We start from the raw sequence: 57,671 nt of genomic DNA on the forward strand, positions 1-57,671 counted from the left end.
TGTGCAGACAACATGCCTGAAAGCAAACGCATCGATGTACCTGAATTACCCATATATAAGGCAGTTTTTGGTGCTTTTAACCCATTGATACCGACACCATGAATGGTCACTTCACCATTTTTCGGCCCTTCAATGCTCACCCCCATATCGCGGAACGCTTGCAAGGTTGCAAGAGCATCTTCACCTTCAAGGAAACCTGTCACATGCGTTGTGCCTTCTGCAATCGCACCAAACATAATGGAGCGATGTGACACAGATTTGTCACCCGGCACGGTAAATTTACCCTTAAATGTCTTCTCACCTGGCAAAATGGTAAATTGTTGTGTCACCTTATTTTTCTCCATTAAAGGTTTTTGAGCGAGCATATGATTGAAATGCTGACGTGCAGCTTGTGCATGTCCGAGCAACCCCATCAAGGCTTGTGAATCTTCATTTTCAATGAGCTGACGTAAAGTGGCAAGCTGTGCCTCAAAACCATCAACCGCATTTAAAATTGCTTTTTTATTGGCAAAAAATATGTCATGCCACATTTGCGGATCACTGGCTGCAATCCGAGAAAAATCACGAAAACCACCCGCAGCATAACGGAAAATATCAAAGTTATCTTCACGATTCGCGAGTTGTTCCACCAAATTGAATGCCATTAAATGTGGTAAATGACTGGTATGTGCAAGCACTTCATCATGCTTAGCCACATCCATACAAATCACTTCGGCTTTCGCAGCTTGCCAAAGCTGAATCAGCTTATTCACTGCCCAATCTGCACTACTTGGTAATGGCGTGAGAATCACTTTGTGATTGGCAAATAAATCAATTTTACCTGCATGTACGCCAGTATGTTCCGCCCCTGCAATAGGATGCCCTGGAACAAAACCAACTGGAAGCACATCACCAAAAACGGCTTTAGCTGCATCGACCACATTACCTTTGGTACTACCGACATCCGTGATAATGCAATTTTCAGACAGATATGGCTGAATACTTTCAAGTGCTTTCTGTGTTGCACGTACAGGCAATGCCAAAACCACTAAATCCGCATCTTTTACCGCATCGGCTGGATGAGTAAATCCTTCGGAAATAATACCAAGTGCTTTAGCATCATCCAGTGTTTTTTGCGAACGTGTCGACGCAACGATAGTGTTCGCTAAATTTTCAGCAACCATCACCCGAGCTAAACTTGAACCAATCAGTCCCAGTCCGATAAATGCAACTTTATTAAATAAAACCTGTGACATTACGATTCTTTTATCCTTCGCAATTCACAATTAAAGTACAGCGATTGGGTAAGAACCCAATACACGAACTTCTTTAACCAATGGACGAATTTCTTCAATCGCTGCTTTGACATTATCCTGTTCCACATGACCTTCAAGGTCAATAAAGAATACATATGCCCATTTTTCGGGTAATGCAGGACGAGTTTCAATACTGGTTAAACTTATATTATGTTTTGCAAATGGCGCAAGAATTTCCAATAAAGCTCCTGCACGATCATGTGCAGAAATCAATAATGAAGTCTTGTCATTACCACTTTGTGGCACTTTTTCACGACCAATCACTAGAAAACGTGTGGTGTTTTCAGGATTATCTTCAATATTGCCATGCAGAATTTCTAGATCATAAATACTTGCTGCAACATCCGATGCAATCGCTGCCGAATGCCATTCATTACGAATACGACGTGCTGCTTCTGCATTTGAACTAAGTGCCACACGCTCCACACCTGGATAATGTGCATCTAACCATCCACGACACTGCGCAAGTGTTTGCTGATGTGCATAAATTTGTTTAATACTGTCTTTACGGGTATTCGAAGAAATTAAAAATTGATGATGAATACGCAATTCAACTTCACCAATCACATTCAAATGTGATGCTTTAAAACAATCCAAAGTATGATTGACCATACCTTCAGACGAATTTTCCACAGGTACTAAACCATAGTGAGCACTACCTGCTTCCACTTCACGGAATACTTCGTCAATGGTTGGCAATGGGCGGACTACTGCATCCTGACCAAAATGTTTTAATACAGCAGAATGAGTATACGTCCCCACTGGACCTAGAAAAGCAATACTTTGTGGTGCTTCCAATGCCAAACAAGCCGACATAATTTCACGGAACAAACGTGCCATTGTGGTATCTGACAATGGCCCCTCATTGCGTTCCATGACATTGCGTAACACCTGAGCTTCACGTTCAGGACGATAAAACAACGGATTCTCTTCAGATGCAAATTTCGCTTTTGCAACCGCTTCAGCCAGTTTAGCTCTGCGATTAATGAGTTGCTGAAGTTGTTGATCTACAGAATCAATATCTTCACGGATTTTTGAAAGATCGAGAGAAGTCGTGTTTTGATCATCGTTGATCATTGTTATATCGCCCTATTGAATTCGAGAATTGATCGAAAATTTAATATTAATGCCATTATATAATGACGAATCATCAATATTTAAACGTTAAACAGTATAACAATAGTTCGCCTGTATTTGTTGTGCAATACGCCTTTTATATAGACAACCTTAAAAAATGCTCGAATGCAGCATTTTTATCCACTTCTTTAAAGATTTCATTGATAAATACTTAAAAATTTTCCCGATGAGAAAATAATAAAGCATGTCTAAATATTGTTGTAAGCAGGTTGATATTTAGATTACTTTTTATCACCTTAGGTTACAAAGCAGTTGTAGAGTCATATAAAAAACGCTTTAACATAAATAGTTAAAATGCCGTATGAGAATTAAAATGAATAAACGGATTGCAGTTTTGGTTACACATGATTTTGAAGATACAGAATATCATCATCCTGTCGAGGCATTTCGTGCGGCAAGTCATAGTGTACGCAACATTGAAAAAACCGCAGGTAATATTGTTTATAGCAAACAGCGTCGTTCTTCTGTCAGTATCGATCATGGTGTGGAGGACATCTGTATTCATGATTTTGATGCGCTGATGATACCTGGTGGAAAATCACCACATTTACTCAAAGATGATGAGCGATTCATTGATTTTTTACGTTGTTTTGCCAATGCCCAAAAACCCATATTCCTGTGTTGCGCGAGCCCTAAATTACTCATTGACGCACAACTCGCGATTGGACGACGACTGACTTCTATTCAAGATATTCTAGATGATCTGAAACTTGCAGGTGCGGTACTATTTGACCGTGATGTAGTAAATGATAATAATTTGTATATTTCTTCACGTTCTACGCAGGAGCTGCCTGTTTTTATTAATGAATGTTTAAATGTATTGAGAGCCTGATTCATTAACCTTATAAATTAACAATAAAAAATTCTGTTTGATTGAAAATAAAAAAGGCTTCCTCTCATTTACTGAAATGGAAGCCTCTTTAAATATATCAATGTTTTCTTAGCGACCTAGAATCCCACGAGCGACAATTTCTTTCATAATTTCATTGGTTCCGCCATAAATACGTTGAATACGCGCGTCAACAAAGAAACGTGAAATTGGATATTCAGTCATATAACCATAACCACCAAACACTTGTAGCAGGCTATCGATGATTTTCATCTGCATATCTGTACTAAAGCTTTTTAATGCAGCAGCAGTTTCTACATCCAATTTGCCTTGTTTATATAAAGCTAAATTTTGGTTATAAAAAGCAGCAGTTGCTAACTCATCAATTTTAGCCTGTGCCATGACAAAACGAGTATTTTGGAAACTACCAATCGCTTGACCAAATGCCTGACGCTCTTTCACATATTGTGTTGCAATATCGAGTGCGCCACGGATTGCACCAAGTGCAGTTGCAGCAATCGCTGTACGTTCACGTGGTAATTCTTGCATTAAATAAGCAAAACCATGCCCTGCATTTCCTAATAATTGATTTGCAGGTACTTTGACATTGTCATAGAACAGTTCAGAAGTATCTTGAGAATGTAGACCAATCTTGTCTAAGTTTGTACCTTTTTTAAAGCCTTCCAAATGCGTATCGACCAATAATAGTGACACACCTTTTGCACGTGCTTGCGGATCAGTTTTAGCAGCAAGTACCACTAAATCTGCATGCTGACCATTAGAAATAAAGGTTTTAGAACCATTTAACAGATAATGATCACCGTTTAAAATTGCAGATGAACGCATAGATTGTAAATCTGAACCTGCACCTGGCTCAGTCATACCAATTGCACCAACCACTTCACCTGTCACCATTTTAGGTAACCAATGCTGTTTTTGTTCTTCGCTAGCAATATGTAAAATATAAGGTGCCGCAATTTCTGAGTGACATGAAATTGCGGTAGACAATGAACCATAGCCTGCGCGCGCAGATTCTTCTACGAGCATTAATGAATATTCTGTTGGAACACCGTAGCCACCATACTCTTCAGGCACATCAACACATAAATAACCATTTTCACCTAAAAGTGTCCATACCGAACGTGGCATGATGCTTTCTTTTTCCCATTTTTCATAATGAGGGGCAATATGCTCATTCATAAAGCGTTTAAAATTATCACGAAAAAGTTCTAAATCTGCATCATATGCCAACATGTTATATCCCTTTGAAACTAAGTTTTTGATTTTATGATCATCAACATCCTAATCATTTTTGAGTTGATTGTCATGATCGCATGAGGTCATTTTTTTAAAGAAGATGTATTAATGAGCAAAGAATATTTGCAAAAAAAAAAGAGTAATTAGCATTAGCCAATTACTCTTTAAAGTTTAGATTCAACTAAAAGCTCATTTTTAATTGAAAATAAGTTTCGTTTTAAAACTTATTGTCTCTAAACATTGGCAATGATGAATTAAGTTTAGTCACTTCATTCATCAACTTATTCACCACCGAAGGGATGAAAGCATCTGCCATTTGTGCTGCTTGTAAGCCTAACTTTTCACCTAAAGTCGGTTTACGACGTGTTTGAATCACATATACGTCATTCTGTGGCAATAATCCAAGTACGTATTCATCAGAAGTTTGTAATTTATCGACTAGATTTAAATTACGTGCATCTTCACCATACCAATGCTCACCTGTAGCCACCTTTTCAACATTGAGCTGAGGGCGATATTTCTCTATGAAATGTTTGAATAATTGGTGTGTTTGCTGTAACTCTTCTTCAAATTTTGCTTTGCCTTCTGGTGTATTTTCACCAAACATTGTCACAGTACGTTTGAACTGACCTGCTGTATACAACTCAAAATCGACATGATGCTCTTTTAATAAGCGATTAAAATTAGGTACTTGAGCCACTACACCAATTGAACCAACCACAGCAAATGGTGCAGAAATAATTTCATTTGCAATACAGGCCATCATATAACCACCGCTTGCTGCAACTTTATCGACACAAATGGTTAGATTAAAACCTGCATCACGCAGACGAACCAATTGCGCAGCAGCAAGACCATAACCGTGTACCATACCGCCGGGGCTTTCTAAACGAACTACCACACGATCTCGCCCAGATTTAGCCGTTGCTAAAATCAAAGTGATTTCTTCACGTAAATTTTCTACTGCTGAAGCTTGAACATCACCTTTAAAATCTAAGATATATATCTTTTGATTGTTCTTTTTTCTCGCACGTGACTCTTTTAGAAGCTGTTGTGAAAGTTGTAATAACTCTAATTTTGATGAGGTGGTTTGTGCAATTTTTTTTCTTTGTTCATTAATTCGAGCATTTAAATGGCTAATGCGAATTTCTGCTGGAACTTTAGGTAAATGAAATAACATATATTTTATAATCTCAAAAATTTAAGGAATCCGTTGTCACTAACATGCGGACAACGTAGTAAAATTTCAATGCAATTTTTAAAAATATTCATATTTATAACAATATTCATCAATGAGCCTATTTTCAGGGCTAGACAAAAATTGATAAATTCACCCCTTCTTTAGCTCAAATTTGCTATGCTGCTTATCTCTTTTTATTCATTCCGTTAGAATTTTTCTAACCACCACATTAAGATACTTTCAACGTCATATGTTAAGTGTCTATTTGTTTAATTTTATTTTACAAAATCAAGGTTTTATATGTCTCAGGCAACTGCCAAAGCTTCTGCAAATAATTTTAATAAAGATGCAAAGTCGAATGACTCTGCACAGCAATTAAAAGAATTTCGTACGCCACCTCATAACTTGGCGATTGAACAAGCTGTGCTTGCGGCATTAATGACTGTTGCGGAATCTTTTGAACAAGTCAGTGATACGTTAAACGAAAATGATTTTTATGCCACCCGTCATAAATATATCTTCCGTGCCATTGAAAAGCTTGCTCAAGAAAGCTCGCCTTATGACGCTGTTTTGGTCAATGACTGGTTAATTAAACAAAACCTGCTTGATGCAGTGGGTGGTGAAGAATATTTAATGCAATTGATGGCGGATTCACCATCGAGCTTTTACAACCTAGAAACCTATGCCACTAAAATTAAAGAATTTGCGACTTTAAGAAATATGATTAAAGTGGGTAATGAAATTTTGCAAAATGCGTATGACACCAAAGGTCGTGAAGTTAGCGAAATTTTAGATTTAGCTGAAACCAATATTTTCTCTATTGCAGAACAACATAATAATAATGCCAAAGCACAAGGTCCAAAACCGATTACCTCTGTTGTTGCGGATGTCTTTGACAAGCTGAATGAACTCTCTCAGATGGAAGGTAGCATCACAGGTTTAACTACTGGCTTTACAGAGTTAGACAATAAAACCTCGGGTATGCAAGCAGGTGACATGATTATTGTCGCTGCGCGTCCATCTATGGGTAAAACGACACTTGCCATGAATTTAATCGAAAGTGTGTTATTTAACTGTGACTTACCTGCTTTGGTTTTCTCTATGGAGATGCCTGCAGATTCAATTGCCATGCGTTTAATTTCAGCTTACGGAAAAGTCCATCAAGGGCACTTACGTTCAGGTAAATTAGATGGCGATGAATGGTCTAAAGTCACTGGAACAATTCTACAATTGCAAGAAAAGCATTTGTATATAGATGACTCTTCTGCACTACCGCCAACAGAATTACGTGCTCGTGCACGCCGTATTGCCAAACAACACGGCGGAAAACTGGGCTGTATCATGGTCGATTATCTTCAGCTCATGAAAGTTCCAGGCATGGGCGATAACCGCGTTGGTGAGATTGGTGAAATTTCACGCTCACTTAAAGCACTTGCTAAAGAAATGATGTGCCCTGTTATTGCACTTTCCCAGTTGAATCGTGCTCTGGAAAACCGTCCAAATAAACGTCCTGTAATGTCTGACTTACGTGAATCTGGTGCAATCGAGCAGGATGCCGATTTAATCATGTTTATTTATCGTGATGAAGTTTATAACAAGGAATCCAAAGAAGCGGGGACTGCGGAAATTATTATTGGTAAACAACGTAATGGCCCAATTGGTACGGTTCGCCTAGCATTTGAAGGACAATACACACGTTTTAGTAACTTATCACCTGAGTACTATGCTCAGTATCAAGACGAAGAATAATTTTACTGAATAAAACCTCTTATTCTGTAATTTTGATCATGATCAGTTAAGATTTTAAAATCCTCCTTTTCTAGGGAGGATTTTTTATTATCTAAGATGAAGTCCTCACCAATAAATTTATACTCTTAGACAGTTATCTGATTAGACGCTTATTCAATGGCAGTATAATCCGTGCTTGCCTCTAATTATGCAAGCCAACTAAAGACTCTATTATCAAATAGTTCATGTGAGACGTTCAATACAACTACGAACAAATTGCATAGTGTAAAAACGCACTTTTTTATAATAAAAATAAAGTTTGATATTTTTACAAATCATCTAGTAATTACATGATTAAAACTTTACCAATTCAAGATATAAAAGTAATTAAAAACATAAATGCTTGTGTTTATTTAGACGTGATAGGTCTACAATATTTGCGGTTTCAAGGTCATGTTTACTTTAAAGTCATAAAGTTGATGTGTTATTACTTTGATTCAATACTTTGTATTTTCTACATAATCAAATCTCTGTGATCCCCAAGGAGTACTAGAGTGCGCCAAGCAACAGTTTATATTGATAGCTCAGCACTGCAATATAATTTAAACCGTGTCAAACAACTTGCCCCAAACGCTAAAATTATAAGTATGGTCAAAGCCAATGCTTATGGACATGGAGTTAAAGACTGTCTAGCCGCCTTAGCCAGTACAGATGCCTTTGGTGTCGCCTGCCTTGAAGAAGCTTTGGAAATTCGTGAATTAGGTTATTCACAGCCCATTACGCTGATAGAAGGTATATTTAGTGCCGATGAAATGGCTGTTGTTATTGCAAATAATCTTGAAGTAGTTGTACATCATCAACTACAACTCGATTGGTTACATGCCCATAAAGATGCATATATTGCCAAGAATTTAAAAATTTGGGTCAAACTGAATAGTGGCATGAACCGCCTGGGCTTTAAAGTTTCTGAAATTATTGAAATCATTCATACACTAAAAGCTGAAGGTTTTACCTGTGTATTGGCGATGCACTTTGCCAATGCAGATACCGAAAACCATCCTTTGAATGAGCAACAAAAAAATCAATTTTTAGATGTAAAAGAAGCATGTGCGCCCATTATGGCTTCATGTTGTAATTCTGCTGCTATTTTTAAATGGCCAGAACTTAATTTTGATTTTGTCCGCCCAGGGATTATGCTCTATGGTGCATCACCTTTTGCAGACCAATCTGCCAATGATTTAGACATTAAACCCGTCATGACGTTTACTGCTGAAATTATTGCTTTAAACCACATTCAAGCTGGTGAATCTGTAGGCTACGGCTCAACTTTTGTCGCAAAACAAGACATGGATATTGCTATAGTTTCAATTGGTTATGGTGATGGATATCCACGTGCATTTCCAAAACAGAACTATGTCGTCATTGACGGTCAAACAACTCCAGTCGTGGGTCGTGTCGCCATGGATATGATCGCAATTGATGTAACTGGTTTAAATGCATCTTTAGGTACACCAGTCGAATTGTGGGGCAAAAAACGTTTAGTCGATGCTGTTGCAGAAGCCAATGGTACAATTGGTTATGAATTATTGTGCCGCATGACTCATCGTCCGCTTCGTAAGCAAATCTAAATTTCTCTTACATGGTTAATTTATAAAATATTATCAATAAAAAATCCAAGCATTGGCTTGGATTTTTTTCTTTAAGTATCTGAATAAATAGGTATTTACAGAAAAATGTACGATTAAAAATCTAAGTTAATATCACTACACTTATTTAAAAAAATCTTCAGTCGGTTTTGGAATATCCAATAAGCTGCGACGCAAAGCATCTGACCATTGTTTACTAATACTTTGGAAGTAAGGATCATCTTCTGTAATACGCTTCCCTTCTGGAATCACCAAACTATCTTTTGTATAAACCAAAGCATCTAAAGGCAAACCGACTGAAACATTTGAACGCAATGTTGAATCAAAAGAAATCAATGCACAGCGTACCGCTTCATCCAACGGCATATCATAACGTAACGCACGATCTAAAATTGGCTTACCATATTTGCTTTCACCAATTTGAAAATACGGCGTATCACTGGTTGCGGAAATAAAATTACCTTGCGGATAAATATTATAGAGCTGCATTTCTTCGCCCTTTATTTGTCCACCGACCAATAAACTACAGAAATAATTACTTTGCTCTTGCGTGTCATCTGTGACATCGGCAATCACTTTACGCAAAGTTTGTCCAATTAGACCTGCTGCTTCAAACATTGTATTTACACTATACAAATTAGGTTCTTGGCGGAGTGTAAGTTGATTCTCAAGATGACCGATGACTGCTTGTGTCGTTGCCAGATTACCCGATGTTTGGATACAAATAAATCGCTCACCTGCCGTTCCAAAAGTATATAACTTTCGAAATACAGAGATATGATCAACACCTGCATTGGTACGTGTATCACTAATAAATACCAGCCCATCTTTGAGTCTTAACGCACAGCAATATGTCATGGAGCTACCTTTTCAACTCAGATTTGAAGCAAATCACACTTTTATATCTTTTATTTTATTCATCATTTTCACGATTAACAAGCCAGAACTTGCACTATAGAGTACATCGTTTCTATACCGCCCTGATCACGAACCCCTCGTACTGGTGCGACGTCCCAGTAATCACGCCCAACAGCAACATAAACGTGCGAGTCGGGTTGGAATAATTGATTACTTACATCAACTACATGCCATTGTCCCTCTAAATAAATTTCTGCCCATGCGTGACTGGCTAAATGTGATTGATTATTGACATATAAATAACCAGACACATAACGCGCAGGAACGGCTAAAGCTTTAGCCATCGCCAAAAACACATGACTATGATCCTGACACACACCTAGTTTAAGAGAAAATGACTCCATTGCCGTATGTGTCACAGAAGTACTCGCACTGATATAAGGCATATAATTCAACAGTGCTTCAGCTAGTTTCTGAAAATTTGCTAAATTAATAATCGGAACATATTTTTTCGCAAATTCAAACATTTCAGAATTGCATAAAGTTGCTGTCGTTGGCTGCATAAAGAGTATCGGCGATAGCTGATCTGCAACCCCATATGTATGATTTAAATTAATTTCGACAATACCTTGCGCCATAATCAACATATTTTGATACGGCTCAGTCTGAGTACTGGTCAACCAAACATTATCAAAAGCATCTTTTTTATGCTGTGTTTCTCCAGGCACGCTCACATTCCATGAATGTACCTGTTGATGGTCATTGGTCTGTGGCACCATCTTTATATATTGAATGCTGTTTTTAGCCCAATCGGAATATTGATAATTCGTTTGGTGATTAATCATCAATTTCATAGGCGAACCAATTCAAATAATGAACCAATATGATCACTAAAGTGATAATAACTCATACTATTCGGTTGCTTTTTACATTCTTCCCAAGCTTCTGGCAGACTAGTCATACCTTGTTGATCTAAACTTTCAATTAAACCATCTAATTCTTGTACCGTTTTTTCAGCACCTTGTTTTAATCGAATTTGACGGTCTAATTGCTCCATTTTCTGACCTAAGCTAAAAAATAAAAACAACAATTCATCTTCTTCAGTTTCTAAAACATCATTACATTCTTCGCATACATCACAAATAAATCCTGCATTTAGTTCTGCCTGTTGTAATAATTGATTCAATTGAGAAAATGATTGTGTGGAAATCACACCACGTAAATCATGAATATTATTTTTCGCATTCTGAAATTGTTGATGAAATGATGCTGGCTGTTCAGGATCTAAAATCAACTCATTTAAAGAACATGCATCAAAGGCAGGTAAGCAAAAGGCATGAGTATAGTCTAACGCTAATTCATTATTTTTAAATGGAAATTGACCACATAAATATTGTATACGGGTTAAATAACGGCCTAACCAAAATATATTTTGTGCATTTGTACTCAGTAAAATCATATTCACTCTCCTTGGTTGGGATATTCGTTAAATAGACTTTAAAACAGGCTAAATTGAATATTCATCAATCACCCATGTATCTTTTATTCCACCACCTTGCGATGAATTGACCACCAGTGAACCTTGTTGCATAGCAACTCGAGTCAAACCACCGGGGACAATTTCAATACGTTCAGGTGAAGTTAAAATAAATGGACGTAGGTCGATATGGCGTTCTGCAATACTTTGTGAAGCTAAAGTGGGTGCTACAGATAAATCTAAAGTTGGTTGGGCAATATATGCCGCTGGTGATGCCATCAACTTCATTCTAAATAAATCGATCTCTTGTTCAGAAGCTTGTGGGCCAATCAACATGCCATAGCCACCCGAACCCTGCGCTTCTTTGACCACCAATTGATCTAAATTTGCCAAAACATAATCCAATGCTTCAGGTTCCCGACATTGATAAGTAGGAACATTATTTAGAATAGGTTGCTCACCTAGATAATATTCAATCATTTTATCCACATAAGGATAAATCGACTTATCATCCGCTACCCCCGTGCCAGGTGCATTAGCAATGACAACATTACGGCTTATGTATGCAGACATTAGACCCGCAACACCTAAAGTACTATCAGGTTTAAAACTCAATGGATCTAGAAAACTATCATCTAAGCGTCTATAAATTACATCAACTTGTCGGCGACCTCGTACCGTTTTCACATAAACCTTATCGTTCTCCACAAAAAGGTCACGTGATGTCACTAAAGGCACACCCATTTCCCTTGCGAGAAAAGCATGTTCATAATACGCACTGTTGTAGCGACCTGGGGTTAAAACCACGATTATTGGCGCATTTGCTGTTGAATTTTCTGCCAATATTTCACGTAATAATTGTGGATATTGCTCAATACCTGCAACATGCTGATTACATAAATCAGGCATAAGCTTGTGACTCATTTTGCGACTTTCAAGCATGTACGACACACCCGATGGGGTACGTAAATTATCCTCAAGTACAAAAAATTCACCTTTACCATTTCTAACAATATCGATACCGCTAATTTGGCTGTAAATATTGCCATTTAACGGATGATTCAACATAACAGGTTGATATGCTTCATGTGATAACACTTGAATTTCTGGAATCAAGCCATCTTTTAAAATATTTTGCTTATGATAAATATCCGCTAAAAATAGATTTAAAGCTTTAATCCTCTGCATGCAACCCAACGAAATTTTATTCCATTGTTGTTTGGCAATTACACGCGGAATCAAATCAAAAGGAATAGTACGTTCAATACCTGCATTTTCGCCATAAACTGCAAATGTAATTCCTTGATATAAAAAATGTTCTTTGGCAGATTCATTTAATTTTTCAAGTTCATAAATACTGTGTTGTGAAAGCCAATCTTGCATTTTATTCGCTATTTCTGGCGATAAGACTTGATCGTCCGTTGTTTCATTAAAAAATACAGAATCCATTTGCTTTAGTACATGCTGAGTACTGCTTTGTATCTCTACGCTTTGTTCAATGCTCATAAGTTGAGGTTGATTTTCACTGTATTTTTCCTCACGAAAAGCGAGTGAGAATTTATCTGAATAATGATCAAGGCTCGAATTTGTACCTAGATTTTCTTTTAGCATACAAACCTCTTCTTTTGTTATTAAGTGACTTGTTTCATGAAGCAATATCGATGCCAACTTATACCAGTTATGTTAAGGAGTGCTTTTATTAATTCATTGATCAGAATATGACTCAAGATCAATTTTGATTGAACTTGTTTCAAAAGTTTTTAATGAATATTATCAACACTTAAACTAAGCCCCTTAGATATAACTTGCAGAAAGTATTTTATTTTCCTATTGTGTAAGGCGTTCACACCCTCTTAAACTCTATAGAAATCACCGATATATCATGTCTACACAAGAAAAAGAAACCTCAAACAGCCTATACCGCCAGTGGCAAATTCTTTCCCGTCTTTCTACGGGTAAATGGTTAGGCACTCGTGAATTACAAGAAACCTTAGAACGTGAAGGTATCGACATCAGTTTAAGAACCATTCAGCGTGATCTCAATCAAATTGCACAACGCTTTCCTATTGAAAGTAATAAAACAGTTCCACAAGGTTGGCGTTGGCGCTCAGATGCCCCAATTCAAAGCTTACCGCATATGACCAGTTCACAAGCAGTCACGTTTATGATGGTTGAAGAACATCTAAAACATTTGCTACCTCCAAGTCTAATATCAGAAATGAATCCGTGGTTTGACTTAGCTAAACGTAGTCTTTCCACACAAAACAATGTTCGACAATGGATTAATCGTGTTCGAATTGTTCCTGCTACGCAGCCTGTTATTCCACCATTGGTCGAACGTCAAGCACAGCAATCCATTTACGAAGGTCTTTTGCAAGATAAACAAATTGAATGTATTTACCGTTCGCGTGGACATTTGGGTGAAGAAAAATCCTACATTCTCAACCCATTGGGCTTGGTTCAAAAAGGTGCAATTATTTACCTCATTTGTACTCGTTTAGATAAATCAGATGTGCAAACTTTTGCTTTACATCGTTTTAAATCAGCAACTGTTTTAGATACACGTGCAATGCACCCTGTTGATTTTGACATAGACAGTTATATTGACTCTGGTGCACTTGGTTTCAGAGTAGATTTTTCTAAACCAACTGAAAACATTGAACTAAAACTCATCATGCACGAAGATGATGCACAATATTTCACCGAGAGCCAACTGAGTAAAAACCAAAAAGTTGAAGCATTGAATGATCAGCTTTATCAAATTAGTGCGGTTGTTCCGTTCACCTCACAATTGGTATGGTGGCTTAGAAGCTTTGGTAAAAAACTAGTCCGTATTGAACCTGTAGAGGTTTTTAATGCTGTGCATGAAGTTGAATCATAATTGAGATTACCGATTTTTCATCGCCATAAAAATTAAGTGCAATTTATTCAGCAGCTTTATATGAGTATCTCTAATGGATTCTCTAACATACAATATTTTGCAATTTGAAAATAAATTTGAATAAAAAAAGAACCCTTTCAGGCTCTTGAGTATTGGTCATATTTATTTTTTTACTTTTATACTTATTCATATTTTTACATTGGAGAGATTTTATTTTAGAACTTGCAGCAAGCAAGATCTCCTGTGTTATATCGAATCGATTTCATTGTCATGATTTTTTCACCTTTAGTTTTGAAAGTAAATTCACTATAACGATGATTTTTAAAACTGGAAAATAATTAAAATTTCTTTCTTTTTCAGCATTTCTGTTTAGGAATATTTTTTATAAAGTTAGATTGCAACTAAAAATTCAAATAGATCACCCTATTATTTCACCTTAATCTTTCATTGTTTTAGATTAATGATTTTGTGAGATATTACAGAAACATAAAGACAAAAATTTAGCAAATTCATCCATTCATTTTTTATTTTTTATTTTTTATTTTTTATTTTTTATTTAGTTAATGTAAATTAATAAAAATCCATGTAATGTTATAAATATGAAAAATCTAAAAAATAGTCTACAAATGAATAAAATCTTAATTTCTCTTCTTTCTATTCCGATTTTGCTGACTGCTTGCGGTGAAAACAGTTCAGATTTAGAAAATGAAAACAGCTCCAAAAGAGAAAATAAAATTATTTCTCAGTTAAATATTTTTGCCGAAAATTCACAACAAAAATCACTTAAAATCCAATCAATTAGTACAAATGATACTCAACCTGTGTATCACTACACTCAATTAATTAACCTCGATAATGATAACGTATTACAGAGTTATCAAGTCACCTATAACTTTAAGGTTGATCATGATTACTCACTTGTAGTTTTTTTTGATGTGTCAAAAGGTCAACCCTCAAAAATGCAATTATGGATAGATACTAAAAGCCCTGAATTGTCTGAATTATTTACTTGTGGAGATAAACAGTATCCAACTTGTGAAAACATTTTATTAGATATAGATCATAAAACAGGTCATAGTAAAATCAATTTTAATCAAACGAAAATTTATGACTACGATAGGAAAACATTAACATTATCAGGTGAAATTATAGGTCAACTCCAACAGAATCCAACACTTGTTAAATTACCAACATCAGGTATATACGATGCTACATATCAACTCTCAAATAATCCTCAATATATTCCGATACCCCATTCTAATTATAAATATTATACTTTTACCAACCATAATATTAATGAGTTTATTACCTCAAACTCTTTCTCCGACAATGCTATCTATATTAAAACTGTCAATAACTTAATTAATGATGTGTGGTATACGCCATCGCCTGAATATCCTTTATCACTATGGAGTCGTGAAAATAATACTAATCTTCAAAACATTTCATACAATCCAATTAATTTAACTGTAAATTTTAATCAATTTAAATTAAGTAATGAAAATTATCCTGACTTAATTATAAATGGAACTGTAGGACCATAAAAAAGCCTGCTTACGCAGGCTTTTTTATGCTTTAAATGATCAAGCAGATTTTTTCGCTGCATTATTCTTACGAATCGTAATCATAATCAATTGAACTGCCGCAGGTGTAACACCCGGAATACGATTCGCTTGCGCTAATGTTTCAGGGCGTACATCTTTCAATTTTAAAGTAATTTCACGAGATAAACCTGAAACCACATCATAATCAAAATCAGTAGGAATACGCATTTCTTCAAGACGCTTCATTTGTGCAACATCGTCTTGCTGACGGTTAATATAACCTTCATACTTCACAGCAATTTCAATTTGCTCACCGACAAATGCAGATACTTCAGAACCTGTTAATTCAGCAATTTGAGCAAAATTAATATTTGGACGTTTAAGTAAATCAATCGCAGAACATTCCTTAGAAAGATCTGCACCCGTCATTTCTACGAATTTTTTACCCATTGGATTATTAGGTGCTGCCCAAAGGTGTTGTAAACGACCTTTTTCTGTTTCTACAGCTTCCATTTTTTCACAATATGCATTCCAACGCTCATCATCCACTAAGCCTAATTCTCGACCCATTGGTGTTAAACGCTGATCAGCATTGTCTTCACGGAGCATCAAACGATATTCCGCACGTGACGTAAACATACGGTACGGTTCTTTCGTACCTAGCGTTATCAAATCATCAACTAAAACACCCATATACGCTTCATCACGTTTTGGTGTCCATTGTTCCTGATCCCATGCACGGCGTGCAGCATTTAAACCTGCCAACAAACCTTGTGCACCAGCCTCTTCATAACCAGTCGTACCGTTAATTTGACCAGCAAAGTACAAGTTGTTGATTGATTTGGTTTCTAACGAAAATTTCAACGATTGCGGATTAAAATAATCATATTCAATCGCATAACCTGGACGAAGAATATGTGCATTCTCCATACCGCGAATCGAACGAACCAACTCAAACTGCACATCAAAAGGCAGCGAGGTTGAAATACCATTTGGATAAAGTTCGTGTGTATCCAAACCTTCAGGCTCTAGGAATACTTGATGCGAGTCTTTATCTGCAAATTTATGAATTTTATCTTCAATAGATGGGCAGTAACGTGGACCTACACCTTCAATCACACCGGTATACATCGGTGAACGGTCTAAACCGCCACGAATAATATCGTGAGTACGTTCATTGGTATGTGTGATATAGCAACTGACTTGTTCTGGGTGCATAGATACATCACCCATAAAAGACATCGTTGGTGATGGGAAATCACCTGGTTGTGGTGTCATGACAGAAAAATCGACTGAACGTGCATCGATACGTGGTGGTGTACCCGTTTTTAAACGACCTACTGGTAAGTTTAATTCACGTAAACGTGCAGCAAGCGAAATGGACGGTGGATCACCTGCACGACCACCCGATGAATGATTCAAACCTACGTGAATCACACCACCCAAGAACGTACCAGTCGTAAGTACCACAGTCTTTGCGTCAAAGCGGATACCCATTTGAGTAACCACACCTTTAACGGTATCACCTTCAACAATTAAATCATCTGCTGCTTGTTGGAAAATATCCAAATTCGCTTGGTTTTCTAATGTCTGACGAATTGCAGCTTTAAAACGAACGCGATCGGCTTGTGCACGAGTCGCTCGTACCGCAGCACCTTTACGTGAATTAAGAATACGGAACTGGATACCACTTTTATCGGCAGCCAATGCCATTGCACCGCCAAGTGCATCAATTTCACGAACAAGGTGAGATTTACCAATACCACCAATCGCTGGATTGCAGCTCATCTGTCCTAATGTCTCAATATTATGAGTGAGGAGTAAAGTCTGTCGCCCCATACGTGCCGCAGCCAGTGCTGCTTCGGTACCTGCGTGACCGCCGCCGATAACAATGACATCGTAAACTTTAGGATAATGCATAGTGATATGAGAGATATATAAAAAGACAGGAAATTATAGCAAAATTTTGATTTAAGTTTTAGGTCGTTTTACAAATATTATTTCTCTAAATCATACGTAAGAATGATTAAACATCTCTTATACATAGGCAACATAAATTGACATTTCATTTCAGGATTGCCCTACAAATAGAGTTTAACTTATCAAAAACTCTCGTTACGATAAAAAATACACGAACAAATTATTTTTTCACGACTTTATATAAAAGGAATACCATGATGAAAAATACCATGTCTAAAGTCATTACAGCCTCTTTACTCAGTTGTGTGGCATTTAGTTTTGCGCATGCTGCTGATGAGAATACCAGCAAAGCAGAAATGAAAAAGCAAATTCAGGTATGTACCAAGAAAAAACAAGGTGACTGGGTCACCTACGCCAATAAAGGTGTAACTTTTAATGGTACTTGCGAAGCAAATGAAAATGGTAAATTACAATTTAGCTTCCCTGCACCAGCAGGTGGAAATCCTACCTCCACAGCAGCACCTGAACCAGTAATTGAAAACCGTCCAGCTGTAGAACAACCTGCAATAGCGCAACCGAGTCAAACTGCTCCAAGTGAAAATCCGACCCAAGTTCAATAATACCTGCAAACATGTATACATACTTTTATAAATAGCATGTATAAAAAAAGGTGATCCATTGAAAAATGGGGCACCTTTTTTACTACACAAATTTTATTAATATAAGTAGCCAATAGTTTTAAATCTGCTATGACTTAATTATTATTTGGCGTATTGCTTTATGTTTTAGATGTATATTTAGAATAAGAAGATTTTTAAGTCATAGATTTCGTTTTTCAATTCGACACCTTTCGATTACACTCAAACTTAATTAAAGAATATTTTTTGTCTTTATTTTATTTAAAAAAAACAACAAGGATGCGAATATGGATTCAGGGATTATCACCATAATGCTTCCCCTAGCACTTGCCATCATTATGATTGGTCTAGGTTTGGAGCTGACACCAAAAGATTTTGCACGGGTTTCAAAACACCCTAAAGCAGTGCTCATCGCTTTATTTTGTCAATTGGTTTTATTGGTTGGCATCGCTTTCATACTGTGTATTGTACTTGACTTACCACCACTACTCTCCGTCGGCTTAATGCTATTGGCAGCATCACCAGGTGGAAGTACAGCAAATCTCTTTAGTTATTTATTTAAAGGTGATATTGCACTTAATATTACTTTAACAGCGATTAATTCTGTTATCGCTGCTTTTACCTTACCTTTAATTGTCAATTTTTCCATTCAATATTTTATGAATGACGGTCAGCAAATCACCATGCAATTCAGTAAGATTTTGCAAGTTTTTGCAATTATTCTAATTCCTGTATGTATAGGTATGCTCATTCGTCACTACGCACCTCGTTTTACAGAGAAATTAAATAAACCATTACGAATATTCTCAGTGGTATTTTTAGTATTAATTATTATTGGGGCGATTACGAAAGAGCGTCACAATATTTTGGAATATTTAACCCAAGTTGGTTTAGCCACTGTAATTTTCTGTTTAAGCAGTCTACTGATTGGATATTTTGTGCCAAGACTGTTAGGGATTAATAGTGCTCAAGCAAGAGCCTGCGCATTTGAAATAGGTATTCATAACAGTACTTTAGCAATGACCATCGCACTAACCGTCATTGCCAATACCACCGTGGCAATGCCAGCAGCGGTTTATTCAATCTTTATGTATATTTTCGCGGCTGCTTTCGGGTTCATCATTTCACGATTAACCGCCAATGACCCAGAACCGATAAGTATTCAAGAACGATCTTGAATCAGTTTTAACGACTTATTTAAAGTAAATTCTTAAAAATGGATGTAATTGCATCCATTTTTTATTTTCATTAAGCGCAGCTTTGCTGTTTCCGTTACAATAGCGCCTTTAAAGAATATCATTTAGGTCTTTCCCGTGAAGTGGTTACAAATTCATATTACTGTTGAACAAGCTGATGTTGATTTTACTGAAACAGTACTCAGTTCCATTGGTGCTGTCAGCGTGACGCTAGATGATGCCGAAAATCAAGATTTACTTGAACCGCTTCCTGGTGAAACGCCAATTTGGAACAAAGTGATTGTTACTGGAATTTATGCACAAGAAGACGACGAAGAGATTGATGTCGCTGCTTTAGAAACATTTATTCGTACTCAGCTTCCTACCCAACTCATACGTAGCGAATTCATGGATGACCAAGAATGGGAACGTACTTGGATGGATGCTTACGAACCGATTAAAATTGATGAAAAATATTGGATTGTTCCAAAGTGGATGGAAGCGCCAGAAGCAGATGCTGTCAATATTAAACTTGACCCAGGTTTAGCTTTTGGCACAGGTAATCATGCTTCTACATTCCTTTGTCTACAATGGTTAGGTAAAACCGATGTAAAAGATAAAATTGTGATTGATTATGGTTGTGGTTCAGGTATTTTAGGTGTTGCTGCACTACTTTTAGGTGCTAAAAAAGTATATGCGACAGATATTGACCCACAAGCAGTTTTAGCAACCAAGCAAAATGCAGAACTTAATGGCGTACTTGAAAACCTCTATGTCGGTTTACCAGAAGAGTTTAATGAGACATTTAAAGGCAAACAAGCAGATGTACTTGTTGCAAATATTTTAGCAAGTCCATTAATGGCGCTTGCGGAAGAATTCTCAACTTTAATTAAATCTGAGGGTGAGTTCGCACTTGCCGGCGTGATAGAAGAACAAGTTGCTGATGTTTCTAGTGTTTATTCTGAATTTTTTGATATAGTACAAGTCGAAAAACGCGATGAAAACTGGTGCAGAATTTCAGGGTCGCGTAAAAATATTAATTAAATTGTGAACATATAGATTCTATGACAGAGAAACAAACCCGCTGCCCGAATTGCACGACTATCTACAAAGTTTCAGTGACTCAGTTAACTGTTGCTCAGGGTATGGTTTGTTGTCCAAAATGTTTAAATAATTTTAATGCCTTATTACATCTACAAAAGAATGCAGCTCAAAGTTATACGGATTCAGATGTAAATGACAGCATTACAAATCAACCACAGGTTGAATCACACGTCTTAGATATTTTTAATCGTAAAGTTGAAAATTCGAATATCGATTTAAGAACATACTTAAACAATCTCAACTATTTTAACAATGAACCGATTAATAACATTCCAAGCTTAAACTTGGCACTAGGTTTAAATGAAAATCAAGATCACTTAAAACCCAAAAGCCACTTTTACTATATCGCTTGGACTTTCGTTAACCTCGCATTATTAAGTATTTTACTTTTTCAGATCGTTTGGTTTAATCCAACGTTGACGGATCGTTATCCACTAGTAAATAGTCTATTTATCAAAACATGTTCAATATTACGCTGTGATACTGTTGATCAGCGCTATAAAAAAATTATCATCCACGACCTGAAAGTTCGAGCTGTTGATCGTAAGCAAACTGAATTTACAGGGCGACTGGATAATCAATATTCAAAAAGTTTAGAACTACCACTGATTAAAGTGAGCTTAAAAGTAGAGAATAATGTAACAGCAACTTACATTATTCCGCCCAATGAATATCTCATCGACAGTTTAGTTGGTATCAAGCGTATTCCAAAAAATAGCCCCTACCCTTTTAAATTCAAGGTGAATGAGCCTAAAAATTCTTTTGATCAGTACGAATTAACTGTAATTCATCCTTAACATTGAAAAAAACTATAAAAAAATTAAAAAAAATGTAGTTTTCTTGCTCATTTTTTCTTAGACAATGGTATCATGTGCGCCACGAAAGCTTTGTGCTGCAAACTCCTCGCAATTTTTCACAAAAAATACAATCTTGTTTATGTGCTTTATAATTAATTTAGCGCATTAGGGATATTTTTTGTTTTAGAGTGGCTGTAACAAATATTAATGTATTGTTACGCTTATTTTTCACTCAATTGTGTAAGTTGTGGCAAGCTAATGTTCTTGTTTTAGAGCCAACCGTTTTAGGATCTAAAACGGAGCTCAGTATTTTTTTAGACCACATTTATCACTTTACCCAAGTGATATAGATTTTCGGATTAACTCGCATGAATAGCAAATCTCCTATTTTTACTGCACAATCTGATGTCGCTCTTCGTATTCACGTAGATCGCGCAGTTCGTCACTATTTTGCACAATTGCAAGGTGAACAACCATCACAAGTGTACGACATGGTGCTAGCAGAAATGGAGAAACCACTTCTATCTGTCGTCCTTGAATATACCCGCGGCAATCAGACCCGCGCTGCTGAGATTCTCGGACTGAATCGCGGAACTTTACGCAAAAAGTTGAAAGCTCACGGTTTGATGAGTGAATAAATGATAAAATGCTCACGGCTTGCGTGGGCATTTTTTTCACCTATACATTCGCTATTTGTTAAATTTCTAGACTTAAACACTGTTGACGAAGATCATGACTATTAAACGCGCTTTAATCTCTGTTTCCGATAAAACTGGAATTGTTGAATTTGCCCAGAACCTTGCTGCTCTTGGGGTAGAAATTTTATCTACTGGTGGCACATACAAGTTGCTTAAAGACAACAATATTGCCGTAGTTGAAGTTTCAGAGCACACAGGCTTCCCTGAAATGATGGATGGTCGTGTAAAAACACTACATCCTAAAATTCATGGTGGAATCTTGGCTCGTCGTGGTTTAGATGAAGCTGTTATGGCTGAACATAACATTGACGCTATCGATTTAGTGGTTGTAAACCTTTATCCATTTGCTGCAACTGTTGCAAAACCAAACTGCTCATTGGCTGATGCGATTGAAAATATCGACATTGGTGGCCCGACAATGGTTCGTGCTGCTGCAAAAAACCATGCCTCTGTGGGTATTGTGGTTAATGCTGCTGACTATGCAACTATTGTTGATGAATTAAAAGCCAACGGTGCTTTATCTCATGCAACACGTTTTGACTTAGCTGTTAAAGCATTTGAGCATACAGCTCAGTATGATGGCATGATTGCATCTTACTTAGGCGCTCGTGTAGGTAAAGACGAAGGTGAAGCTGACAAGTTTGCACGCACTTTCAATACTCAGCTCAATAAAGTTCAAGATTTACGTTACGGTGAAAATCCGCATCAATCTGCTGCATTCTATGTAGAATCAACAGCAACTGAAGCTTCTGTTTCAACTGCGAAACAGCTTCAAGGTAAAGAACTCTCTTATAACAACATTGCAGACACTGATGCTGCACTTGAATGTGTAAAATCATTCGCTAAGCCTGCTTGTGTCATCGTAAAACATGCAAACCCATGTGGCGTTGCTGTTTCTTTAGATGGTATTGCAGCCGCTTATGATCTTGCTTATGCAACTGATCCTGAATCTGCATTCGGTGGCATCATTGCATTCAACCGTGAATTAGATGTTGCAACTGCGCAAGCGATTGTTGATCGTCAATTTGTTGAAGTAATCATTGCACCAAGTATTGCTGATGGCGTACTTGAAGTGACTGGTGCTAAGAAAAATGTCCGTGTACTTGTATGTGGTGAACTCCCTGCAATTGAAGAACGTAAATCACAACTTGATTACAAGCGTGTAAACGGTGGTTTACTGGTGCAAGATCAAGACTTGGGTATGATCTCTAAAGATGACCTCAAAGTTGTGACAAAAATTGCGCCGACTGAAGCTGAAATTGACGACATGATTTTTGCATGGAAAGTTGCAAAATATGTGAAATCAAATGCGATTGTTTATGCAAAAGGTCGTCAGACTATTGGTGTAGGCGCAGGTCAAATGAGCCGCGTAAACTCTGCTCGTATTGCTGCAATTAAAGCTGAACATGCTGGTCTAGTTGTTGAAGGCGCGGTAATGGCATCTGACGCATTCTTCCCATTCCGTGATGGTATTGATAATGCTGCAAAAGCTGGCATTAAATGCATTATCCAACCAGGTGGCTCTATGCGTGATGAAGAAACGATTGCAGCTGCGGATGAAGCAGGCATTGCAATGGTCTTCACAGGTATGCGTCATTTCCGTCATTAATTATTTATAAATCCTCCCTAACCCTCCTTTAATAAAGGAGGGTTTTCTATATCATAATAGAGCGAAGGGAGTCCCCCTTTTTTTCAAAGGGGGATTTAGGGGGATTCTATTTCTAAAGGATTTTTGATCATGAACATTTTAGTTTTGGGTAATGGCGGTCGTGAACATGCACTTGCATGGAAAATCGCACAAGATGATAAAGTCGCAAAAGTATTTGTAGCACCAGGTAATGCAGGCTCTGCAACTGAAAATAAATGTGAAAATGTTGCTTTAAATATTTTAAACAATGCTGCAATTATCGACTTTGCAAAGAACAACGCGGTTGATTTAATTATCGTAGGTCCTGAAGCACCACTTGTGAATGGTGTTGTCGATGCCTGCCGTGCTGCTGACATTAAAATCTGGGGTCCAACTCAGTTCGCTGCGCAACTTGAAGGCTCTAAGGCATTCGCAAAACACTTCCTTAAACGCCACAATATTCCAACTGCTTTCTATGACGTATTCACTGAAGTTGATGCAGCCAAAGCCTTTGTTGAAAAAAATGGTGCGCCAATTGTGATCAAGGCAGATGGTCTTGCTGCAGGTAAAGGCGTGATTGTTGCTATGACCAATCAAGAAGCATTCGATGCCATTGATGACATGCTTGCAGGCAATAAGTTTGGCGATGCAGGTTCTCGTGTAGTCATCGAAGAATTTTTAGATGGTGAGGAAGCATCTTTCATTTGTATGATTGATGGTGACAACATTTTGCCAATGGCGACTTCTCAAGATCACAAACGTATTTTTGAAGGTGACCAAGGTCCAAATACAGGCGGTATGGGTGCTTACTCTCCTGCTCCCGTTGTAACTGCAGATGTTTTTGAAAAAGCCATGAAAGAAGTCATGCGTCCAACTGTAGATGGCATGAAAGCTGACGGTCACGTATATACAGGTTTCTTATATGCAGGCTTGATGATTGATGCAAATGGTCAGCCACGTGTAATTGAATTCAACTGCCGTTTTGGTGATCCTGAAACCCAACCGATTATGATGCGTTTAAAATCATCTTTGGTTGAATTGGTTGAAGCAGGCCTTGAAGGCAACTTACCTGCTGAAGCAGATTGGGATGAGCGTAAAACTGTTGGTATCGTACTGGCATCTAAAGGCTACCCTGAAACTTCTAGTAGCAATGACGTAATTTCAGGCTTAAATACAGAAATCACGGATGCTAAAGTGTTCCATGCAGGTACTGCGGTAAATGCAAATGGTGAAGTTGTCACTGCCGGTGGTCGTGTACTCTGCGTCACTGCTATTGGCAATACCATTGGTGAAGCGCAAGCTAAAGCATTAGAACTTTGCAAAAAAGTAACCTTTGATGGTGTTCAATACCGTAAAGATATTGGCTACCGTGCGATTGCTCGTGAAAATGCTTAACTTTGTTTTATGAAATAAAGTTTTAGGTATTCAAGAACCCGCTTAGGCGGGTTTTTTGCCAATTTATCTATAAAAATAATTCACTCTCAATTCACATCCACTTCACGCTAAATTGACAAACAATCGTAATCATAAAGACATTCTCTTTTGAAATATCTCTAATGATTATATTCCTTTGCATTACGTTAATCTTAAGAACAACAATAACCTATGCGATTATAAAGTTTGATGAAAAATTTCAACACACAATAGTCTATCAATTTATTATACGTTGCTTTTGGATAGCCAGTTGCCTATTACCACTCATATGGTACATATTTATTAAAGATTTGGAACATTTTCAATGGAGTGATAATACCAATGGTTCAGAAGTACTTGGAGTAGCTTTAATTGCACTCATTTCACCTATTTTAATTATTGCAGGCTTTCTAATAGGACACGCATTTTTTTTAACCGTGTTTACAATTACTCATTCAACATATTTAAAGATCTACCACAACAGTACGAAGTTTATCCCTTCTATATTACTAAGTGTTTTGATAATAATTGTAATTTTATTACTCATTTGGTGGGGAGTTTTTAGTTCCGAAAAATCCATTCCACTTCGCATTTATACATGGAATCTCGTAATACTGACTTTCCCTTGGCTCCCTGTTATTGGGGCAATTTTGATTAAAAATAGATAGACTAGAAAAAAGCTTTAATAGAATTAGACATTTTACATTACTAGACTACTCAAATTATCTATATCTAAAAATAAGATAACCAATTCAAAATATTTTATATATTATGAATAAGTGCAAAAATACAGCAACATTAATTTTGATTTAATTAAAGCACTTGTTTTTATAAGTTTTTTATTCAAATCATTGTTTTTAAAAATCTTTTAAATCATCAAAATCCATAATTGAAGACACTATGTATAATTAAAATTTATTGATATGATAAACAAATCTTTAGAGATTGTTCTAAGTCGTAAAACTCAAATTACTCACTGGTCAAAAATTACTGAAAAATCAGCTAAATTCAACCAGTCTTAAAGCAATGCTCAAAACCCTTTTACAGAAAGCAGACCTGAAATTACCGTTTTAAATTAGGGTGATGCATTCATAAAATTATATTTAGATCGAATGAACCGAAAATGCGATGTTCATTACATTGTCATTTCCTACTCAGGATATATACATGAATAAGTTGTTTGGCGTTTTACTTAGTGCATCTGTACTTACACTTGCGGCTTGTGGCAAACAAGAAGCACCTAAAACTGAAATAGCTCAAACAGATGCGAGCAAAGAACAAACTGTTGTTATGGCATCAACTGGTTCAGACGCAGATATTTGGCGTTATATCGCAACATTACCTGAAACTAAACAAGCAGGTATCAAACTGGAAGTGAAAAACTTCACAGACTATGTTGCAATGAATACTGCCGTTGCTAACAAAGAAGTTGATATTAATGCATTCCAATCATATGCATATCTTGTCGCTTTTAATGCATCAAACAAAGATAAAATTGCACCAATATCTACAACTTATTTAGAGCCTATGGGCATCTATTCAAGCAAAGTAAAAAAAGTTGAAGAATTTGCTAATGGCGCAACCATTGCAATTCCAAATGATGGCGCAAATGAATCACGTGCATTATTACTTTTACAATCTGCTGGCTTAATCAAACTAAAAGATGGTTTTGATCTTGTAAAAGGTACACCTGCTGATATTACAGAAAATACCAAAAAAATCGTGATCAAACCGATTCAAATGGCGACTGCTGTACGTGCTAAAGATGAAGTGGATGCGATTATTTTAGGTAATACCCTTGCAATGGAAGGTGGCTTAAACGTCCTAAAAGATTCCATTTATTATGAACCTGTTGACCAAACAACCAAAATGAATGTAAACATTCTTGCGGTTGCAGAATCACGTAAAGATGATGAAATCTTGAAAAAAGTTGGAGCGCTTTATCATGTTCCTGCTGTAGGCAAATATGTTCAAGAACATTTTGGCGGCACCAAGATTGATGTAAATAAACCCGTAAGCTACCTTACAGAGTCTAAATAGTCATATAATGGCTAAATAAACAAAACAGGTAAAGTCACTTTACCTGTTTTTTCTTTTATGTATAGTTTTTGACGATATGATTGAATTTAAAAACATTTCAAAACGCTACGACCTTAAAGGTCAAACATTACTTGCTCTGGATGATATTCAATTAACCATTCCAGCAGGCAGTATTTTTGGCATTATTGGTTATAGTGGTGCAGGTAAAAGCACCTTAATCCGATTGATTAATTTACTTGAACGTCCAACTCAAGGGCAGATTATCATCAATCAAAAAGATTTTACTGCTTTGGATGCACGCGCTCTTCGTCAAGAACGTGCCAATATCGGCATGATCTTTCAGCATTTTAATCTACTACAAACCAAAACTGTTTCTGACAATATTGAAATGCCTTTAAAACTTTTAGGTGTTGCAAAAGCAGATCGTAAAAAACGTCTAAATGAATTGTTGGAATTTATTGATCTCACACATAAAAAAGATGCATACCCAGACGAACTTTCGGGCGGACAAAAGCAACGTGTCGGTATCGCACGTGCTTTGGCGAATCATCCTAAAATATTACTATGCGATGAAGCCACCTCTGCCCTTGATCCACAGACAACGAAGTCCGTTCTAGCATTGCTCAAAAAGATCAATAAAGAACAAGGGATTACCATTGTTATGGTAACCCACGAAATGGATGTGATTGAATCTGTTTGTGATTATGTCGCAGTGATGGAACAAGGTAAAGTCATAGAAACTGGCTCGACTTTGGAAATTTTCAGCCAACCACAACACCCAACGACTAAGAACTTTATTCAAACGGTCCTGCAACAGCAATTGCCTGTGAATATTTTGAATAATCTTGAAAATCAGAATCATAAAAGCATCTATAATCTGCAATTTTTGGGTACTTCTGCCCAAGAAACTGTGGTTCAAGCAGCAATAAAACAATTTGATATTAGTCTCAATATTCTATTCGCCAATATGACAGAGATTAACGGTACGGTGATTGGTCAAATGTTTATTCAGCTTTTAGGTGATCCGAATATCATCCAACAAACCATTGATTTTTTTGAAAAGAATGGCGTTAAAGTTGAACAATCAGGAGTGAAAGCATGAGAGACCTGATTGTTCAATGGCTAACGCAAATAACAGCCCCATTCTGGAAAAGCTCATTGTCGATGGACCAATTTGTCACTGCTTTGCAAGAAACTTTTCACATGGTTTTCTTTGCAATGTTATTCGGTACGATTTGGGGCTTCATTCAGGCGATTATTTTATTGGTGACTCGTCCCAATGGGATTTTGCCAAATAAAGTGATTTATCATGTTTTGAATCCACTCGTAAATGCCCTACGCTCACTGCCTTTTATTATTTTATTGATTGCCGTGATTCCGCTCACAAAAGCTCTTGTAGGTACTTCAATTGGAACCTGGGCTGCAATTGTCCCACTCACCATCTATGTAGGCCCTTATATTGGGCGTCTAATTGAAACATCTTTACTTGAAGTTAATGATGGAATCATTGAATCAGCTCAAGCAATGGGTGCGTCACCATTACAAATTATTTTTAAATTTATTGTCCCAGAAGCACGCAGCTCTCTGATTTTAAATCTAACTACAGCAACCATCAGTTTAATTGGTGCAACGGCTATGGCAGGTGCTGTCGGTGCAGGTGGTATCGGTGACTTAGCCATTTCTTATGGTTATCAACGTTTTGATACCAGCGTAGTTATCCTAACCGTCATTGTATTATTAATTATTGTACAATTGGTTCAAAGCCTTGGTGATTGGTTGTCTAAACTTAGATAAAAAATTCAATCTAATCAATTCCCTCGTTTTTCAAAGGCATTATTTTTATTATTTACAGTTGTATGATATTTCCCCCTCTCAATGAGAGGGTTTATTTTTATATATTCATTACTTCCACAACACATGAAACTATTGAATTATCATCAATATCTGTTATCTTTTTAGCTGCATACAATTATACAATCTACTTTATCTTTCTAATATTATTGAATAATTATGAATATACTCAGCAAAAATAATTTTCTTGTCAGCATTACACTGTCTTTTTCCACCCAATTATTTGCAACTATGCCTTTAGATTACACTAGCTCAGTTAAAGTAAATGGAATTGAAATCAATAAACCTGTACCTGCAGATCAAATTGAAAACTTATTGGGTAAATCGACTCAAAAAATTGCAAAAACATATTCAGAATGTACAGGTAATTATGAATATTCAAGCAAATTCCCGAGTGGAAAAGACTTCAAATTTGAAATATTTGCAGAAGATAATCCCCAAGTGAAATCAGAGAATTTCTATAAGACTAAAAGTAACTTTAAAGAACTCGCAGCAACAAAAGGACGTGTTTGGATAACCTGGAACACGACTCAAACATTAACTGAAAGAGTTCTCGTCAATAACAAACCGATTACCAATTTATATACACTCACGCAATTCAAGAAAGATTTTCCAAATAGTGCCAAGAATGGTGATACTTCGGTATTTATACTAAGTACGCCTGAAGTCAAACAGTATCTAAAAAAGCCAACTGACTTTGAGGTAGGCTACACCTCTTTTGTTAGATTCAGCTTTAAAAATGAAAAATTAAGTAAACTTGAAATTAATCAAGGTATTGCTTGCTAGATCACGAATATATAAATCCTTTTAAAATCTTCTTTGTAGATGAAAAAATATGTTTTAACTTCAATATGATAGTCGCTGAATTTAGATAACAACCACAGTTTAAAAGTTTCACAGTAATGATTAATACGTGTAATAAAGTTGTACTGTTTGCAACTTTAAATAATTCATTTTAATTTTATTCATGCTTTTCAATTCCCCTCTTTTACTGCTCAAAGCCATAGTAAATAAGTTGCTTCATGCTTGTTTCTATAGATTAAATTGTATTAAATAGTCAAAATAATATTCAAATGGAATGTGTCAATGAATTTTAAAATTCACGTTATAGATGTCAAAAATCAATTACAAAACTATATCTGGCTCATTGAAGAAACTGAAAGTCATGATGTTGTTGCAATTGACCCCACAGAAGCACATCTTGTTGAAGATTATTGTGCAACTCACCAGCTCCATTTAAAGCAAGTTTGGCTGACTCATTGGCATAAAGACCATATTGGCGGTGTACCTGAATTAATTGCCAGTCAGCAAATTCCAATTTACGGCCCACGTGCAGAACTCAGCCATATTCCGTTCCTAACTCACCCATTGCAAAATGATGATCATTTTAAATTTCATGGTTTAAAAATTGACATTATTGCCGTTCCTGGTCACACCTTAGGGCATATCGTTTATTTTATTGATGAATTAGACAGTGTTTTTTGCGGTGATACGTTATTTGCAATGGGTTGTGGACGAATGTTCGAGGGAACAGCCGAACAATTTTACCATTCACTGAATCGTTTAGCAGCACTACCACCACGGACCAAAGTTTATTGCACACATGAATATACTTTATCTAATGCCAAATTTGCATTGCATATCGAACCTAAAAATCTCGCTATTCAACAACGCGCAGAAGATATTCAAAATATGAGAGACCTTGGTAAAATCACTCTACCCAGCACCATTGAACTTGAACTCGAAACCAATCCATTTTTAAGAGTTGAAAGTGCCGATGAATTTGCTCGAATTCGTGCTTTAAAAGATAATTTTTAATCAATCACTTTGATTTTTCCATTCATTTAAATCGACTTGTAAATACCAAACTTTCAAAATTCAATCAAAGGCATCGTGCTTTTATCACCCTCATTCATAACAATCATGTCCGATAAAAGCACTTTCAACCACTAAAATAGGATCAGAACAAAAAACTGACGATGCAATTTTATTTTCAACCCCATACTTAAACTCGTTATCACATTACAAAGAATAAACGTTGTTAAATTTATTTACATCTTGCTGGTTTAAATTTCATGACTCAAATAACGGGAGTTAAAAAATTATAGTTATTTCTTAAAAACCAAAAAAAAATATAAACAACTGTTTTATCTAATATTAATAAAAACAAATAATATCAAAATAAAATAATTTGAATGTAAATTAGACAATGTATTCAAAATAATGATTTTCCATCTTGATCAAAAATTGATATAAAAAATAAAATTACACACTTCCCCCTTTAAAAATTAAATAGTCATCCCTATTAAAATTAAAGACAGGAATTAAGGAGATCTTCCGTGAAAAAAGTTGTTAAAGCAAAAAATTTAATTGCATTTCGTATTTGGTTAGAAAAACTTGGCTATTCAGTTAAAAATTTGACCGATAATAAAGGCTTCACTTTCAGCTTTAAAAAAGAATATGGCCTAGTCACCTGTGAATTGGCTGGAAATAATTTAGCTGTTCAACTTGGCGAAGAATTTGAAGATCACTTAAAAGCTTAATCTTAGAAAATAATAATCAAAAATTTCGAAGTTTCTCTTTAAAGACCTAAACTTACATCGCATAGAGGTGATAACAGTTTAGGTCTTTTTACATTACAGCTAAAATATATCAGTCTGGTTAAAAGAGACTTTTAAAAATTTAATGCGTCAAACTTTCATGTACCGCAATATAGTGTTTAGCGGCTTCTGCATGTTGTGAATAAAAAGCATTGATATTTTGTTCCGACTCATTAGCTGATATTGCTGATAAATAAGCTTGATAGCGCAGCATTGCTGCCTGACAAATAGTGTCTAATTGAACTTCTCCTGTTGCACATTTCTCTAAATCCGAATGCCCTGCTGTGGAAAAATATGTCGCTTGAACCGTTTGTCGATTCTGATTTTCTGAAGCATCATCATCCGCAAAATTTTTTTGCATCGTGGATAACGTATCCATCAATTCTGGGTTGTTCACCCCCATGCTTTTTAATACATTCATTTGCTGCTCTAAAAGCATTGAATCTGTATTTGCTAAAACATTGAGTGAAATTAAACAACAGATAATAAATAATATTTTTTTCATTAAGCTATCCTTATTTTACAATTTCCACATACGCCAGTAAGTAGAATAAGAAATAGAATATCGTGAATAGGTTGAAATATATATTCCCCAAATAAGGGATGATTTAAATTATTTATTTTTAGATTGTAATGATAATATTTTAGGCAATAAAAAAGGCAAGATTTAAATCTTGCCTTTTGAATATGGTGGGGACGGAGAGACTCGAACTCTCACACCTTGCGGCGCTGGAACCTAAATCCAGTGCGTCTACCAATTTCGCCACGTCCCCGAATAAAAAACCACATCAATGGTATTTTTACAAATAAGTTGGCAGAGGATCAAGGACTCGAACCTTGACGAACGGTTTTGGAGACCGTCATGCTACCATTACACCAATCCTCTATAGTATTTCACTTAGCTTTAATGCCACTAAATGAATTACTTGGTGGGGACGGAGAGACTCGAACTCTCACACCTTGCGGCGCTGGAACCTAAATCCAGTGCGTCTACCAATTTCGCCACGTCCCCAATGGCTGTGTATATTATAGAGATCATCCTATTATGACAAGCCTTTTTTTCGAAAAAACTATTCGTTTGTTTAAATAAAAATCAAATCTCATAAATACTGGTTTTTGTTTAAACAATTTGGCTTAATAGTTGTTTTAATTGATAAATATTTAAACAACGATGTACTTTATTTTTACTCAACATGAGTATTAAAACGTCATCTAAAGGCTTAAACCCTATTGGAAGTTCAATTTTTAAGCTTTGACAATGAAATTTCGCCCAATCTAAATAATTCTTTTGTTGAAAACGTTTCTGAGTCAACCATTCCAACCAAATTACCCCTAATGCATAGACATCTGTAGCAAATGACTTACTTTCTGCATGAAACAATTCTGGTGCCATATAACGTGGAGTTGCTGTATTTGGCATCTTGCTTACAGATGTAATATGACAACATTGTTCTAAATCAATTAAAGCTGCACGATGATTTAAATATCTAAAATGCTCAACTTTTAAATCACCATGAATAAATTCTAATTGGTGTAAATGATCAAGTACATCTAAACTTTTTTGGAGAATTTCTACAACGTCTATAAAAGTGATACCAAAAGGACTTTTGGCAAATAATGCATTAGCATGCTCTATGCTTAAAACCTGCTCCAAAAAAAGTTCATTATTTAGATAGTGACCGCTTTGACCATAATTACTTTGAAAATGACCGTTTATATTTGAAATTGAAAAATTACACAGAATTTTGTCGTCTGCTGATTCGAAATCACTTAATTGTCTGTAGATTTCTAATTCATTTAAAAAACTACGTTCGTATTCTGAATTGATGTGAGCAACTTGCAATTTCAGCCAATATTTTCGATCATCGCTTTCCATACAATACACACGGCGACCCAAACTTTGACTTTTCAGTGAATTGACAGCTTTCGGTAATTTTATCAATCCTGTTAAATCCTTTCTAGCACATTAAACTGCTGCAACAAGCTGTACCGCAGAATTTATCGGTTTCTGATCAGAATTTAAGACCTCTAAACAGTGCTGAATCGTTTTACCAATACGTGCATGCGTTTCAATACTCGAAATTTTTGGCCAAGTTGCTCGCTCCCCTTCTCGTTGGAGAAGTTTGAACAAATGCGGACGTGGATTTTGCAACATATAACTATAATGTTGCAGGCTGTAATTTCCGACAATATTCACATTACCATAATAACGCTGATCTACAATGCCATAGCCATGATCCAATAAACGGCGCATAGACGGTAAACGCCCCATTCGACTACGAGCAAAATCCATCATGCCCATAGTCGCCATTTTGCCTTGTTGGCGAAGAATTCGTTCAGGCCAGCTGAGTAAATCCTTACGATAGCGCTCTTCATCATCTTGCATAAATGGCACGATATGCGGATTAACTTGACTGGCAATGGTGTAATTTAAATTATACAGTCGTGACATACGCTCTTGTGGGAAATCACTACGTACACTGCCATCCACCCAACGTGTACTGGCTAAATATGGTGTATGTACGCCATCAAATCGTTTACTGGTCAAACGTACAGGCGGAAATAAAATAGGCACGGCACAAGAAGCTAGAACAGCACTCCATACCAACAGATCGGGTGAAGTGTACTTATTCATAATCCGTGCATCTTCTTGTGTGACATCATACGGTGCTACCGTGACATTAATGTCTAAACCTGATTTTTCAAAAGCTTCTTCAAAGGTCACATCACCCAAGTTTTCAATCAAGAATTTCTTAAGATATCTGACATCGGCAAAACCACCATTGCCTTTAATTAACTCCCTTAGGCTCCGAAAATGAAAAGCATCACTATAAAATTGATCACCCGTGAGTAAATTTGGAATTTCACTGGATACATTTACACCCAACATGCCCGTCATGATTGCACCAGCACTTGAGCCTGAAAGGACTTTCGGCATTAAATCTCGCTCAAGTAAAGCCTTTACCACACCGCTATGAAACAATCCTAATGTTGCACCGCCTGAAAACATCAGTGCAGGTTGACCATAGGCTTTTTTGCAATTTTCAAAAAATTTTATTTTATTTTCTAGGGTTAATAGCTGACAACTTTCTGAAGCAATAAAAGCCAAACTTTTGCTGACTTCATCTATATAATCTTCAATGATTTTTTTTGTTCCCACATAGGTATGGGCAAATAACATGGGGTGACCAATATTAGCGACGTCATGACTAAAACCCTCTCGAAGAATATAAATTAAATCTTGAGTACGATTCTGCTGACGATAACGACGTAATAAATTCAGACGGTGCGAAATAATTTCAGCATCAAAATAAGGTGAACTATTGTCTAACTTCCACTCTTGCGCCCCAGTCTCTTCATCGAGCTTTAGAGCAATAGACTGCCACTCTTCATAGTTTTCCGCTTGCGCTAATGTTCTTTTAAGTTTTTTTATACGATAAGCCTGATGCGGATTTAAATTTTGTGCGAGTTCTAATAGCATTTCTAATATTCCTTTGATTTTAATCCTGTGGATTAAATGCTCATCTGTAAACTATGCTTAAAAATACACAGATAATCAATCACAATAAACCATTAAGTGATTGCTTAAAATATCAATTCTCAAGTTATGAGATAAGTTCATTAAAAATGCTATGCTAATATTATTCAATATTTGTAATCTCTGAAAATATAGCAAACGGAAGTAACAATGGCAGCTTTTGATTTACCTGAAAATATCATTCAAAAATTATCAACAGTACTGGATCAATTACAACAAGTTCTTCCAGAAACCAAACAAGAGACTGATTTTGCATCCCCTGCATTTAGATGGCATGAAAAGCAACTCAAAGCTATTTATCAACCCAAAGCTATGCACTTAGAAGATCTAAAAGGGATTGAGCGCCAAAAGGCCAAAATTCTACAAAATACTGAACAATTTTTGCATGGCTTACCTGCCAATGATATTTTGCTCACAGGTTCGCGGGGTACAGGAAAGTCGTCTATTGTCCGCTCATTATTGACCCAATATGTAAATCAAGGTTTGCGTTTAATTGAAATCGAACGTGATGATTTATCAGATCTCCCTGAAATTCAAAAAATAATTAAAGACCGTCCTGAAAAATTCATCGTGTATTGCGATGATTTGGCTTTTAATGCTGAAGATGAAAATTATCGTAGTTTAAAAAGTGTTTTAGATGGCTCATTGCAATCAGGTTCAAGTAATTTCATCATTTATGCAACCAGTAATCGTCGTCATTTACTGCCAGAATTTATGCATGAAAATACACCCGTCACTAAGGTCGATGTACCCCAATATAAAGAATTGCATCCGCAAGAAGCTATTGAGGAAAAGATTTCATTGTCTGATCGTTTTGGTCTGTGGTTATCTTTTTATCCTATGGATCAAAATCTGTATTTAGAAATTGTTGAACATTATCTGCGTAAAGAAAACATGGCTTATAATGATGACGTCCGTGCTGAAGCTTTAAGATGGAGTCAGGCACGTGGGCAACGCTCAGGTCGTGCTGCCTATCAGTTTTCTAAACATTGGATTGGTTCAGAGCGTTTAAAAGCAATTTAATCCGTCATTGAAAAAAGTTGTTATTGAAATTTCTGTTTTCGATAACAACTTCAATCATCTGCAAATGTTATCTACGAAAATTATCTACAAAAACTATGCGATTGGCTTTTTTGCATTCAATTAGATTTTTTTGAAATAAAAATAAATTTATCAACATAATTTTCAGGTACTTGAACAAAAACATCAACTCAGCAAAGAATTTGTAAATTCCGCACATCACAGTTTAAGCGTGATAAAATGCGCAACAGTTTCAGATAGGATCGGTCTATGCAGTTTGTTCATCTTGGTGTTTTTACAGAATTTTCGATTTCAGAATCGATTGTTCGGATACCTGATCTTATCAAAGCTACTGCATCTGACAACATGCCTGCACTGGCGATTACAGATTTGTCTAACCTGCATGCTGCGGTAAAATTTTATAACAAAGCAATGAGTAAAGGCATTAAGCCAATTTTTGGTAGTACCATCCGCCTAAATGATGCAAATCACAAAGCAATTTTATTGGCGATGACCAATAAAGGATGGCGTGGTTTAACTGAAATCGTGTCTCGCGGTTTTATTGAAGGACAACAACTTTCAATTCCGTGTATTCAAAAAGATTGGATTCTGGAACAATCTCAAGACATTATTGTGCTTTTAGGGTTACACAGTGATGTTGGTGATATGCTCTGCTCCGCTTATCCTGAAAAAGCTGAATCATTAATTGAAGAATGGATTTCTAAATTTGGTAATCGTGTTTATTTGGCACTGACTCGTACTGGTCGTACATTAGAAGAAAACTTTAATCAAGAAGCTGTCAAACTAGCAGCCAAATATAATATTGGCGTGGTTGCTCATAATGATGTGCATTTTATTAGCACGGAAGACTATGAGGCACATGAAGCTCGGGTTTGTATTGCAGACGGTTATGTCTTAGGTGATAGTAAACGCCCTAAAAATTATAGCACTGAGCAATACTTCAAAACTTCTGCTGAAATGATTGAACTGTTTGCCGATATTCCAAGTGCGATTGAAAATACTTTACATATTGCAAAACGTTGTACTGTATCTTTACGCTTGGGCTTCAATGACTTACCAGACTACCCTATCCCAGATGGTCATACCATCTACACCTATTTCAACCATTTGTCTGAACTTGGCTTAGAAGAACGTCTTGATGTCCTTTACCCAGTTAAAAAACGGGATGAGGATTGGGCTGATATTCGAAAGCCTTATGATGAACGACTCACTTACGAGCTAGATATCATCAATAAAATGGGGTTCCCTGGCTACTTCCTCATCGTCATGGACTTTATTCAATGGTCTAAAAATAACGGCGTCCCCGTTGGTCCGGGCCGTGGTTCAGGTGCAGGTTCTTTAGTCGCTTATAGTTTAAAAATCACCGATTTAGATCCACTACGCTATGACCTACTTTTTGAACGTTTCTTAAATCCTGAACGTGTATCTATGCCCGATTTTGATGTCGATTTCTGTATCGCAGGGCGAGATAAAGTAATCGATTATGTGGCTCGTCACTATGGTCGTGAAGCTGTTTCACAGATCGCAACATTTGGAACAATGGCTGCAAAAGGTGCGATCCGAGACGTTGCCCGTGTCTTAGGTAAATCTTATGGTTTAGCGGATCGTATTTCAAAAATGATTCCAACCAAACCTCTAGGCTTGACTTTATTGGAATCTATTGACGCTGAACCACAGCTTAAAGATATCGTCACTAATCCGTCTAATCCTGACAATGATGATGCCGCTGAAATTTGGGATATGGCACTCAAACTCGAAGGTCTAACCCGTAATACAGGTAAACATGCAGGCGGTGTCGTTATTGCACCAACTAAAATTACTGATTACTCTGCCGTTTTATGTGATGCCGATGGTACAGGTCGTGTCGCCCAGTTTGATAAAGATGATGTTGAAGCAGCAGGCTTAGTCAAATTCGACTTCTTGGGACTTCGTAATCTGACAGTTATTGAAGATGCTGTGCAAAACATCAATAAACGCATTCAATCTGAAACGCCTTTAGATATTTCACTCATTCCCTTAACAGATGCCCTTGCTTATGCTGTATTTGCCGATGCAAATACCACTGCGGTATTCCAGTTTGAATCCGTGGGCATGAAAAAAATGCTCAAAGAAGCACGTCCAAGTAAATTTGAAGAAATTATTGCCTTTGTATCGTTATATCGTCCGGGTCCAATGGATCTTATTCCAGACTTTATTCATCGTATGCATGGTGGTGATTTTGAGTATCTCCATCCTTTATTAGAAAGCGTACTTGAACCTACCTATGGCATCATGGTGTACCAAGAACAGGTGATGCAAGCTGCGCAGATTTGTGCAGGCTATACCCTCGGTGGTGCTGACTTACTTCGCCGTGCTATGGGTAAAAAGAAAGTCGAAGAGATGGAAAAGCAGCGTGCAACCTTTATTGAAGGTGCTGCACTTAAAGATATCGATACTGGTACAGCCAATCATATCTTTGACTATATGGAAAAATTCGCAGGCTATGGTTTCAATAAATCACATGCTGCGGCTTATGCCCTCGTTGCTTACCAAACTGCTTGGTTGAAAGCACATTATCCGTCAGAGTTTTTAGCAGCGGTTTTATCTTCGGAAATGCAGAATACTGACAGTGTCGTCTTCATTATCGATGACTGTCGTAGCAACGGTTTAGAGGTTTTACCACCTTCCATTAATATGTCTTTTTATCAATTCTATGCCAGTGATGAAAAAACCATTATTTATGGTCTAGGTGCAATTAAAGGCGTTGGCGAACAAGCCATGCAATCCGTAATTGATTCGCGTGAGCAAGATGGCGTATTTAAAGACTTATTCGACTTCTGCCATCGTGTTGATCTGAAAAAAATTAATAAGCGTACATTAGAAGCACTCATCCGCTCTGGTGCTTTAGATTGCTTAGGTATCGATCGCGCAAGTCTTATGGCACAATTACCTGAAGCCGTTCAAGCAGCCGATCAAGCACGCTCTAATCGCGAAACAGGGATTATGGATTTGTTTGGTGAAGTGGAAGAGGTTCAACGTAAACCTGCCAAGCCTGTTAAACCATGGTCAGATGAGGTTCGCTTAAAAGGTGAAAAAGACACACTCGGTTTATATTTAACAGGTCATCCAATTGATGTTTACCGCCCAGAATTGAAAGCTTTTATTTCAAATAAAATCAATGAACTTACCCCTACACGACGTGGCGTAACCACAGTTTTTGCAGGCTTGGTCGTCGATATAGCAAACTTCCCAAATCGCATGATGATCACCTTAGATGACGGTACAGCACGCATTGAAGTATCTGCAAATCATGAACGTTTTAACCGTTTCAAAGACATTATTCAAAATGAAAAAGTCGTGGTTATTGAAGGTGAGATTTATGAGCGTGAAGGTTTTGACCGCCCAATGGGCCGTTTAACCAAAGCATTCACACTTAATGAAATTCGTCAAAAACGTGCCAATAATATTACAGTAAAATTAGCACCTGAAATCATTAGCAAAACACTCAGTACAGATATTCAAAAGATTTTACTCCCCTTTTGCAATGTAGATATGTGTCAGCATATTCCTATGCAAATCCAATTGGATTATGACTACGCGACTGCCGAATTGCATTTAGGTCAACAATGGAAAGTCGCTCCGTTGGATGAATTACTTTCTAAGTTACGTGATTATTTTGGTAAAGAATCGATTCATATTGAATATTATGTCAAATCAAAAGCTGCTAAAGCTGTTGATCATCGTGAATTAGCAAAACCAACTCAAGTTGCTGCTCCTGCTCATAATGTGAGTATGGATGATGCGATGGATCAATATATAGCGGATTCAAGCCAATTCTCGTAATACATTTTTAATCAACACCTTAGTCAATTAACACCCGAGTTAATCAAAACTATATATTTTGGAAAATTAATGGATATTATCGACAATGCTGTGGTATCACAGCATTTAAGTCATGTACGTATTGTTATGGTCAATACCACACTCCCTGCAAATATTGGGAGCGCATTACGTGCAATGAAAACCATGGGCTTATCAAAATTGGTTTTGGTTGCGCCAAAAACCTATCCTCACCCAGATATAAATGCACTAGCAGCAGGTGCGACCGATCTCATTGATCAAATTGAAATTGTTGAAACTTTAGAACAAGCTATTAAAGATTGTCATTTGGTTTTTGGTACCAGCGCTCGTAGCCGAACGATTCCTTGGCCATTACTCGATGCTCGCCCTGCGGCACAAAAATCGATGCAAGCTGTGGTCAAAGACCAACAAGAAATTGCAATTGTTTTTGGTCGTGAAGATCGTGGTTTGACCAATGAAGAATTAGCAATGGCAAATTACCATGTCACCATTCCTGTCAATACTGATTATGGGGTTTTAAATGTTGCCCAAGCCATTCAGGTCATCTGCTATGAAATGCGTGTGGCAACTCTAGAATTGGCAGAAAAACAAGTTGATGATACGGCTGTAATGCATGTCACTGATTCTGAAGATATGCATTGGGATGAACCACTGGTAACTCATGAGCAAATGGAACAGTTCTATCCACATATCGAAAAAATGTTAGCAGAAATTGAATTTTTAGACCCTAAAAACCCAAGATTACTCCCATTGCGCTTGCGTCGATTATTTGGGCGTATACAATTAGATAAGATGGAATATCATTTATTACGTGGCATTTTTAGTCGCGTACAAGCTTTAAATAATGGGACATGGAAAAAATCCAAAGATGAGGATCTAAACTAATGCTGAAACAGCTCAAAGAAGATATCCAAGCTGTATTTTCGCGTGATCCTGCTGCGCGTAATACATTTGAAGTTTTAACCACTTACCCAGGTATACACGCATTAATCATGCATCGTGTGGCACATGAACTTTGGGAAAATGAATGTAAAACTTCGGCACGGATTTTGTCTTCTTTCAGTCGCTTTGCAACAGGTATAGAAATTCATCCCGGTGCGAAAATTGGTCGACGTTTTTTTATCGACCATGGCATGGGTGTGGTGATTGGTGAAACTGCTGAAATCGGTGATGATGTAACGCTTTATCATGGTGTGACCCTCGGTGGCACAACATGGAATAAAGGGAAACGGCATCCTACTTTGGCAGATGGTGTTGTGGTTGGTGCAGGTGCAAAAATTTTAGGGCCATTTATTGTCGGTAAAAATGCCAAAGTTGGATCTAATGCTGTTGTCACCAAAGCAGTTCCAGAAGGTGTAACCGCTGTTGGTAACCCCGCTCGTTTCATTTCCAAAGATAAAGAGCAGATTCAAAGCACTGAACAAGAAGCGAAGTGTCCTGAACAAACTGAATCTATAATCGAAAATACAGATTTCCAAGCCTATGCAGCCACACAAGAGCAATCCGACCCGATGCTTGAAGGTATGCGTGTATTGTTGGATCGTTTAGAACAGAATGAAAAACGCATGAACCACTTGTGTCAACGTTTATCGCTTTTAGACCCAACATTCAACAAACAACAAGCCAATGAACAACCTTATAGCGACGAAGAAATCAAAATTATTGAAGATGTTCGCCGTGAATGTGAAGCACAAAACAACCACACTCAGGGTTAAAATTTTGTGATATTTCATAAAAATGTAAATATGATGATGCCTAAAAATCATTACGCTAAACATAAATAAAGTATCAACGTACTCTATTGTATAAGTTTTAATAATGTAAACCCAATCAAGTTGCATGTTCATACATCTTTTCATAGACTGATGTCCATACAATTTTATCTTGAATTTCTTTATATAAATCATTGGAAGAAACACATGACAATTAAGCCTTTGGCATATGCTCTGCTTGCTACTTCAGTGCTCACTGCATGCTCAACGACGCCCCTACAGCAACAAAAACCACCTGCAAATGAGCCATTCGTTTACACAGAACCAGAATTGTCACCTCCTTTTTACGCACTTAACCCTTTTAATTATGAGCAGCCGCCAGTTTTTGAATTAGAATTAAAAAAAGCATCAGCTCAACAGGTCAATAAACTAGAAGTGACGGATCCTGCTAATCCCACTCAAAAAATGATTTTAGAGACTAATAAATTAATTATCCCAACTATAAATAGCAAACAAAGAGCAATGAAATATGCTGTTTTAGCGGGTGATAATGAAATTGACATCACTGCAATTGATGATTTTTTACAAATGGTTGAAGGTAAAGCACGTCATTACCCGCCACAATTTACAGACCGTCAAGAACGTAAAGGTTTTGAAAGTAAGCTTAAAGAAGTTTCTACACAGCTCGACCAACTAGCCTCAAAACCAGATGCATCTTTTGATATTCTTATTCGCGCATTTAAAGCGAGCATATTGGGGCGTAACCTCGACTTAGGTTCTGCTTATACCACTAAATCTTTAGATTATGCACAACGTATTCTCAAAATAAATAAAGAAGATCCTGAAGCGAATTTATGGTTTGGTTTCTCTTTATCTGAAGGTGGTGGTCAAAAAGAAGCGCTACCGTATTTAGATAAAGCCACTAAACAAGGTGTACAAGAAGCGTATTTATCGACCGCAAATACTTATTTGGGTATGGAGCAAAAGAAAAATGCGATTCAAACTTTAAAAAATTATAAAGTGAAATATCCTTCTGAAGCTGAAGTTGCAGATCGTTTAATTCAAGAAATTGAAAAACAAGGTCGTTATAATGTTTGGCAGATTTTGAAAAATCCTGCTCAAGCGAAATAACTTTTACTGAGAAAGTGGTTTTTTACTTCAAATAAGACCATAATTAAAAATAGACTGAACATTCAGTCTATTTTTAATTTATAAATTGAATTTCAATAAAAATATCGTATGATTCAAAAAAGATTGAACTGGTTAATGATTATGCAAAACACTAAAACAATTTTTTTGCTCTGTGCAATGGCAATAAGCCCTTTGCTTTTAAATGGTTGTCAGGTCGTTAGTGTTAAAAATCAAAAAGTAAATGTCACTATTGCCAATGAACGTGACAGTATTTTAACGCGTTCAAAAATGAGTGAAGCCAGCTTAAATGTACTTTCCATGACAGGACGAGAAGCCAAGTCATGTACCGAAGATCCTGACAAATGTGTCACTGATTTAGCGCAAATTCCACAAATTCAAGATGAACAATTACTCTCTACTGCCAGTGAAATCTACTTAACCAAAGCTTTATCTTTGGGTGAATCGTCCAATTGCAAAATCAGCATTTTTTCTAAGCATCAATCTGAAGAAAAACAAAAAATTAACCAACAAAATCATGAAAAATGCTTAGACCAACAAATGATCATGTTAGATAAGAGCATTCGTTATAGCTATGGCTATTTATTTAAGACCGAACGCCAACCACATCAGCGTATTTTCAATAATAGACAAGTACAAATTCGAGATTTTTACAATCAATCATTGGCAAAGTTAATCTCGACCTATGCACTCAGACATAAAAGTCAAAAAATTTCCAAGCAAATTAAAGTCGGTACAAGCACTTATAGCATCAACTTTTCAGGTTATCCGCAACTCGCCAATACGGAACTTGAGAACTTATTATCGAGTTATAATTTAAACTTTTCAGGGCTTCGCTCGATCAACCGTCGAGATGGTTTCGGTGCTGAATTTGTTGCCGTTCTACCTGAAAATAAAGCACCTGAAGAAAATAAATACATTATTGATCCTAACAGCCATCAATATAAAAATGGCATCAATCCGAATATTCATCCACCACGTTATTTATCAGTCAGCATTGCAGCGCAACCCCAGAATTCTGAAAATTTACAAAATATTTTGCACGACCCAAATTTTCAACTCAATATTTATGACCCTTATAGTATTGAAAATATTAAAGTGAGTGGAAAAGAATATCCGCTTGCTGCCAATTTTTCTGCACCCTACGGGTTATGGCTCGCTGAAAATAATCTAGGTATTGCAGCTTATCTGAGTTTAATTGATCGTGATCAGCACTTAACCATGCCGCATTTATACATGCTTGAACCCTACAATCCGAATAAGAAAGTGATTGTTTTGGTTCATGGTTTAGCAAGTAGCCCTGAGGCTTGGATTCGTTTAACCAATGATATTATGGGCGATGATGTCTTAAGAGAACATTATCAAGTGTGGCAAGTTTTTTATTCAACCAATATGCCCATTTTAGAAAGTCGCTATCAGATCAATACCATTATTAACCAAGGCTTTGCTTCTATTGACCAAAATTCCCCTTCTGCTAAAGATGCGGTTTTGATTGGTCATAGTATGGGCGGTATTATTGCGCGCTTATTGGTGAGTGATGCCAACCTTATTCAACCTGCATTAAACATGTTAAATAATCGAAAATTCGATAAATTTAAAAATGATGATATTTTTAAATCACGTTTAACCATTAAATCTGTGCCTAATTTCGATCGTGCAATATTTATATCTGCACCTCATCGTGGTACTGAGTTTGCAGATCGTTGGTTTACTTTAGCTGCACGAAAAATCATTAAACTACCTGGTGCATTTTTAGGTGCTTTAGCAGATTCAATTGATGAACGAGATGTCAATGCGAAAAACTTTCTAAAAGATGTCGGTCATGGTCTAATTCAAAATGGCCCTAGTGATTTAAGCCATAATTCTAAATTTACCTTATTGACTAAAAATATTATGCCTAAAAAAGGTATGGTTTATCATTCTATTATGGGTAATATTACAGACAGTAATGACCCAAACATTATGACTGATGGTATTGTCCCATATAAAAGTGCGCATTTAGATGGTGCCGTTTCTGAGAAAATCATCAAAGGTGGTCACTCAATCCAAGAAACACCAGAAGCAGTATTAGAATTAAGACGAATTTTAAGATTACATTTGAGTGACTTGGGTATTTATAAACGATAATCAAAATTCAAGACATAGCACTTGGAGTACTATGTCTTGAATTCAGCAAATTTGATAAATGGTTAAGATTGAAACTAAAGCTTAAATCTATTGAGAAACTTTTTAAAAATCAATATGACGATGACTATATGGTTTATGTAGATATAGTTCAGGAATTATATCTCACATTCACTTTCCAAATAGCTCTATCTAACTCCCTCAAGCAGCCTGCATAAAAACATCTATCACACAAACTGAAGACGACCGAACAGCCAAAGCTGATATCGAAAGCTATTTTTAGCATATGGAAAAATTAATTTCCAAGTGCATTGATTACAGTTTTTTTAATTTTCAATCCCAATATCACAATCCATCTTTATTGTTTAATCGTTAATCATAGTGTGACTTTTTTCAAGCACTTAAAAATTTACTATAAATCTTCTCTTTTGGCATAAAGCAACCTTTTGTTACTATAAAAGACCTGTTTTATCTTTCAGTTTTAATTTATATCAAAAAGTGACTGATAAAAGTTTGATGAAAAGTATGTTCATAGGTAGTTTTGATTTTTATATAATTTATACTACCCTCTTAAACCTACATCAATACTCAAAAAAGTATCGGTTTGGATAGAATCAGTATCGATTGAATCTGAAAACGCTCAATCACATAGATTTTAAAAATTTAAAGGCTTTATTAAATTGACTCAAGATAATTCAATGACTGACTCACCATCTCACACCCCTATGATGCATTAATACTTTATCATTGTTTTAATTAGCTATTTTTAGGTTAATTATAATTAAGTACACCATAGGGTATACATAATAAAAAAGCATGCTCATTGGCATGGTGTTATTAGGTATTTATAGCTTAATTATTCAAAAGGAAAACTTAAATTCGTATTGCTTTGAATTGTCCTAATCGCCGTTTCCCGTACTTTATCATCAATATCATACATCAACCCTAAAGCACATTGGTAATGCTCAGCACAAACTTTTCTTACTTCTGAATCTTCATCATTTATCAGTTGAATGGCACCAGAACAATATTGTGCACAAGCCTTGCGAATTTCTATCTCATCATCATGTAAAAGATCATCTACGCAGTCTTCATATTCTAAACAAGCCAATCGAACATTCATGTCATTATCATTGACTAGTGCTTTTGCAAAATCCTCATCAACTTCAACACATGCCTTCCGAACTTCTGGATCACGGTCTTGAATCAAGATAGCTGCAATATGGTAATTATTTAATTCTTTTAAAGCATTTAACTTTAGCTTTGTATTCTGACTTTCCAAAATCATGAATTTAGCATGCTCTGCGATAGCATCATCTTCATCTGTCATTAACTGAATAGTACAACTTTCGTAAAGCTGAACACATGCTGACCTTACATCCCAATCATCTAAATGATGATCTAGAATCAAGAGTGCCATTTCTTCATCTATATGACATAAATCAACTAATTGCTCTGAACCCAAACAATACCAATCATTATCCTCAATAAGCTTTTCAATACATGCGCTTTTGATGTCTACATCTTCATCATGAATCAAAGATAAGGCATATTCTCTCGAGTGCTGAGCACATAGCAATCGCAGTTGCTTTGTATCTGACTCCAGACACTCTTCAGCAAAATGCTCATCTTCTTCAATTTCATTTTGTAAAATATCCGAAGCCACAACACGTAACCCGATATCTTCAGAGGTAATTAAGCCTAAAGCTACTGTTCTTAGAATGTCAGTATCCTCTTCACCAGCCTCAAGTATTAAAGGAAAACATGATTCCCAATTTAGGCAAGCCCAGCGAACACTCACATCTTCATCTTGATACAAAAATCGAGCACATGCCTCCCATTTTTCAGCACATATTGAACGAATAGTTACATCTTTATCAGCAATAAGCTTTAAAGCTAAAAACTCATAATGAATAGCACATAGCTGTCTAATTTCAGGATTTTCATCATGAATTAAAGTTTGTGCAAAGAACTCACTTTTTTCAATACATCTCTTTTTAATATCTTTATCAAAGTACGAAAGGTATTTATTTGCTGTCAGTGGATCAGTCAGTAAGGCATCTACCTGAGCATCAATATTTTGCATATCCATTACCTACTCAAAACCCCGTATAAAACTTCTCAATCAACTGGCGTGTTTTAATCAATAAATTGCTCAACACATTGTCCCGTTCAAACAGCTTGATTTTGTAGTTTGGTAATTCTTTCATTTCTTCTTTTCTTGGTAAGCGTTTATTAAACTCATAATTATCCAAGACTTGTTTCATAACTTCAGGCTTTAGATTTTCTTTTTCACAAAAGTGCTGATAGGCTTGCTCTTTTTCTGCATCCCAAAACTGAGCAAAAGCCACCTGTACGCTTTGCCCATTCATCATTTTTGGCATATTTTCTTCGATGAACTTTTGAATCAAGTCTTGCTTATCATGCAAGCTAATATCACTACCAATCAGATCGTTTACCTGTGCTTTATATCTCTGCCGCTGCTCATCTGTTTCAGCATTCACTGCCATCTGTAACAGCGTCAGGATATAACCCACATTAATACGGTCACTGTGTAATAAATCCAATTGAAAATCGACATCATCCAATACCGAAACTTTTTCTTTCTTGGTGGTCTTTCTAACGGCACGACACAAGTCAGCATACTTAGAGGCGAAGTTCGCAAAGTGCTGCTTATCCAGTTGGGTTTGGTCTTGATCGTACTCAATAAAAGTTTGTAATTGCGCGTTATAACGCATCACTTCACGGAAGGCCTTAATAAATTCCAGTTGCTGTTCTTCAGTGACAAGATCATCGACTGATTGGTAATTGGGCGTTAAGGCAAACAATTTGCTCACCGCTGCTTGGTAATCCTGTTCGATTTCCGCATAGCTTGGAACAAGTACAATCTTGGTGGTTTCTTTATTGGAAAATAATGCCAAAGCTTCATCAGTGGCACGTTTTAAATTGCGGAAACAGATGATATTACCAAACGGCTTTTTGTCATTTAATACCCGATTCGTCCGTGAGAAGGCTTGAATCAGACCGTGATGTTTAAGGTTCTTATCAACATACAAGGTGTTGAGTGGCTTTGAATCAAAACCTGTGAGGAACATATTGACCACGATTAGAATATCAATCTGCCTATTTTTTACGCGCTGTGCGATATCGCGGTAGTACGCATAAAATTGATCACCTGAGTTGTAGTTGGTTTTGAACTGTCGATTGTAATTAGCAATGTAGCGATCCAGCTTATCCCGACTAGATGAATTGACCTGACTTGGAATATCTGCGGCTTCTTCATGAATCAAGCCATTTAAGTCATCAGTCGGTACAGCCTCATTTGCAGCGTAGGAAAAGATGGTTGCAATGGTCAAAGGCTTAAATATCCGACCTTGTGCTTCATCTTCAATTTGCTTTTCAGCCTGCACCTTTTCAAAGATGTCGTAATATTGGGTCAGTGTATCTACTGAACTGACACAGAACATAGCTGTGAATTCACGATTACGGGTTTTGGTATCGTGGATATTGACAATGTAGCGGGCAATCATTTCTAAGCGTTGCGGGTTGTCGTAAAGTTCTTTGGTATCGATGCCTTCTACATCTTCATCATAACTTTCATTAGTCGCCATGCCTTTGACCGTGTATTTGCCACGATAATCAATTTGGAATTGAAGTACGTTACGGTCTCGAATCGCATCCACAATGACATATTGATGCAAACACTGATTGAACAAATAGTCAGTGGTGAGTTTCAAACCTGCTTTAGATTGACTATTTTCCTCAAAGATCGGTGTTCCCGTAAAACCAAACATCTGTGCATTGCTGAAAAACTTCTTGATGTTCTGATGGGTTTCACCAAACTGACTGCGATGACACTCGTCAAAGATAAACACCACTTTCTGGTCTTTGAGATAATCGATGTATTCCAGATAGCGATCGTTGCTGATGGCTCGATTGAGTTTTTGAATGGTCGTTACAATCAGTTTGTCATGACGTTGGTCAAGCTGTTTAACCAAAGTAGATGTGTTATCAGTACTGTCCACGCTCTCGGCTTTAAAAGCATTGAATTCTCTGGATGTTTGCGTATCAAGGTCGTTACGATCCACCACGAACAGGACTTTTTCCACGTCCGGCATCTGCATGATGATCTGACTGGCTTTAAACGAGGTCAGGGTTTTGCCTGAACCAGTGGTGTGCCAGATATAGCCATTCTGATCCGAGCTTTGTACATGCTGGACAATTTTCTGTACTGCATAGATCTGATAGGGACGCAGCACCATCAGGCTTTTTGTGGTTTCTAGCAGCACCATGTACTGGGTCAGCATTTGGGTCAGATGCTGCTGATTTAAAAATGCTTCGGCAAAGTCGACAATTTCATTGATGTGTTTGTTACTGACATCGGCCCATGGAAAGGCAAACTCGATGCCAGTAGTACCATTTGAATAATAGCGGGTATTGGCACCATTACTGATGACAAACAGCTGGATAAAACCAAACAGGCCCTGTCCTGCCCAATAGGCTTCACGGGTATAACGCTGGGTCTGATTAAAGGCTTCGGCAATTTCCATACCGCGCTTTTTCAGCTCGATCTGTACCAGTGGCAAACCATTGACCAGTAAAGTCACATCAAAACGGCTGGTACGTCCATTATAGTCGCGGTGGTCGATAGTGATTTGATTGGTGACTTGATATACATTTTTGCTTGGGTCATCTGATAAAAAGAAAATGTGCTTGCTTGAACCATCATCAAATTTGACAGGAAACTGGTCACGTAAGTTTTTAGCCCGTTCAAATACCGTGCCTGTATTAAGAAAGCTAATCACCTGCTTCCATTCAGTTTCTGACAGTGGCGCTAGTCCATTGGCGCGTTCAATCTGGGTTTTCAGGTTTGACAGTAGCTGGCTTTCATCCTTGAGCGTGACTGAGGCATAACCCAATTGCTTGAGCTGGCTAATCAGTTCATTTTCAAGTTGGTATTCGCTTTGTACTGTCATTTCACCATCACTTTAAATCAATATTTAACAACAACTTAACCAATACAATAACTAAGCATAGTTTTAGCTATTTATCAAATTTTAGACTCTATTTAAACAAAATCTGTGCAACGCATATTTTTCATTAATCTCATTTAAAGACTTGATAAGAGGAATACCACATAGAAAACTTTTAAAGAATCAGTGCATTAATCTCAAAAACTGAGGATTATTCACCTTCATTTGCAAATTGTTTTTATATTCTTCAATTGTTCCTCGAGCACAGAAACGCTTACCTACCATGCCATCAATACGACCGAAACGCTCTTCAAACCATTTGTAGTTATTGTCCCAAACTAAAAGCGTCAACGTTTGATTCGGATACATTCGATCAAGGTTTAAATAATGCCGATTTTCTAAATGCTTAATCTCAGCTAACTGCCCACATGCCATCACGGTCTTACCAACATGGAATGGAGCTTTAATTGCCTCAATTTTAATTTCCTGCGAAAAAGCATTTAAGCTCGCCATAGACAACAAAGAAGTAATTAATATTTTTTTTAGCATAGGGAACACCTTAAGTATTTAATAGCTTGAAATCTGATTTTCTACAGAGCGAATCACAATTTGAGGAACACCTTTATAGCTTTCGACTAAGCCCGTGATACAAATCTTGCTACCCTCTGATGTCGGCATGATGTTGTTTGACCAAATCACTGCACTGAATTTATGTTTTGGATATATACCTCCAAAATTTATATACGTTGCTTTTGCTGTTTTTGAAATTTGACTCACTTCACCACAGACAGTCGTATTTTCCCCAATATATGCATCGGCTTCATAGACTGTAATCTGACTGGATGACGATAAATTTGTATCGTCTATATTTCCTTCAAATGGATTTGCGACAGTCGGTTCAACAATCTCTCTTGGTTGAGCAACTGGTTGAATTTCAGATGGTGTACTTTCTACCTGTCGTTTATTGGCTACTACTGGAGTAAATCTCTCAGGTAAATTTTGATTTTCCTGACTACTTGATGATTCTTCTTGTGACGAAGCAGTAATATCACCTCCTATTGCAGAAGTATCATAATCTGCTTCAGACCTCGAATCACTTTTCGCAATTATCAAGTAAACTACTATCAAAACAATGAAAATAATTAGGCAAGCAATCATAGCTTTGTATTGTTTATTCTTGCGAGTCTGTTCTTGATATAAAGGATTTAGCCCTGCTTGTTTTTTAATCTCAAGCTCATGTTCTTGTTGCTTCTTTTTAATCTCAAGCTCATGTTCTTGTTGCTTCTTTTGATACTCTAACTCATCTTCCCTTTTTTTCTGCTCAATTTCTTGGTCGTCTGCCATTCGAGAAAAAACAGCTAAAAAGAAAAGCACTGCAAAGATAATCCCTATAGTCTCTAACATCATTACCTCCTAGATAATTTGCTGTAATGAATTTAGAACCATTTGTGGCTTCCCTCTGTATTCCTCAATTTTACCTTGAATACATAAGGTATTATTTTCTACATTTCGCAGTTGTTTGCTGATATGAGAGTTATTATTCCAAATGACTACTGTAAATGTTGCTTTTGGATAAGGTTGATCAAAGTTCAAATACACCCCTTTTGAGAACTCTTTTAATTGGGCTACCTTACCGCATACTATTCGATTTTGACCAATAAACATACTAGCTTGAATAGATTGAATATGATTCGCACTTGAAGTGGAATTTTGATCTGCCTGAACATCTGATGAAAGATAACTAGGTGAAACTTGCTGTGTTATGGGTATATTCTCAGCAGATTGTGAGGTCGATTTTATATATAACACTGCGCCTAGCGCAATAGAGGCAACAAGACCTACTCCGATATAAATCTGTTTTTTGATTTCATTTTTAACTGAGCCAAGCTCTTGTGTTTGCCTTCCTTTCATCTCTGAAAGTTCTTTTTGTACATTTTGTAGTTCTTGTAAATGATTTTGTTTAAATGCATCTATACCTTTTCTGACATTGCTTAGCTCATTTGAAACATCTGAATGATTTAGTGAATTATTTGTAGTTAGCTGTTTTTCTAAATCGGCTATTTTAGCTTCTTGTTCAGCGATTAGAACTTGAATCTGTTTTTGTTTAGATTGTTCAGTAATTTGATGGCTCACTTGAGCTTGTAATGCTTTACGAATCTCAAGGATCACTTGTTGCTGTTGTTGAAATGCTTTTTTATTGGTATAGCGTAAGACAATTCCAAATTGTTGAATTAAATCATTCTGACGCTCGAGAAAGTCATTAAACTTTTCATACCCCTTATTATTGATTTTTGCGTAACCGTCCAATTCAATTGGCAATTGATAGCCTTTGCTTTCATTAACGATCATGAAATCAATATACCGATTACCAGATTTATTATCTTTAAATGGATACTGAGCGATAACATCATCGGGGGTGATTTCTGGCATTTGACTTAAAATTTCATCTACAAATTTTTCTTCATAGCCAACAATATGCTTAATCTTGTCTCTATTTTCATATTTCCACTTTTGCCAGTCCAACATTCCACACCCATACAAAAAAATTAAAAAACTCTAAAGCTTAAAATTATACAAACATCTGCTGCAACAAGCCATTTTTCCAAGTTTTCGCTTGTTCAATTTGCTGTGCCACGACTTCAATTTTTTGGTCAATCGCAGATAAGAAATTAGCGATTTTGGTTTGTTCTTCCTTTGTTGATGGAATCTTGTATTCCAATTTTTTCAAATCTTTATTATAGACATGCTTCACCGTTGTACCTGTAACACACAATAAAATTTTGCTTTTCTCAAAATTTATTAAGTAGCTAAAAAATTTAGGTGAGCAGATATATTTTGGTCTTAATATATTGATATCCCCACCAAGAAAAACACCCTTTCGATTTAGGCATGATGCTTTTGCAAGCCCATCGGGAGTTACATCAGAGCTAGGCATCAAAATATCACCAATATTACTAGGGTTCTTTGCCTTTAAATTTGTTTTTGAATACACCTTATCAATAACTTCATTATATTTGGTGAATAACTCGCCATAATGAATGCACTCAAACTGACTTTCTGGATCGATATTACTCTTTGAGAAAGGTTCGCCTCTAAAAAAATCAAATATTTCTCCTAATTTCTTTTCCTTCCACTCCCCAAACTCACTGCCATCATCTGCTTTAAAACGAATCTGCTGACTAAACAACTTCTGCATCATGCCTTGTTTATATTGGCTAAGTAACTCATGTTTTTGCGTGAGTTGGCTAATCTTTTCATCGACTGCGGAAAGAAAAGAAGCGATTTTGGTTTGTTCTGCTTTGGATGGAAGGCTAATAGGTAAAGATATTAGATCTTCTCTAACAAATCCTTTAATAGACGTCCCTTGATTTAAATCTAACAATCTTGGGGTGATATTTTTCATTAAATATGCAATAAAAAGAGCATAATCTTTTTTAGGTGTGAGAGCTGTAAAATCTTGACTTGTACATAATTCTTGGTTTGTAAGAGCAACTTTTCCAACACCAACACGAGATACTAACAAAATACTATTCTTAGGTATCTTTTTTGTAGCACTATTTTTTATAGCATCTTCTGAAATAAAGCGATTTATACGTATATCGAAGATACTCTCTTCATTTAAATCAGAACTAGATATCCAAGGAATGTTCCCATTCCAATAATCATGAATATCTTTTGAAGGAGTTCCTCCACTGCTAAACTCACCTAAATCCTTAACTTTAGTATTGATCCAGTCATTATCAAATTCTTTAAATCTTAACTTCGGTACAGCCATTACTTCACCTCCGCAAACGGAGAAGCAACACCAAGCTCTTTGCAAAAATCTGCAATCACAGCATCAGTATTTTGGCTGTCGTGTTCCAAAGCTTGAAGCTGTTTTGCAATCGCATCTAAATCAATCTCGGCTTCCGCTTCAAAGGTATCCACATAACGCGGAATATTCAGGTTGTAATCGTTATCTTTCACTTCCTGCAAAGTTGCTACATGCGCGTATTTTTCAATATCCTGACGGTTTTCAACCGCTGCAATAATATTGTCCAAATGCTCAGGCAATAACTTGTTTTGATTCTTCTGCTTTTCAAAACCGTTACTGGCATCAATAAACAGAATATTGCCGCTATGCTCACGGTTTTTCTTCAAGACCAGAATACAGGTTGGAATAGACGTACCATAGAAAATATTGGCGGGTAGACCAATAATCGCATCCACCACGTTCATCTGTTCAATCAAATACTGACGAATCACGCCCTCACTCGAACCACGGAACAATACACCATGCGGCAACACCACTGCCATCGTGCCGAGATCATCCAACTGAAACAACATGTGCTGCACAAAAGCCATATCCGCTTTGGAACTTGGTGCAAGCTTGCCATAAGCGGCAAAGCGCTCATCCTGTAGAAATAACGGATCGGCCGACCAGTTGGCTGAAAATGGCGGATTGGCCACCACCGCATCAAACTTTTTATCTAAATGCTGCGGACGGGTTAAGGTGTTTTCCTGCTTGATGTCGAACTTGGCAAAATGCACATCATGCAAAATCATGTTCATCCGCGCCAAGTTATAGGTGGTACGGTTCATCTCTTGACCGTAAATCATATCCACATTTTTGACTTCACGTTTCACCCGCAGCAACAACGAACCTGAACCACAAGTGGGATCATAGACTGAACGTAAACGCTCTTTACCTTGGGTGACAATCTTGGCCAGTAAGGTTGATACTGTTTGTGGTGTATAGAATTCACCGGCTTTTTTGCCCGCACCTGATGCAAACTCACCAATCAGGTATTCGTAAGCATCCCCAAGTACATCGGCTTCAGTATTGCTAATGTCAAAATCAATATCGTCTAAATGACTGAGGACTTTTGCCACCAGTTCATTGCGGTCACTGGCATTATTGCCCAGCTTAGTCGAATTCAGATCCATATCTTCAAACAGGTTGGCAAAGTCATCGGCAGAGTCGGTGCCTAAAGTACTTTGTTCAATCGATTTTAAAGTCGCAGTTAAATCATCCAGAATGAATTCGCCCTGACGGCCACGCTCGGCCAGCGTATGGAATAGTTGTTTTGGCGTCAGCGCATAACCGACTTCGGCAATGGCATTCTTTTTAATTTCTTCGATATAAGGTACATGCTCAGGATTTTGTTCATCTAATTCTAAAAAGCTGACGTCTTCACCATCTAGCACATCATTGGCAAAAGTAACCGACTTTTCCGATAAATATTTAAAGAAAATAAACCCCAGAATGTAATCACGGAATTCATCTGCGCCCATCGTGCCACGTAAAGTATTGGCAATATTCCAAAGTTGTTTTTGTAATTGTTGCAGTTGTACCTGGGTCATTGTTATAGAAGTCCAATTAAGTGAATCATTAATCAAATGATTTTACCTAAAATTCTAAATCATGCAGCAGTAAAAAGGTGGAAAAGGACATAAATTATCGCTTTACTTCAACTTATGGACAGAAAGCCATAAAAATAAAACTCCCATGCTAGATATGGGAGTTTTTATAGTGATCGTACTTTTGATAAACAATTAAAAAATCATAAGTTTGTAGTCAGGTTTAATTGCTTTCGAAGAGTAATGATGCATTTTCATAGGTTCAATAATAGACTTAAAATACTTCGACCAGTCTTGATAGCCCCATGAAGCACCTACCACATGATTGGTCTCAACCAAAAATGCTTGCTCACATACAAGCGCTATTTTCAGATCCACCCATAGTTCTTGACTAAGAAGGTTGAATCTTAAAGGTTCTTCTAAAGCAGGGTGCTTCAGAAGGTGTCCTACATCAGTAAATGCAAATACTCTACCGCAATACTGTCCATTGAGATCTTTAGAGATTTGATAGAAAAATCCATGTAAATTATCTAAATTCTCCTTTTTCAGCATATTGATAAACTTACGTACAACCGCTGCAAACTGCTGCTCATCTTTAAGCTGTAGTGGAATACTCATACGTCGGTAAATGGCATCAAACTTGAAATCTACCTGATGAATGCAGATCTGTTGATGCTCACGTAAAAGTTTGGCAACAAATCGATTGACTGAGGTTTGTTGATCCTTTACCTGTTGAGAAATTTTTGAAATTGTTTTGGTCATCATTTTTTCTTCAACTAATGCCCTACCACGTAACTCATTCCAACACCGCTCAATCAGCATGATATTTGTGAAATATGAATCATCTTTTTGACAGTAAACCGGTAGGGGCAAACTTCTAATTATCCCTGAGCATTCTCTGAAACATTGAAATACCTTTTGTATTTGTGGATCAAAAATATGCCCTTCACCTAACTGTGGATCAAAGCAGTCAAAGTGATGGCTTGCCAAACCTAAAAAATAGTCTAATTGATCGGTGGAAAGATATCCTAAATTATTGTTAGTATTTGAATTTACCCTTAAAACTTGGGCAGAGGGCGAGGTGATTTTTTTAAATAGCTTGGGTGCTTCTGTAAGCACCCAAGCTTGTTGCGCTGAAACATAATTTACAGGAACTGGAATTACTTTGCTCTTTGGCGATAATGCTGCGTATGTATTCATATATAGGCTCTGATATGTATTTTTTTAGTGCCCTGCTCATCAGGTGAATGAGCAGGTATAACTTCGGTGATATGTAGATTTATGTCCCTCTACGAGGGCGGCCTGATTTACGTTTACTTGCTAGCTTCTGACTTACTCCAAACGTCTTCCCTCTTTCACTAGAAGGAAGAAAAAGAAATTGATCAACTTTTGTAAAATAACCTGCAATTTCTTTTAGTGCATTAAATCCCTCCTGATTATCATGATGTAACATTCCTATACCTAAGCGTTTATACCGGTGCTTAGAAGCATTACAATTGTAATAAGCACCCTTCTCCTGAGTGACTTCTACCCACGCTTTACCAAAAGCATCTCCTAAAATTTCATCTTTCTGATGTTGATTACCATCTAAAAAAAACAAGGTATGATAGTGGTAGCCCTTATTTTTCCCATATTCAAGCTTCCAGATATAAGCAATCATATGCACTTTCATAGAACGCAATTTCTTCAGGTAAGTCTCAAAATATTTTTTGAAACATTTAATATCTTCCACTAAGTGCGTTTGATTCTTCAGCATTCCTAAATCAAGACGTAATACAAGCACCTTTGCAAAATTTTCTCTAAGCTCATCAATTTTCTCAATCGCACGATCTAGTTGATGTTTTGATCGCTCAGATCGGTTACGTTGTTCACTAATGAAAGACTCCTCATTTACTAATTCGTATGTTTTGCCAACAAAATGATTTACTAAATCTGCAAAAATAATTGAAATCCCTCTTTTTGGGTCTTGAATCAAATCATTTGCTCTGTAGTTCCTAAAGTATCTTGGTTCAAATCCTATTGGACTTAAGATTTCTTCATACGCCTTGCAATAAACTTCAACATGTTCATTTTTCACCCTTAACAACTCTATATCTTCTTTTAATGGCAAATTAGATAAGAGTTTTAAAAGTAAGGGGGGTTGACCTTCATAACCCCCAATCTTTTTTCTTGAGTAAACAGACTGAATCTTTTTATCGCATATTTGTTGGACAAACCTTACAATATCTGGAAGTTGCTTCAGAACTGAATCAATAATTA

At 36.7% G+C, this 57,671-nt stretch carries 45 protein-coding genes and 3 tRNA genes (2 of these 48 running past the window's edge); 24 read left to right on the top strand and 24 right to left on the bottom strand.

Annotated features, from left to right (window positions below):
• Window positions 1-1,235, bottom strand: partial view of a bifunctional prephenate dehydrogenase/3-phosphoshikimate 1-carboxyvinyltransferase gene (locus ACG94X_RS07650; protein ID WP_419383145.1) — the 5' portion only. Its footprint begins 1,012 nt before the window's first position; 1,235 of the gene's 2,247 nt are visible here — the first part of the coding sequence; its start codon is at window positions 1,233-1,235; the stop codon falls past the left edge of the window.
• 30 nt (window positions 1,236-1,265) lie between these two features.
• Window positions 1,266-2,372 carry a prephenate dehydratase gene (gene pheA / locus ACG94X_RS07655; protein ID WP_419383146.1) on the bottom strand — a complete coding sequence of 369 codons (1,107 nt, stop codon included), beginning with the start codon at window positions 2,370-2,372 and terminating at the stop codon, window positions 1,266-1,268.
• A 373-nt stretch (window positions 2,373-2,745) separates the two neighbouring features.
• Here pheA and ACG94X_RS07660 point away from each other — a divergent pair, with 373 nt between their 5' ends.
• Window positions 2,746-3,264 (top strand): DJ-1/PfpI family protein, encoded by a 519-nt coding sequence (locus ACG94X_RS07660; protein WP_419383147.1) that lies wholly within the window; start codon window positions 2,746-2,748, stop codon window positions 3,262-3,264.
• A 108-nt stretch (window positions 3,265-3,372) separates the two neighbouring features.
• Here ACG94X_RS07660 and ACG94X_RS07665 read toward each other — a convergent pair whose 3' ends face one another.
• Together ACG94X_RS07665 and sohB are read right to left on the bottom strand one after the other, a co-directional pair.
• Window positions 3,373-4,515: an acyl-CoA dehydrogenase family protein gene (locus tag ACG94X_RS07665; protein WP_419383148.1), complete on the bottom strand. Its 1,143-nt coding sequence runs from the start codon at window positions 4,513-4,515 to the stop codon at window positions 3,373-3,375.
• Window positions 4,516-4,735: 220 nt separating this feature from the next.
• The gene (gene sohB, locus ACG94X_RS07670) at window positions 4,736-5,698 is read right to left on the bottom strand and encodes a protease SohB (RefSeq protein WP_419383149.1); all 963 of its coding nucleotides are present in this window, start codon (window positions 5,696-5,698) and stop codon (window positions 4,736-4,738) included.
• 300 nt (window positions 5,699-5,998) lie between these two features.
• Here sohB and dnaB point away from each other — a divergent pair, with 300 nt between their 5' ends.
• Window positions 5,999-7,447: a replicative DNA helicase gene (gene dnaB, locus ACG94X_RS07675; RefSeq protein WP_419383150.1), complete on the top strand. Its 1,449-nt coding sequence runs from the start codon at window positions 5,999-6,001 to the stop codon at window positions 7,445-7,447.
• A 533-nt stretch (window positions 7,448-7,980) separates the two neighbouring features.
• A complete protein-coding gene (alr, locus tag ACG94X_RS07680; RefSeq protein WP_419383151.1) occupies window positions 7,981-9,054 on the top strand; it encodes an alanine racemase in 1,074 nt (357 codons plus the stop codon).
• Between the two features lie 141 nt (window positions 9,055-9,195).
• Here alr and ACG94X_RS07685 read toward each other — a convergent pair whose 3' ends face one another.
• The 4 genes from ACG94X_RS07685 to ACG94X_RS07700 form a co-directional block, all read right to left on the bottom strand.
• Window positions 9,196-9,930 (bottom strand): proteasome-type protease, encoded by a 735-nt coding sequence (locus ACG94X_RS07685; protein ID WP_419383152.1) that lies wholly within the window; start codon window positions 9,928-9,930, stop codon window positions 9,196-9,198.
• Between the two features lie 74 nt (window positions 9,931-10,004).
• On the bottom strand, window positions 10,005-10,784 hold the full coding sequence (locus ACG94X_RS07690) for a transglutaminase family protein (protein ID WP_419383153.1): 780 nt from the start codon (window positions 10,782-10,784) through the stop codon (window positions 10,005-10,007).
• A complete protein-coding gene (locus tag ACG94X_RS07695; RefSeq protein WP_419383154.1) occupies window positions 10,781-11,389 on the bottom strand; it encodes an alpha-E domain-containing protein in 609 nt (202 codons plus the stop codon). Before ACG94X_RS07695 ends, ACG94X_RS07690 begins: the two co-directional genes overlap by 4 nt.
• 48 nt (window positions 11,390-11,437) lie before the next feature.
• Window positions 11,438-13,018 carry a circularly permuted type 2 ATP-grasp protein gene (locus ACG94X_RS07700; RefSeq protein ID WP_419383155.1) on the bottom strand — a complete coding sequence of 527 codons (1,581 nt, stop codon included), beginning with the start codon at window positions 13,016-13,018 and terminating at the stop codon, window positions 11,438-11,440.
• A 271-nt stretch (window positions 13,019-13,289) separates the two neighbouring features.
• Between ACG94X_RS07700 and ACG94X_RS07705 the strand changes: the two genes are divergently transcribed.
• On the top strand, window positions 13,290-14,288 hold the full coding sequence (locus ACG94X_RS07705) for a helix-turn-helix transcriptional regulator (RefSeq protein ID WP_419383156.1): 999 nt from the start codon (window positions 13,290-13,292) through the stop codon (window positions 14,286-14,288).
• 599 nt (window positions 14,289-14,887) lie between these two features.
• Window positions 14,888-15,832 carry a hypothetical protein gene (locus ACG94X_RS07710; protein ID WP_419383157.1) on the top strand — a complete coding sequence of 315 codons (945 nt, stop codon included), beginning with the start codon at window positions 14,888-14,890 and terminating at the stop codon, window positions 15,830-15,832.
• A 39-nt stretch (window positions 15,833-15,871) separates the two neighbouring features.
• Here ACG94X_RS07710 and mnmG read toward each other — a convergent pair whose 3' ends face one another.
• Window positions 15,872-17,752 carry a tRNA uridine-5-carboxymethylaminomethyl(34) synthesis enzyme MnmG gene (gene mnmG / locus ACG94X_RS07715; protein ID WP_419383158.1) on the bottom strand — a complete coding sequence of 627 codons (1,881 nt, stop codon included), beginning with the start codon at window positions 17,750-17,752 and terminating at the stop codon, window positions 15,872-15,874.
• Window positions 17,753-18,009: 257 nt separating this feature from the next.
• Here mnmG and ACG94X_RS07720 point away from each other — a divergent pair, with 257 nt between their 5' ends.
• The 13 genes from ACG94X_RS07720 to ACG94X_RS07780 all read left to right on the top strand — a co-directional run bounded on the left by ACG94X_RS07720 (window position 18,010) and on the right by ACG94X_RS07780 (window position 31,638).
• Window positions 18,010-18,372, top strand: a complete 363-nt coding sequence (locus ACG94X_RS07720; protein WP_419383210.1) for a hypothetical protein — start codon at window positions 18,010-18,012, stop codon at window positions 18,370-18,372.
• A 305-nt stretch (window positions 18,373-18,677) separates the two neighbouring features.
• Window positions 18,678-19,568, top strand: coding sequence for a bile acid:sodium symporter family protein (locus ACG94X_RS07725; protein ID WP_419383159.1), 891 nt, complete (start codon window positions 18,678-18,680; stop codon window positions 19,566-19,568).
• Window positions 19,569-19,703: 135 nt separating this feature from the next.
• A complete protein-coding gene (gene prmA, locus ACG94X_RS07730) occupies window positions 19,704-20,609 on the top strand; it encodes a 50S ribosomal protein L11 methyltransferase (RefSeq protein WP_419383160.1) in 906 nt (301 codons plus the stop codon).
• Window positions 20,610-20,629: 20 nt separating this feature from the next.
• Window positions 20,630-21,466 (top strand): DUF3426 domain-containing protein, encoded by an 837-nt coding sequence (locus tag ACG94X_RS07735; RefSeq protein ID WP_419383161.1) that lies wholly within the window; start codon window positions 20,630-20,632, stop codon window positions 21,464-21,466.
• Between the two features lie 368 nt (window positions 21,467-21,834).
• Entirely contained in the window at window positions 21,835-22,104 is a 270-nt protein-coding gene (fis, locus tag ACG94X_RS07740; RefSeq protein WP_001086304.1) for a DNA-binding transcriptional regulator Fis, read from the top strand.
• A gap of 94 nt (window positions 22,105-22,198) precedes the next feature.
• A complete protein-coding gene (purH, locus tag ACG94X_RS07745; protein WP_419383162.1) occupies window positions 22,199-23,773 on the top strand; it encodes a bifunctional phosphoribosylaminoimidazolecarboxamide formyltransferase/IMP cyclohydrolase in 1,575 nt (524 codons plus the stop codon).
• Between the two features lie 129 nt (window positions 23,774-23,902).
• Window positions 23,903-25,186, top strand: coding sequence for a phosphoribosylamine--glycine ligase (gene purD, locus ACG94X_RS07750; protein WP_419383163.1), 1,284 nt, complete (start codon window positions 23,903-23,905; stop codon window positions 25,184-25,186).
• 1,185 nt (window positions 25,187-26,371) lie between these two features.
• The gene (locus ACG94X_RS07755; protein WP_419383164.1) at window positions 26,372-27,244 is read left to right on the top strand and encodes a MetQ/NlpA family ABC transporter substrate-binding protein; all 873 of its coding nucleotides are present in this window, start codon (window positions 26,372-26,374) and stop codon (window positions 27,242-27,244) included.
• Window positions 27,245-27,320: 76 nt separating this feature from the next.
• A complete protein-coding gene (locus ACG94X_RS07760; protein WP_419383165.1) occupies window positions 27,321-28,346 on the top strand; it encodes a methionine ABC transporter ATP-binding protein in 1,026 nt (341 codons plus the stop codon).
• On the top strand, window positions 28,343-29,038 hold the full coding sequence (locus ACG94X_RS07765; protein ID WP_419383166.1) for a methionine ABC transporter permease: 696 nt from the start codon (window positions 28,343-28,345) through the stop codon (window positions 29,036-29,038). Before ACG94X_RS07760 ends, ACG94X_RS07765 begins: the two co-directional genes overlap by 4 nt.
• Window positions 29,039-29,254: 216 nt before the next feature.
• A complete protein-coding gene (locus ACG94X_RS07770; protein WP_419383167.1) occupies window positions 29,255-29,881 on the top strand; it encodes a hypothetical protein in 627 nt (208 codons plus the stop codon).
• A gap of 300 nt (window positions 29,882-30,181) precedes the next feature.
• Window positions 30,182-30,913: a hydroxyacylglutathione hydrolase gene (gene gloB, locus ACG94X_RS07775; RefSeq protein ID WP_419383168.1), complete on the top strand. Its 732-nt coding sequence runs from the start codon at window positions 30,182-30,184 to the stop codon at window positions 30,911-30,913.
• 521 nt (window positions 30,914-31,434) lie between these two features.
• Window positions 31,435-31,638 carry a hypothetical protein gene (locus ACG94X_RS07780; RefSeq protein WP_419383169.1) on the top strand — a complete coding sequence of 68 codons (204 nt, stop codon included), beginning with the start codon at window positions 31,435-31,437 and terminating at the stop codon, window positions 31,636-31,638.
• A 139-nt stretch (window positions 31,639-31,777) separates the two neighbouring features.
• Here ACG94X_RS07780 and ACG94X_RS07785 read toward each other — a convergent pair whose 3' ends face one another.
• The 6 genes from ACG94X_RS07785 to ACG94X_RS07810 all read right to left on the bottom strand — a co-directional run bounded on the left by ACG94X_RS07785 (window position 31,778) and on the right by ACG94X_RS07810 (window position 35,176).
• On the bottom strand, window positions 31,778-32,200 hold the full coding sequence (locus tag ACG94X_RS07785; protein WP_419383170.1) for a hypothetical protein: 423 nt from the start codon (window positions 32,198-32,200) through the stop codon (window positions 31,778-31,780).
• 183 nt (window positions 32,201-32,383) lie between these two features.
• A tRNA-Leu gene (locus ACG94X_RS07790) sits at window positions 32,384-32,468 on the bottom strand.
• 39 nt (window positions 32,469-32,507) lie between these two features.
• A tRNA-Trp gene (locus ACG94X_RS07795) sits at window positions 32,508-32,581 on the bottom strand.
• Between the two features lie 41 nt (window positions 32,582-32,622).
• Window positions 32,623-32,707: transfer RNA gene (locus ACG94X_RS07800), tRNA-Leu, on the bottom strand.
• A 108-nt stretch (window positions 32,708-32,815) separates the two neighbouring features.
• Window positions 32,816-33,637: a protein kinase domain-containing protein gene (locus tag ACG94X_RS07805; protein ID WP_419383171.1), complete on the bottom strand. Its 822-nt coding sequence runs from the start codon at window positions 33,635-33,637 to the stop codon at window positions 32,816-32,818.
• A 24-nt stretch (window positions 33,638-33,661) separates the two neighbouring features.
• Window positions 33,662-35,176 (bottom strand): DUF3336 domain-containing protein, encoded by a 1,515-nt coding sequence (locus tag ACG94X_RS07810; RefSeq protein WP_419383172.1) that lies wholly within the window; start codon window positions 35,174-35,176, stop codon window positions 33,662-33,664.
• Window positions 35,177-35,383: 207 nt separating this feature from the next.
• Here ACG94X_RS07810 and ACG94X_RS07815 point away from each other — a divergent pair, with 207 nt between their 5' ends.
• The 6 genes from ACG94X_RS07815 to ACG94X_RS07840 all read left to right on the top strand — a co-directional run bounded on the left by ACG94X_RS07815 (window position 35,384) and on the right by ACG94X_RS07840 (window position 45,102).
• Entirely contained in the window at window positions 35,384-36,256 is an 873-nt protein-coding gene (locus ACG94X_RS07815; RefSeq protein WP_419383173.1) for an ATP-binding protein, read from the top strand.
• A 267-nt stretch (window positions 36,257-36,523) separates the two neighbouring features.
• Window positions 36,524-40,096 carry a DNA polymerase III subunit alpha gene (dnaE, locus tag ACG94X_RS07820; protein WP_419383174.1) on the top strand — a complete coding sequence of 1,191 codons (3,573 nt, stop codon included), beginning with the start codon at window positions 36,524-36,526 and terminating at the stop codon, window positions 40,094-40,096.
• Window positions 40,097-40,165: 69 nt separating this feature from the next.
• Window positions 40,166-40,999 carry an RNA methyltransferase gene (locus ACG94X_RS07825; RefSeq protein ID WP_419383175.1) on the top strand — a complete coding sequence of 278 codons (834 nt, stop codon included), beginning with the start codon at window positions 40,166-40,168 and terminating at the stop codon, window positions 40,997-40,999.
• Window positions 40,999-41,829: a serine O-acetyltransferase gene (gene cysE / locus ACG94X_RS07830; RefSeq protein ID WP_419383176.1), complete on the top strand. Its 831-nt coding sequence runs from the start codon at window positions 40,999-41,001 to the stop codon at window positions 41,827-41,829. Before ACG94X_RS07825 ends, cysE begins: the two co-directional genes overlap by 1 nt.
• A 204-nt stretch (window positions 41,830-42,033) precedes the next feature.
• Window positions 42,034-42,957: an ABUW_2363 family tetratricopeptide repeat lipoprotein gene (locus ACG94X_RS07835; protein ID WP_419383177.1), complete on the top strand. Its 924-nt coding sequence runs from the start codon at window positions 42,034-42,036 to the stop codon at window positions 42,955-42,957.
• Window positions 42,958-43,092: 135 nt separating this feature from the next.
• Entirely contained in the window at window positions 43,093-45,102 is a 2,010-nt protein-coding gene (locus tag ACG94X_RS07840) for an esterase/lipase family protein (protein ID WP_419383178.1), read from the top strand.
• 853 nt (window positions 45,103-45,955) lie between these two features.
• Here ACG94X_RS07840 and ACG94X_RS07845 read toward each other — a convergent pair.
• From ACG94X_RS07845 to ACG94X_RS07885, 9 genes are all read right to left on the bottom strand, one after another.
• Complete coding sequence (locus ACG94X_RS07845) at window positions 45,956-47,191, bottom strand: hypothetical protein (RefSeq protein ID WP_419383179.1); 1,236 nt, start codon at window positions 47,189-47,191, stop codon at window positions 45,956-45,958.
• 7 nt (window positions 47,192-47,198) lie between these two features.
• Entirely contained in the window at window positions 47,199-50,075 is a 2,877-nt protein-coding gene (locus ACG94X_RS07850) for a type I restriction endonuclease subunit R (RefSeq protein ID WP_419383180.1), read from the bottom strand.
• Window positions 50,076-50,255: 180 nt separating this feature from the next.
• Complete coding sequence (locus ACG94X_RS07855) at window positions 50,256-50,621, bottom strand: hypothetical protein (protein WP_104498412.1); 366 nt, start codon at window positions 50,619-50,621, stop codon at window positions 50,256-50,258.
• Window positions 50,622-50,639: 18 nt separating this feature from the next.
• Window positions 50,640-51,476 (bottom strand): hypothetical protein, encoded by an 837-nt coding sequence (locus ACG94X_RS07860; RefSeq protein ID WP_419383181.1) that lies wholly within the window; start codon window positions 51,474-51,476, stop codon window positions 50,640-50,642.
• A gap of 9 nt (window positions 51,477-51,485) precedes the next feature.
• Complete coding sequence (locus ACG94X_RS07865; protein WP_419383182.1) at window positions 51,486-52,598, bottom strand: hypothetical protein; 1,113 nt, start codon at window positions 52,596-52,598, stop codon at window positions 51,486-51,488.
• 43 nt (window positions 52,599-52,641) lie between these two features.
• On the bottom strand, window positions 52,642-53,847 hold the full coding sequence (locus ACG94X_RS07870; protein WP_419383183.1) for a restriction endonuclease subunit S: 1,206 nt from the start codon (window positions 53,845-53,847) through the stop codon (window positions 52,642-52,644).
• Window positions 53,847-55,415 (bottom strand): type I restriction-modification system subunit M, encoded by a 1,569-nt coding sequence (locus tag ACG94X_RS07875; RefSeq protein ID WP_419383184.1) that lies wholly within the window; start codon window positions 55,413-55,415, stop codon window positions 53,847-53,849. The genes ACG94X_RS07870 and ACG94X_RS07875 overlap by 1 nt, the downstream gene beginning before the upstream one ends.
• Window positions 55,416-55,607: 192 nt before the next feature.
• Window positions 55,608-56,612 carry a hypothetical protein gene (locus ACG94X_RS07880; protein ID WP_419383185.1) on the bottom strand — a complete coding sequence of 335 codons (1,005 nt, stop codon included), beginning with the start codon at window positions 56,610-56,612 and terminating at the stop codon, window positions 55,608-55,610.
• A 79-nt stretch (window positions 56,613-56,691) separates the two neighbouring features.
• Window positions 56,692-57,671, bottom strand: the 3' portion of a protein-coding gene (locus tag ACG94X_RS07885; protein ID WP_419383186.1) for a YagK/YfjJ domain-containing protein. It continues 64 nt past the right edge of the window; 980 of the gene's 1,044 nt are visible here — the last part of the coding sequence; its start codon lies off the right edge, out of view; it ends in the stop codon at window positions 56,692-56,694.

Origin of the sequence: Acinetobacter psychrotolerans, from assembly GCF_048552595.1 — a bacterium.
GTDB lineage: Bacteria > Pseudomonadota > Gammaproteobacteria > Pseudomonadales > Moraxellaceae > Acinetobacter.

Bases quoted from the DNA above. Each gene is read 5' to 3' on its own strand.
- cysE (WP_419383176.1), top strand. From the start codon at position 40,999: ATGCTGAAACAGCTCAAAGAAGATATCCAAGCTGTATTTTCGCGTGAT.
- ACG94X_RS07825 (WP_419383175.1), top strand. From the start codon at position 40,166: ATGGATATTATCGACAATGCTGTGGTATCACAGCATTTAAGTCATGTA.
- ACG94X_RS07860 (WP_419383181.1), bottom strand. From the start codon at position 51,476: ATGTTAGAGACTATAGGGATTATCTTTGCAGTGCTTTTCTTTTTAGCT.
- ACG94X_RS07765 (WP_419383166.1), top strand. From the start codon at position 28,343: ATGAGAGACCTGATTGTTCAATGGCTAACGCAAATAACAGCCCCATTC.
- ACG94X_RS07880 (WP_419383185.1), bottom strand. From the start codon at position 56,612: ATGAATACATACGCAGCATTATCGCCAAAGAGCAAAGTAATTCCAGTT.
- ACG94X_RS07845 (WP_419383179.1), bottom strand. From the start codon at position 47,191: ATGGATATGCAAAATATTGATGCTCAGGTAGATGCCTTACTGACTGAT.
- pheA (WP_419383146.1), bottom strand. From the start codon at position 2,372: ATGATCAACGATGATCAAAACACGACTTCTCTCGATCTTTCAAAAATC.
- ACG94X_RS07700 (WP_419383155.1), bottom strand. From the start codon at position 13,018: ATGCTAAAAGAAAATCTAGGTACAAATTCGAGCCTTGATCATTATTCA.
- dnaB (WP_419383150.1), top strand. From the start codon at position 5,999: ATGTCTCAGGCAACTGCCAAAGCTTCTGCAAATAATTTTAATAAAGAT.
- ACG94X_RS07865 (WP_419383182.1), bottom strand. From the start codon at position 52,598: ATGTTGGACTGGCAAAAGTGGAAATATGAAAATAGAGACAAGATTAAG.
- ACG94X_RS07810 (WP_419383172.1), bottom strand. From the start codon at position 35,176: ATGCTATTAGAACTCGCACAAAATTTAAATCCGCATCAGGCTTATCGT.
- ACG94X_RS07695 (WP_419383154.1), bottom strand. From the start codon at position 11,389: ATGATTTTACTGAGTACAAATGCACAAAATATATTTTGGTTAGGCCGT.
- fis (WP_001086304.1), top strand. From the start codon at position 21,835: ATGAATAGCAAATCTCCTATTTTTACTGCACAATCTGATGTCGCTCTT.
- ACG94X_RS07685 (WP_419383152.1), bottom strand. From the start codon at position 9,930: ATGACATATTGCTGTGCGTTAAGACTCAAAGATGGGCTGGTATTTATT.
- gloB (WP_419383168.1), top strand. From the start codon at position 30,182: ATGAATTTTAAAATTCACGTTATAGATGTCAAAAATCAATTACAAAAC.
- ACG94X_RS07710 (WP_419383157.1), top strand. From the start codon at position 14,888: ATGAAAAATCTAAAAAATAGTCTACAAATGAATAAAATCTTAATTTCT.
- ACG94X_RS07760 (WP_419383165.1), top strand. From the start codon at position 27,321: ATGATTGAATTTAAAAACATTTCAAAACGCTACGACCTTAAAGGTCAA.
- purD (WP_419383163.1), top strand. From the start codon at position 23,903: ATGAACATTTTAGTTTTGGGTAATGGCGGTCGTGAACATGCACTTGCA.
- ACG94X_RS07720 (WP_419383210.1), top strand. From the start codon at position 18,010: ATGAAAAATACCATGTCTAAAGTCATTACAGCCTCTTTACTCAGTTGT.
- ACG94X_RS07785 (WP_419383170.1), bottom strand. From the start codon at position 32,200: ATGAAAAAAATATTATTTATTATCTGTTGTTTAATTTCACTCAATGTT.
- ACG94X_RS07840 (WP_419383178.1), top strand. From the start codon at position 43,093: ATGATTATGCAAAACACTAAAACAATTTTTTTGCTCTGTGCAATGGCA.
- ACG94X_RS07755 (WP_419383164.1), top strand. From the start codon at position 26,372: ATGAATAAGTTGTTTGGCGTTTTACTTAGTGCATCTGTACTTACACTT.
- ACG94X_RS07875 (WP_419383184.1), bottom strand. From the start codon at position 55,415: ATGACCCAGGTACAACTGCAACAATTACAAAAACAACTTTGGAATATT.
- ACG94X_RS07660 (WP_419383147.1), top strand. From the start codon at position 2,746: ATGAATAAACGGATTGCAGTTTTGGTTACACATGATTTTGAAGATACA.
- ACG94X_RS07725 (WP_419383159.1), top strand. From the start codon at position 18,678: ATGGATTCAGGGATTATCACCATAATGCTTCCCCTAGCACTTGCCATC.
- dnaE (WP_419383174.1), top strand. From the start codon at position 36,524: ATGCAGTTTGTTCATCTTGGTGTTTTTACAGAATTTTCGATTTCAGAA.
- ACG94X_RS07835 (WP_419383177.1), top strand. From the start codon at position 42,034: ATGACAATTAAGCCTTTGGCATATGCTCTGCTTGCTACTTCAGTGCTC.
- mnmG (WP_419383158.1), bottom strand. From the start codon at position 17,752: ATGCATTATCCTAAAGTTTACGATGTCATTGTTATCGGCGGCGGTCAC.
- ACG94X_RS07870 (WP_419383183.1), bottom strand. From the start codon at position 53,847: ATGGCTGTACCGAAGTTAAGATTTAAAGAATTTGATAATGACTGGATC.
- sohB (WP_419383149.1), bottom strand. From the start codon at position 5,698: ATGTTATTTCATTTACCTAAAGTTCCAGCAGAAATTCGCATTAGCCAT.
- ACG94X_RS07815 (WP_419383173.1), top strand. From the start codon at position 35,384: ATGGCAGCTTTTGATTTACCTGAAAATATCATTCAAAAATTATCAACA.
- ACG94X_RS07690 (WP_419383153.1), bottom strand. From the start codon at position 10,784: ATGAAATTGATGATTAATCACCAAACGAATTATCAATATTCCGATTGG.
- ACG94X_RS07665 (WP_419383148.1), bottom strand. From the start codon at position 4,515: ATGTTGGCATATGATGCAGATTTAGAACTTTTTCGTGATAATTTTAAA.
- ACG94X_RS07855 (WP_104498412.1), bottom strand. From the start codon at position 50,621: ATGCTAAAAAAAATATTAATTACTTCTTTGTTGTCTATGGCGAGCTTA.
- ACG94X_RS07735 (WP_419383161.1), top strand. From the start codon at position 20,630: ATGACAGAGAAACAAACCCGCTGCCCGAATTGCACGACTATCTACAAA.
- ACG94X_RS07770 (WP_419383167.1), top strand. From the start codon at position 29,255: ATGAATATACTCAGCAAAAATAATTTTCTTGTCAGCATTACACTGTCT.
- ACG94X_RS07705 (WP_419383156.1), top strand. From the start codon at position 13,290: ATGTCTACACAAGAAAAAGAAACCTCAAACAGCCTATACCGCCAGTGG.
- purH (WP_419383162.1), top strand. From the start codon at position 22,199: ATGACTATTAAACGCGCTTTAATCTCTGTTTCCGATAAAACTGGAATT.
- ACG94X_RS07850 (WP_419383180.1), bottom strand. From the start codon at position 50,075: ATGACAGTACAAAGCGAATACCAACTTGAAAATGAACTGATTAGCCAG.